Origin of the sequence: Phreatobacter oligotrophus (assembly GCF_003046185.1) — a bacterium.
Taxonomy (GTDB): domain Bacteria; phylum Pseudomonadota; class Alphaproteobacteria; order Rhizobiales; family Phreatobacteraceae; genus Phreatobacter; species Phreatobacter oligotrophus.
Genome location: NZ_PZZL01000007.1, coordinates 111,815 through 168,192, shown reverse-complemented (window position 1 = coordinate 168,192; position 56,378 = coordinate 111,815). Strand labels below are relative to the sequence as shown.

The 56,378-nt window shown below is 68.6% G+C and carries 51 protein-coding genes (2 of these 51 running past the window's edge); 23 read left to right on the top strand and 28 right to left on the bottom strand.

Annotated features, from left to right (window positions below):
* On the top strand, positions 1 to 643 hold the end of the coding sequence (locus C8P69_RS16455) for a penicillin acylase family protein (protein ID WP_245902083.1). The gene continues 1,805 nt to the left of window position 1, outside the view; the window shows 643 of its 2,448 coding nt (coding positions 1,806-2,448); its start codon lies off the left edge, out of view; its stop codon occupies positions 641 to 643.
* Between the two features lie 96 nt (positions 644 to 739).
* Entirely contained in the window at positions 740 to 1,084 is a 345-nt protein-coding gene (locus tag C8P69_RS16450; protein WP_108178518.1) for an SH3 domain-containing protein, read from the top strand.
* 13 nt (positions 1,085 to 1,097) lie between these two features.
* Here the strand turns inward: C8P69_RS16450 and gor are convergent, their stop codons facing one another.
* A complete protein-coding gene (gene gor / locus C8P69_RS16445) occupies positions 1,098 to 2,501 on the bottom strand; it encodes a glutathione-disulfide reductase (RefSeq protein ID WP_108178517.1) in 1,404 nt (467 codons plus the stop codon).
* A gap of 286 nt (positions 2,502 to 2,787) precedes the next feature.
* Here gor and C8P69_RS16440 point away from each other — a divergent pair, with 286 nt between their 5' ends.
* The 4 genes from C8P69_RS16440 (at position 2,788) to C8P69_RS16425 (ending at position 6,862) form a co-directional block, all read left to right on the top strand.
* A complete protein-coding gene (locus tag C8P69_RS16440; RefSeq protein ID WP_146167363.1) occupies positions 2,788 to 3,765 on the top strand; it encodes a hypothetical protein in 978 nt (325 codons plus the stop codon).
* Between the two features lie 97 nt (positions 3,766 to 3,862).
* A complete protein-coding gene (locus C8P69_RS16435) occupies positions 3,863 to 4,837 on the top strand; it encodes a Bug family tripartite tricarboxylate transporter substrate binding protein (protein ID WP_108178515.1) in 975 nt (324 codons plus the stop codon).
* Positions 4,837 to 5,310, top strand: coding sequence for a tripartite tricarboxylate transporter TctB family protein (locus C8P69_RS16430; protein ID WP_108178514.1), 474 nt, complete (start codon positions 4,837 to 4,839; stop codon positions 5,308 to 5,310). The genes C8P69_RS16435 and C8P69_RS16430 overlap by 1 nt, the downstream gene beginning before the upstream one ends.
* A gap of 46 nt (positions 5,311 to 5,356) precedes the next feature.
* Positions 5,357 to 6,862: a tripartite tricarboxylate transporter permease gene (locus C8P69_RS16425; RefSeq protein WP_108178513.1), complete on the top strand. Its 1,506-nt coding sequence runs from the start codon at positions 5,357 to 5,359 to the stop codon at positions 6,860 to 6,862.
* Positions 6,863 to 6,946: 84 nt separating this feature from the next.
* Here the strand turns inward: C8P69_RS16425 and C8P69_RS16420 are convergent, their stop codons facing one another.
* The 3 genes from C8P69_RS16420 to C8P69_RS16410 are packed head-to-tail and all read right to left on the bottom strand — an operon-like array spanning position 6,947 to position 10,050.
* Complete coding sequence (locus C8P69_RS16420; protein ID WP_108178512.1) at positions 6,947 to 7,507, bottom strand: DUF2059 domain-containing protein; 561 nt, start codon at positions 7,505 to 7,507, stop codon at positions 6,947 to 6,949.
* A 54-nt stretch (positions 7,508 to 7,561) separates the two neighbouring features.
* On the bottom strand, positions 7,562 to 8,263 hold the full coding sequence (gene rpiA / locus C8P69_RS16415; RefSeq protein WP_108178511.1) for a ribose-5-phosphate isomerase RpiA: 702 nt from the start codon (positions 8,261 to 8,263) through the stop codon (positions 7,562 to 7,564).
* 47 nt (positions 8,264 to 8,310) lie between these two features.
* Entirely contained in the window at positions 8,311 to 10,050 is a 1,740-nt protein-coding gene (locus tag C8P69_RS16410; RefSeq protein WP_108178510.1) for an NAD+ synthase, read from the bottom strand.
* Positions 10,051 to 10,289: 239 nt separating this feature from the next.
* Between C8P69_RS16410 and C8P69_RS16405 the strand changes: the two genes are divergently transcribed.
* The gene (locus C8P69_RS16405; protein ID WP_170118273.1) at positions 10,290 to 11,165 is read left to right on the top strand and encodes an outer membrane protein; all 876 of its coding nucleotides are present in this window, start codon (positions 10,290 to 10,292) and stop codon (positions 11,163 to 11,165) included.
* Positions 11,166 to 11,243: 78 nt separating this feature from the next.
* On the opposite strand, the gene C8P69_RS16400 is transcribed toward C8P69_RS16405, so the two are convergent.
* Entirely contained in the window at positions 11,244 to 12,629 is a 1,386-nt protein-coding gene (locus C8P69_RS16400; protein WP_108178508.1) for a class II 3-deoxy-7-phosphoheptulonate synthase, read from the bottom strand.
* A gap of 247 nt (positions 12,630 to 12,876) precedes the next feature.
* On the opposite strand from C8P69_RS16400, the gene C8P69_RS16395 reads away from it, so the two are divergent.
* Positions 12,877 to 14,370 (top strand): hypothetical protein, encoded by a 1,494-nt coding sequence (locus tag C8P69_RS16395; protein WP_108178507.1) that lies wholly within the window; start codon positions 12,877 to 12,879, stop codon positions 14,368 to 14,370.
* Between the two features lie 15 nt (positions 14,371 to 14,385).
* Here C8P69_RS16395 and C8P69_RS16390 read toward each other — a convergent pair whose 3' ends face one another.
* A complete protein-coding gene (locus tag C8P69_RS16390) occupies positions 14,386 to 15,348 on the bottom strand; it encodes an MBL fold metallo-hydrolase (protein ID WP_108178506.1) in 963 nt (320 codons plus the stop codon).
* Between the two features lie 22 nt (positions 15,349 to 15,370).
* Positions 15,371 to 16,384: a fumarylacetoacetate hydrolase family protein gene (locus C8P69_RS16385; protein ID WP_108178505.1), complete on the bottom strand. Its 1,014-nt coding sequence runs from the start codon at positions 16,382 to 16,384 to the stop codon at positions 15,371 to 15,373.
* Positions 16,385 to 16,649: 265 nt separating this feature from the next.
* Between C8P69_RS16385 and C8P69_RS16380 the strand changes: the two genes are divergently transcribed.
* Positions 16,650 to 17,135 carry a MarR family winged helix-turn-helix transcriptional regulator gene (locus tag C8P69_RS16380; RefSeq protein ID WP_245902082.1) on the top strand — a complete coding sequence of 162 codons (486 nt, stop codon included), beginning with the start codon at positions 16,650 to 16,652 and terminating at the stop codon, positions 17,133 to 17,135.
* 13 nt (positions 17,136 to 17,148) lie between these two features.
* Here the strand turns inward: C8P69_RS16380 and C8P69_RS16375 are convergent, their stop codons facing one another.
* From C8P69_RS16375 to C8P69_RS16365, 3 genes are read right to left on the bottom strand one after another with little or no spacing between them, the layout of a single operon-like run.
* The gene (locus C8P69_RS16375) at positions 17,149 to 17,940 is read right to left on the bottom strand and encodes an alpha/beta fold hydrolase (RefSeq protein ID WP_108178503.1); all 792 of its coding nucleotides are present in this window, start codon (positions 17,938 to 17,940) and stop codon (positions 17,149 to 17,151) included.
* 3 nt (positions 17,941 to 17,943) lie between these two features.
* The gene (locus C8P69_RS16370; RefSeq protein ID WP_108178502.1) at positions 17,944 to 19,449 is read right to left on the bottom strand and encodes an acyl-CoA synthetase; all 1,506 of its coding nucleotides are present in this window, start codon (positions 19,447 to 19,449) and stop codon (positions 17,944 to 17,946) included.
* Positions 19,450 to 19,470: 21 nt separating this feature from the next.
* On the bottom strand, positions 19,471 to 20,106 hold the full coding sequence (locus tag C8P69_RS16365) for a TetR/AcrR family transcriptional regulator (RefSeq protein WP_108178592.1): 636 nt from the start codon (positions 20,104 to 20,106) through the stop codon (positions 19,471 to 19,473).
* Positions 20,107 to 20,242: 136 nt separating this feature from the next.
* Between C8P69_RS16365 and C8P69_RS16360 the strand changes: the two genes are divergently transcribed.
* The 9 genes from C8P69_RS16360 to C8P69_RS16320 all read left to right on the top strand — a co-directional run bounded on the left by C8P69_RS16360 (position 20,243) and on the right by C8P69_RS16320 (position 30,975).
* Positions 20,243 to 21,445 carry a substrate-binding domain-containing protein gene (locus tag C8P69_RS16360; protein ID WP_108178591.1) on the top strand — a complete coding sequence of 401 codons (1,203 nt, stop codon included), beginning with the start codon at positions 20,243 to 20,245 and terminating at the stop codon, positions 21,443 to 21,445.
* 212 nt (positions 21,446 to 21,657) lie between these two features.
* On the top strand, positions 21,658 to 22,431 hold the full coding sequence (locus C8P69_RS16355; RefSeq protein ID WP_108178501.1) for an ABC transporter ATP-binding protein: 774 nt from the start codon (positions 21,658 to 21,660) through the stop codon (positions 22,429 to 22,431).
* Positions 22,424 to 23,158, top strand: a complete 735-nt coding sequence (locus tag C8P69_RS16350) for an ABC transporter ATP-binding protein (protein WP_108178500.1) — start codon at positions 22,424 to 22,426, stop codon at positions 23,156 to 23,158. Before C8P69_RS16355 ends, C8P69_RS16350 begins: the two co-directional genes overlap by 8 nt.
* 241 nt (positions 23,159 to 23,399) lie before the next feature.
* On the top strand, positions 23,400 to 24,416 hold the full coding sequence (locus tag C8P69_RS16345) for a branched-chain amino acid ABC transporter permease (protein WP_108178499.1): 1,017 nt from the start codon (positions 23,400 to 23,402) through the stop codon (positions 24,414 to 24,416).
* Between the two features lie 5 nt (positions 24,417 to 24,421).
* The gene (locus tag C8P69_RS16340; RefSeq protein WP_245902081.1) at positions 24,422 to 25,483 is read left to right on the top strand and encodes a branched-chain amino acid ABC transporter permease; all 1,062 of its coding nucleotides are present in this window, start codon (positions 24,422 to 24,424) and stop codon (positions 25,481 to 25,483) included.
* A gap of 63 nt (positions 25,484 to 25,546) precedes the next feature.
* Positions 25,547 to 25,756: a CsbD family protein gene (locus C8P69_RS16335; RefSeq protein WP_108178498.1), complete on the top strand. Its 210-nt coding sequence runs from the start codon at positions 25,547 to 25,549 to the stop codon at positions 25,754 to 25,756.
* Positions 25,757 to 25,965: 209 nt separating this feature from the next.
* Positions 25,966 to 26,568, top strand: a complete 603-nt coding sequence (locus tag C8P69_RS16330) for a TetR/AcrR family transcriptional regulator (protein WP_108178497.1) — start codon at positions 25,966 to 25,968, stop codon at positions 26,566 to 26,568.
* An 11-nt stretch (positions 26,569 to 26,579) separates the two neighbouring features.
* Positions 26,580 to 27,686, top strand: a complete 1,107-nt coding sequence (locus C8P69_RS16325) for an efflux RND transporter periplasmic adaptor subunit (protein ID WP_108178496.1) — start codon at positions 26,580 to 26,582, stop codon at positions 27,684 to 27,686.
* 100 nt (positions 27,687 to 27,786) lie between these two features.
* Positions 27,787 to 30,975, top strand: a complete 3,189-nt coding sequence (locus C8P69_RS16320) for an efflux RND transporter permease subunit (RefSeq protein WP_108178589.1) — start codon at positions 27,787 to 27,789, stop codon at positions 30,973 to 30,975.
* A 37-nt stretch (positions 30,976 to 31,012) separates the two neighbouring features.
* Here the strand turns inward: C8P69_RS16320 and C8P69_RS16315 are convergent, their stop codons facing one another.
* From C8P69_RS16315 to C8P69_RS16290, 6 genes are all read right to left on the bottom strand, one after another.
* Positions 31,013 to 31,906, bottom strand: a complete 894-nt coding sequence (locus tag C8P69_RS16315; protein WP_108178495.1) for a sugar kinase — start codon at positions 31,904 to 31,906, stop codon at positions 31,013 to 31,015.
* 85 nt (positions 31,907 to 31,991) lie between these two features.
* Complete coding sequence (locus tag C8P69_RS16310) at positions 31,992 to 32,330, bottom strand: cupin domain-containing protein (RefSeq protein WP_108178494.1); 339 nt, start codon at positions 32,328 to 32,330, stop codon at positions 31,992 to 31,994.
* Positions 32,327 to 33,163 carry a 5-dehydro-4-deoxy-D-glucuronate isomerase gene (kduI, locus tag C8P69_RS16305; RefSeq protein ID WP_108178493.1) on the bottom strand — a complete coding sequence of 279 codons (837 nt, stop codon included), beginning with the start codon at positions 33,161 to 33,163 and terminating at the stop codon, positions 32,327 to 32,329. The genes C8P69_RS16310 and kduI overlap by 4 nt, the downstream gene beginning before the upstream one ends.
* A gap of 16 nt (positions 33,164 to 33,179) precedes the next feature.
* The gene (locus C8P69_RS16300) at positions 33,180 to 34,460 is read right to left on the bottom strand and encodes a TRAP transporter large permease (RefSeq protein ID WP_108178492.1); all 1,281 of its coding nucleotides are present in this window, start codon (positions 34,458 to 34,460) and stop codon (positions 33,180 to 33,182) included.
* Between the two features lie 15 nt (positions 34,461 to 34,475).
* Entirely contained in the window at positions 34,476 to 34,997 is a 522-nt protein-coding gene (locus tag C8P69_RS16295) for a TRAP transporter small permease (protein ID WP_108178491.1), read from the bottom strand.
* Between the two features lie 71 nt (positions 34,998 to 35,068).
* Entirely contained in the window at positions 35,069 to 36,058 is a 990-nt protein-coding gene (locus tag C8P69_RS16290; protein ID WP_108178490.1) for a TRAP transporter substrate-binding protein, read from the bottom strand.
* A gap of 145 nt (positions 36,059 to 36,203) precedes the next feature.
* Here C8P69_RS16290 and C8P69_RS16285 point away from each other — a divergent pair, with 145 nt between their 5' ends.
* Positions 36,204 to 36,896, top strand: coding sequence for a GntR family transcriptional regulator (locus C8P69_RS16285; protein WP_108178489.1), 693 nt, complete (start codon positions 36,204 to 36,206; stop codon positions 36,894 to 36,896).
* A 1-nt stretch (position 36,897) separates the two neighbouring features.
* On the opposite strand, the gene C8P69_RS16280 is transcribed toward C8P69_RS16285, so the two are convergent.
* From C8P69_RS16280 to urtA, 9 genes are all read right to left on the bottom strand, one after another.
* Complete coding sequence (locus tag C8P69_RS16280; protein ID WP_108178488.1) at positions 36,898 to 37,266, bottom strand: hypothetical protein; 369 nt, start codon at positions 37,264 to 37,266, stop codon at positions 36,898 to 36,900.
* 89 nt (positions 37,267 to 37,355) lie between these two features.
* The gene (locus C8P69_RS16275; protein WP_108178487.1) at positions 37,356 to 39,575 is read right to left on the bottom strand and encodes a transglycosylase domain-containing protein; all 2,220 of its coding nucleotides are present in this window, start codon (positions 39,573 to 39,575) and stop codon (positions 37,356 to 37,358) included.
* 128 nt (positions 39,576 to 39,703) lie between these two features.
* Positions 39,704 to 42,514, bottom strand: coding sequence for a [protein-PII] uridylyltransferase (locus C8P69_RS16270; RefSeq protein WP_108178486.1), 2,811 nt, complete (start codon positions 42,512 to 42,514; stop codon positions 39,704 to 39,706).
* An 88-nt stretch (positions 42,515 to 42,602) separates the two neighbouring features.
* Positions 42,603 to 44,204, bottom strand: a complete 1,602-nt coding sequence (locus tag C8P69_RS16265) for a gamma-glutamyltransferase family protein (protein WP_108178485.1) — start codon at positions 44,202 to 44,204, stop codon at positions 42,603 to 42,605.
* Between the two features lie 99 nt (positions 44,205 to 44,303).
* Positions 44,304 to 44,999: an urea ABC transporter ATP-binding subunit UrtE gene (urtE, locus tag C8P69_RS16260; protein WP_108178484.1), complete on the bottom strand. Its 696-nt coding sequence runs from the start codon at positions 44,997 to 44,999 to the stop codon at positions 44,304 to 44,306.
* Positions 45,000 to 45,002: 3 nt separating this feature from the next.
* A complete protein-coding gene (urtD, locus tag C8P69_RS16255) occupies positions 45,003 to 45,797 on the bottom strand; it encodes an urea ABC transporter ATP-binding protein UrtD (RefSeq protein WP_108178588.1) in 795 nt (264 codons plus the stop codon).
* A gap of 25 nt (positions 45,798 to 45,822) precedes the next feature.
* Complete coding sequence (gene urtC / locus C8P69_RS16250) at positions 45,823 to 46,965, bottom strand: urea ABC transporter permease subunit UrtC (protein ID WP_108178483.1); 1,143 nt, start codon at positions 46,963 to 46,965, stop codon at positions 45,823 to 45,825.
* Positions 46,965 to 48,569 carry an urea ABC transporter permease subunit UrtB gene (urtB, locus tag C8P69_RS16245; protein ID WP_108178482.1) on the bottom strand — a complete coding sequence of 535 codons (1,605 nt, stop codon included), beginning with the start codon at positions 48,567 to 48,569 and terminating at the stop codon, positions 46,965 to 46,967. The genes urtC and urtB overlap by 1 nt, the downstream gene beginning before the upstream one ends.
* Positions 48,570 to 48,661: 92 nt before the next feature.
* Positions 48,662 to 49,924, bottom strand: a complete 1,263-nt coding sequence (gene urtA / locus C8P69_RS16240; protein ID WP_108178587.1) for an urea ABC transporter substrate-binding protein — start codon at positions 49,922 to 49,924, stop codon at positions 48,662 to 48,664.
* A 352-nt stretch (positions 49,925 to 50,276) separates the two neighbouring features.
* Between urtA and C8P69_RS16235 the strand changes: the two genes are divergently transcribed.
* From C8P69_RS16235 to C8P69_RS16220, 4 genes are all read left to right on the top strand, one after another.
* Complete coding sequence (locus C8P69_RS16235; protein WP_108178481.1) at positions 50,277 to 51,461, top strand: acyltransferase family protein; 1,185 nt, start codon at positions 50,277 to 50,279, stop codon at positions 51,459 to 51,461.
* A gap of 67 nt (positions 51,462 to 51,528) precedes the next feature.
* Positions 51,529 to 52,914 carry an AmpG family muropeptide MFS transporter gene (locus tag C8P69_RS16230; RefSeq protein WP_108178480.1) on the top strand — a complete coding sequence of 462 codons (1,386 nt, stop codon included), beginning with the start codon at positions 51,529 to 51,531 and terminating at the stop codon, positions 52,912 to 52,914.
* A 54-nt stretch (positions 52,915 to 52,968) separates the two neighbouring features.
* A complete protein-coding gene (locus C8P69_RS16225) occupies positions 52,969 to 53,904 on the top strand; it encodes a class I SAM-dependent DNA methyltransferase (protein WP_245902079.1) in 936 nt (311 codons plus the stop codon).
* Positions 53,905 to 53,935: 31 nt separating this feature from the next.
* Positions 53,936 to 54,775: a 23S rRNA (adenine(2030)-N(6))-methyltransferase RlmJ gene (locus C8P69_RS16220; RefSeq protein WP_108178479.1), complete on the top strand. Its 840-nt coding sequence runs from the start codon at positions 53,936 to 53,938 to the stop codon at positions 54,773 to 54,775.
* Between the two features lie 5 nt (positions 54,776 to 54,780).
* Here the strand turns inward: C8P69_RS16220 and C8P69_RS24470 are convergent, their stop codons facing one another.
* The 3 genes from C8P69_RS24470 to queG all read right to left on the bottom strand — a co-directional run.
* Positions 54,781 to 54,903, bottom strand: coding sequence for a hypothetical protein (locus C8P69_RS24470; protein ID WP_273510984.1), 123 nt, complete (start codon positions 54,901 to 54,903; stop codon positions 54,781 to 54,783).
* Between the two features lie 161 nt (positions 54,904 to 55,064).
* Positions 55,065 to 55,952: an SDR family oxidoreductase gene (locus C8P69_RS16215; RefSeq protein WP_108178478.1), complete on the bottom strand. Its 888-nt coding sequence runs from the start codon at positions 55,950 to 55,952 to the stop codon at positions 55,065 to 55,067.
* A 47-nt stretch (positions 55,953 to 55,999) separates the two neighbouring features.
* Positions 56,000 to 56,378 carry the end of a tRNA epoxyqueuosine(34) reductase QueG gene (gene queG / locus C8P69_RS16210; RefSeq protein ID WP_245902094.1) on the bottom strand. Its footprint extends 743 nt past the window's final position, so only the last 379 of its 1,122 coding nucleotides appear in the window; the start codon falls outside the window, past its right edge — the gene reads right to left on this strand; it ends in the stop codon at positions 56,000 to 56,002.

Below are 56,378 nucleotides of genomic sequence, written 5' to 3'. Positions count from 1 at the left end.
CGACCGGGCAGAACCGCTCGTCGTCGCGGCCTGGATGCGCGAGTTGACGCGGCTGGTCTATGCCGACGAACTGGGTCCGCGGCTGTTTGCAACGCTGTGGGACCAGCGCCACAGCTTCATGATGAGCGTGCTGAAGGACCAGAACGGCGCGGCCGCCTGGTGCAATGCCGAGGGGCGGCCGCAGAGCTGCGCCGTGCTCGTGTCGCGTGCGTTGGATCTGGCGCTCGAGGACCTCACGAAGCGCTACGGGGCCGACTGGCGCGCCTGGCGCTGGGGTACGGCGCATGACGCCCTCTCGGAACACCGGCCCTTCTCCCGGGTCGCCCAGCTGGCGCCGCTCTTCGACGTGCGCGTGCCGGTCCCTGGCGACACCTACACGGTGAACGTCAACCGCTACACGATCCGCAACGAGGCCGGGCCCTTCGTGTCGCGCCACTCCGCCTCGCTGCGGGCGATCTACGACATGGCCGATCCCGAACGGTCCGTTTTCATGCACTCGACCGGGCAGTCCGGTATCCCCACATCGCGGCTCTACCGCAACCTGGCGGAGCGCTGGGCGCGGGTGGAGTTCATGGCCATGCGGACCGACCGGGCGGAGATCGAGAAGGGCGCCATGGGCCGGCTGGTGCTGCAGCCGCGCTGAGACGGGCGCCGGCTGAAACAAAGCGGGCTGTGCCCCGCCACAGGGCAGCAGGAGGCGCACGTTAGGGAAGGGCATCATCCTCCCCGGAGCCCCGCCATGATCCGCCATGTCCTTGCCGGCCTCGCCGCCGCTGTCCTCGCGACCAGCCTTGTCGCCGCGCCTGCGGCCGCCACCACCTCCGTCTGCGAGGTGGCGGAGACCTCGGATGGCTTCGCGGCCCTGCGCGCCTCTCCCTCACCCGAGGCGCGGGAAATTGCCCGCATGAGGACCGGGCACATCGTCGTGATGCAGGTCGATCAGTCCGGCGAGGTCATTCGCCGCGGCCGCTGGACCAAGGTCATGTACTGGCCGGGCGGCGACCATGTGCTGCCGAGCCAGCCGGCGTACCGGACGGGCCGGACCGGCTGGGTCGCGAGCCGCCTCATCGACATCTGCGGCTGAGGCGCCCCTCCGCTCAGGCCGCCTTCGGCGCCTTCGGGTGCCGGTGGCTTGGGGTGCGCATGGTGACGAGCTCTTCCGCCGCCGTCGGATGCACGGCCATGGTTGAATCGAAATCCGCCTTGGTCGCCCCCATCTTCACGGCGATGCCGGCGAGCTGGATCATCTCGCCCGCATCCGGCCCGCAAACATGGACGCCGAGGACGCGGTCGGTCTCGCCATCGACCAGCAGCTTCATCAGCATCCGCGTGTCGCGGCCGGAAATGGTGTGCTTCATGGGACGGAAGGTCGCCTTGTAGACGTCGAGGGCGCAGCCGGTGGCGAGCGCCTCGGCCTCCGACAGGCCAACCGTGCCGATCTCGGGCTCCGAGAAGACGGCGGTGGGGATGAGCTGGTGGTCCGCCGTCCAGGCCTTTCCGCCGAAGACCGTGTCGGCGAAGGCATGGCCCTCGCGGATGGCGACCGGGGTGAGGTTCACCCGGTCGGTGACGTCGCCCACCGCATAGATCGACGGCACGGAGGTGCGGCTGTCGGCGTCGACCAGCACCTCGCCGGCCTTGCCGAGCTTCACGCCTGCCGCCTCGAGGCCGAGGCCTGCCGTGTTGGGCTTGCGGCCGATGGCCATGAGCACCTGGTCGGCGACCACCGGCGCATGGCCGTTGCGGAAGCTGACGGTGAGGCCGTCGGCGCCCTTCTCGATGGATGAGAAGACCTCGCCCATGACGAGGCGGATGCCCTTCTTGGCGTACTCCGCCATGAGGTGGTCGCGCACATCCTCGTCGAAGCCGCGCAGCACCTTGTCGCCGCGATAGACGAGGGTCACCTCCGAGCCGAGGCCGGCGAAGACGCCGGCGAACTCGACGGCGATGTAGCCGCCGCCGGCGATGACGATGCGCTTCGGCTGTTCGGGCAGGTGGAAGACCTCGTTGGAGGAGATCGTGTGCTCGCGGCCGGGCAGGCTCTCGTCCACGGAGGGGCGGCCACCGGTGGCGATGAGGATGTATTTCGCGGTGATGGTGCGGCCATCGGCGAGCGTCACGGCGTTGGGCCCGGCGACGGTGGCGCGCTGGGCGACGATCTCGACACCGGCCTTGGTCAGGTTGGTGCCGTAGATGCCTTCGAGGCGGGTGATCTCGCGGTCCTTGGCGGCGATGAAGCGCGGCCAGTCAAAGGACGTCTCCCCGACCGTCCAGCCGAAGCCGGCAGCGTCCTCGAAATGCTCGTGGAACTGCGAGGCGTAGACCATCAGCTTCTTCGGCACGCAGCCGCGGATCACGCAGGTGCCGCCCATCCGGTATTCCTCGGCGACCATGACCCGGGCGCCATGGGTGGCGGCGATCCGCGCCGCGCGGACGCCACCGGAGCCACCTCCGATGACGAAGAGGTCGACGTCGAAGCGGGGATCGGCAGCGGAGCTCATGGTGTCCTCGGCGGGCTGGCGGCAGGCTCGCGCCGTGCCGCCGGAAAGATCGTGACCGATCGGGCCTTATCACAGGGGGGCGGGGACACAAATCCGCGAGGGCCATGCTTGCTGCAGGAGATCAATCCACGCATTGTGCCTGTGCCTTCCAGGAGCCGAACCGATGTCCGATGAATCCGGCTCACGCGCCGACGCTCTCCCTGAGAAGGCGAGGGACAGGGGCTGGCTGTATCGGGCGGTGACGGGGCGGGCGGCCTCCCCGGATCGGCTGCCGGATCAAGGCGACGTGGCTCAGTTGGTGACGGGCCTCCTCGACACGCCCGATTACCGCAACCGCTTCCGCGATGCCGCGCGCGACGACGCCGATGTCATCGCGGCGGTGGAGCTGTGGCCACCGGAATCGCGGCCCCATGACCTCCATATCTTCGTGGTCACCGGGGACCCCTGGTCGAAGTCGCGCGCCGCGATCGAGCGCCTCGCGCCGCGTCTGGGGGATCGCCTCGTCATGACGGTCCTGTCGGGCAAGGCCGACGACGAGCCGTTTCCCGATGTCCGCGGCCTCGACCTCATCGTGATCCCCGGACAGAGCGTTTTCGAGCTGCGCGCGCGCTTGCCCGAATTCATGAAGGAGAGCGCCTGGGTGATCTCCATCGAGGACCATTCGGTGCCGACGGAGGAATGGCTCGACGGGCTTCTCGCGACGCTTGCGACAGTTCCGTCGACCTGCCTTGCGGTGACGGGCACGGCGGCCAATCTCACCTCGACCGCGCCCTGGGCCTGGGCCAACTTCCTGTTCAATTTCTATCGCCACTGGCATCCGGCTGCCGCGCCCGAACTCGGCGGCACCGTCGCGACCACGGCCTTCCGGCGAGATCTGGCGGGGCGACGGCCCTTCGCCATCCATGCCTTCGAGAGCCGCGTGCTCGGCCGCAGCATGCCGGTGAGCAATGCCTTCCCGGTGAACCACACCCAGCACACCCGCTTCATCGAGGCGACGCTGCACGTCATCGACAATGGCCTTGTCTATGGGGCCTCGCTGCGCCGCACCCACCTGCGGCCGCGCTCCGCGCTGTTCCACTCCGTCCGTCACGTGCTGGGCGGGCGCATGCGGGACATTGCCGAGGTGCTCGCCGCCCATCCCCGGCGCGCCGAACTGCCGCCGGGCACGCTCGCCCGCATCCGGTGGATCGCCTGGTGTCATTCCTTCGGCACCGTGATGGGCGCTCTCGTGGGCAGCGGCCGGGCGCATCTGCGGCTTGAGTGACGTCCGTCCCCGCGTCACCGGCATCCGGATAAAACGCTATGGCGGTTTGTCGCACCTGATGCGACATTCCACGCCATAATCTGGGGAGTGAACGACCATGCGGACTTTGACGCGGCGCGAGGCCGTCGCCCTCGGCGGCGCCATCCTGACCGTCGCCGCAGGCGGGAGCCTGCAGGCGCTTCCGAGCGAGCTGAAGATCATGGCGCCGGCGGCGCCGGGCGGTGGCTGGGACCAGACCGCCCGCGTCATGCAGGGCGTCCTCACCGCCGAGCGCATCGTCCGCTCCGCCCAGGTGACCAATGTCGCGGGCGCCGGCGGCATCATCGGCATCGCCCAGTTCGTCAACGGCTCGAAGGGCGATCCGACGGCGCTGATGGTCTCCGGCTTCGTCATGGTCGGCGCCATCCTGATGAACCGCGCGCCCGTCACCCTTGAAGCGGTGACGCCGATCGCCCGCCTGACCGGCGAGTGGCAGGCGCTCGTTGTGGCCGCCAATTCACCGATCAAGACGCCGCAGGACCTCGTCGCGGCCCTCAAGGCCGACGTCGCCAAGGTGAGCTGGGGCGGCGGCTCGGCGGGTGGTGTCGACCACATCACCGCCGCCATGTTCGCGGGCCTGGCCGGCGCTGACGGCTCCAAGGTGAACTACATCGCCCATTCCGGCGGCGGCGAGGCCATGGCGGCGATCCTGTCGAACCGCGTCACGGTCGGTGTCGGCGGCGGCAGCGAGTTCGAGCAGCACGTCAAGGGCCGTCGCCTGCGCTGGATCGGCCTCACCGCCCCGCAGGGCACCGCCGGCCTTCCCGGCCCGACCCTGTCCGAGCAGGGCATCAAGCTGGAGCTGCAGAACTGGCGCGGCGTCTTCGCCGCGCCCGGCATCACCGAGGCGCAGCGCGCCGAACTCGGCCAGCTCGTCGAGAGCATGGTCAAGTCCAAGGGATGGGCCGACCAGCTCGCCGCCAAGGGCTGGCAGGACACCTATCTCGGCGCCAGCGCCTTCGAGGCCTTCCTCAAGGAGGAGATCGCCCGCGTCTCCGCCGTGCTCGGCCAGCTTGGCCTGGTGAGGGCGTGATGTCCGGCGGGGGAGGAACCGGCGCTGACCGTCCGGTCATCGTCATCGGGGCCGGCCTGATCGCCGTTGCCGTGATCGTCTTCTGGCAGTCCTGGGCGCTGCGGGCGAGCTTCGGCAGCCAGACGCTGGGGCCGCAGATGATGCCGTTCCTGGTGTCGCTGCTGCTGCTGCTCTTCGGTGCGCTGACCGTCATTGCCGGGTGGAAGGGCACGTTCCCGACCCGCGATGAAGCCGACTGGACCAGCGTCGCCTGGATCACCGGCGGCCTCGCCGTGATGATCCTGCTCATCAAGACCGCCGGCTTCGTCCCGGCCTGCGCGCTGCTCTTCGCCTCCACGGCCCGCGCCTTCGGCTCGCGCCGCGCGCTCGTCGACGTGTGCATCGGCGGCGCCATGGCCGCCGTCGTCTATCTCTTCTTCGTCCGGCTTCTCGGCCTGTCGCTCCCCTCCGGCTTCACCGAAAGCTGGTTCTGATCTCGCGGCGGTCGTCCGCCCCCGTCACCCCCCGACCCCGATCCCCATGGAAACGCTCTCCCTCCTCGGCAATGGCCTCGCCATCGCCGTCCAGCCGATGAACCTCCTCTTCGCGCTCATCGGCGTCATTCTCGGCACGGCGGTCGGCGTCCTGCCGGGCATCGGCCCGGCCATGACCGTGGCGCTCCTGCTGCCCATCACCTTCAAGATGGACCCGGCCGGGTCCCTGATCATGTTCGCCGGCATCTATTATGGCGGCATGTATGGGGGCTCGACCACGTCGATCCTGCTCAACACGCCGGGCGAGAGCTCCTCCATCGTCACGGCGCTTGAGGGCAACCGGATGGCGCGGGCGGGACGCGGCGGCGCGGCACTCGCCACCGCCGCCATCGGCTCCTTCGTTGCCGGCACGATCGCCACGGCGCTGCTGACCATCTTCGCGCCCTTCCTCGCCGAGGTCGCCATTGCCTTCGGCCCGGAGGACTATTTCGCGCTGATGCTGGTGGCCTTCATCACGGTCTCCGCGACCTTCGGCTCGTCGCGGCTGCGCGGCCTCACCTCGCTTGCCATCGGCCTCACCCTCGGCCTCGTCGGCATCGACAAACTGACCGGCCAGGCCCGCCTCTCCTTCGGGATTCCGGATCTCCTGGACGGACTGGAGGTGACGACGGTTGCGGTCGCCATGTTCGCGGTCGGCGAGGCCATGGCTGTGGCGTCGCAGAAGGGCACGGCGGATGACGGCAAGATCGAGCCGATCCGTGGCTCGCTGTGGATGACCAAGGAGGACTGGAAGCGGTCCTGGCTGCCCTGGCTGCGCGGCACGGCCTTCGGCTTCCCCATCGGCGCGCTGCCGGCGGGCGGGGCGGAGGTTCCGACCTTCCTCTCCTATGCCACCGAAAAGCGCCTCTCCAAGCATCCGGAGGAGTTCGGGCATGGCGCCATCGAGGGCGTCGCCGGGCCGGAGGCGGCGAACAACGCGTCTGCCGCCGGCACGCTGGTGCCGCTGCTGACCCTTGGCATCCCCACCTCGGCGACGGCGGCGATCATGCTGGCCGGCTTCCAGCAATACAACCTGCAGCCGGGCCCGCTGCTCTTCGTCACCTCCGCCGATGTGGTCTGGGGCCTCATCGCCTCGCTGTTCATCGCCAACACCATGCTGATCGTGCTCAACCTGCCGCTGGTCGGCCTCTGGGTGCGGCTGCTCTCCATTCCCCGCCCCTGGCTCTATGGCGGCATCCTGGTCTTCGCGACGGTGGGCGTGCTCGCGGCCAAGGGTTCGCTGGTCGAGCTGACGCTGGTGCTGCTGCTCGGCCTGCTCGCCTTCGGCATGCGCCGCTTCGACTATCCGATCGCGCCGGTGGTGGTCGGCATGATCCTTGGGCCCATGGCGGAGACGCAGCTGCGGCGCGCCCTGCAGATCAGCAATGGCGATGCTACGGTCCTTGTCACCAGCCCCATCTCGGCGACGCTGCTGGTCGTCGCAGTCGTGGCGCTGTTCGGGCCGCTGCTCTGGGCGCGGCTCGGCTGGCGGATGAAATCGGACGAGGACTGACGCCCCCCGCCGCAGCGGCCGTCACCAGAACGAAAAACGCCGGGCACGAGGCCCGGCGTTTTGCATTCGGGAACGACCCGAGCGTCAGAGGCGGATGCCGCGCTTGGCGAATTCCTCACGGAAGCGGGCGACGAGATCGCGCGTGACGATCTGGCTCCACTGCTGGGTGCGCCCGAAGGTCTCTTCCATGATGGTCGGGATGGTGCGGACCAGCTTCTGGCCATCGGCCGACTGGTAGAAGGCCTGGATGCGGCGCAGCTCCTCGATGGTGAAGCGCTGGGCATAGGCGACCGCGATGCCCTGGATGAGCTCGTTCACCCGCGGCTGGAACTCGGTCTTCAGGAGGTCGCCGACCTCATTGAACTGGCGGCCGAGATCCGGGTTGGTCGGCAGGAAGAGCGACTTGGCCTGCTCGACGAAGGCGGGAATCACGTTCTCGAAGGACGCCGAGGCGCCGGAGAGCTCGACGACCTGGCGGGCGATGGCGACATGCTCGGCCGAGGGCTGAGGAGCGGCCGGGGCAGCGGGAGCGGCCGGCTGCGCCTGGGCCAGCGTGGCCGGGGGCCGCTGGGTCTGCGCGGTCGCAGCGGTCGCGGCGACAAGGGCGCTGGCCGCGACGGCTGCGGCGAACATACGGGCGAACATCGGGATCACTCCTCGGGAAGTCTCGGGCCGCGGCGTGCCGAAGCGGCTCTCGTGTCAGACACGTCCTACGACCTCTGCGCCTCCAGGGGAAGCGATGATCGCGCAGGACGCAAGACCAATGAACAGGCCGTGCTCGACCACGCCGGGCACGGAATGAAGGCGGGCACCGAGCTGGACCGGATCGGGAATCCGGATGCAGGCCGCATCAAGGATCATGTGACCGCCGTCCGTGACGAAAACATGGCCGTCGGCCTTGCGGCGCAGTGTCAGCGGGGCCGGGCAGCCGCAGGCCTCCAGCACCTTGGCGATGGCGCGTTCGGTGGCGCCAAGGCCGAAGGCGTTGACCTCGATGGGAAGCGGGAACCGGCCGAGAGCCTCGACGCGTTTGGAGGCGTCGGCGATGACGATCATGCGGCCGGAGGCGGCGGCGACGATCTTCTCGCGCAGCAGGGCGCCACCGCCCCCCTTGATGAGGTTCAACGCCGGGTCGATCTCGTCGGCGCCGTCGATGGTGATGTCGAGTTCGGGCGTCTCGTCGAGGGTGGTGAGCGGAACGCCCAGCCGCTCGGCCTGGGCCCGCGTCACCTCGGAGGTCGGCACGCCCACCACCTTCAGGCCGGCCTGCACCCGCTCGGCCAGCAGGTCGACGAAATGCTTGGCGGTGGAGCCGGTGCCGAGGCCGAGGCGCATGCCGTCCTCGACAAAGGTCAGCGCCTTGGCGGCGGCGTCGCGCTTGAGGGCTTCGGGATCGGTCATCGCTGTCTCGGCCGTCGTGTGTGGGCGCGGGATAGCGCGGGACGGGGTCAGAAGTCCACCACGTCCAGCTTCGGCATGGCGGTGGGGTTCATCACCGCCATGTCGGGACGGGGCAGCGGCTCGCCGCTGTCGCGGAAGCGGTTGACCACGGGATAGCGGCGGTCGCGGCCGAAATTGCGGGCCGTGACCTTCACGCCGGGGGCGGCCTGCCGGCGCTTGTACTCGGCGATGGCGAGGAGGCGCTCCACCTTCTTCACGGTCTCGGGGTCGTAGCCTTCCGCGACGATGGAGGCGACGGGCGCTTCCTTCTCCACGAGGCGCTCGAGGATCGCGTCGAGCACGTCATAGGGGGGCAGCGAGTCCTGGTCCTTCTGGTTCTCGCGCAGCTCGGCGGTCGGCGGCTTGGTGATGATGTTGACCGGGATCACCTCGCCGTCGGGGCCGAGAGCGCCGGCGGGCTTCCAGCGGTTGCGCAGGGCGGAGAGGCGGAAGACCTCGCTCTTGTAGAGGTCCTTCACCGGATTGTAGCCGCCATTCATGTCGCCGTAGATCGTCGCGTAGCCGACCGACATCTCGCTCTTGTTGCCGGTGGTCACCACCATGGCGCCGAACTTGTTGGAGATGGACATGAGGATCGTGCCGCGGGCACGGCTCTGCAGGTTCTCCTCGGTGATGTCGCGGTTGGTGCCCTTGAACAGCGGGGCGAGCGTCGCCTCGAGGCCTTCCACGGCGGCGGCGATCGGCACGACGTCGTAGCGCACGCCGAGCGCCCGGGCGCATTCGAAGGCGTCCTTCAGCGAATCCTCCGAGGTGAAGCGATAGGGCAGCATGACGCAATGCACCCGATCCGGCCCGAGGGCGTCGACGGCCATGGCAGCGCAGATGGCGGAATCGATGCCGCCGGACAGGCCGAGCACCACGCCGGGGAAGCGGTTCTTCTCGACATAATCGCGCAGGCCGAGGACACAGGCGGCGTAGTTCGCCTCGTCGCCGCTCTCATGCGTATGGATGGGCCCCGAAAAGCGCCAGGCGCCGTCGACGCGCTTCGCGTCGACGATGGCGATGGTCTCGGCAAAGGCGGGAAGCTGCATGGCGAGCGACCGGTCGGCGTTCACGGCCAGCGAGGCGCCGTCGAAGACCAGTTCGTCCTGCCCGCCCACCTGGTTGACGTAGAGCAGCGGCAGGTCGCTCTCGCCGATGCGGGCGACGATGGTGCTCATGCGCTCGTCATAGACGCTCTCGCGATAGGGCGAGCCGTTGGGCACGATCAGCATTTCGGCGCCGGTCTCGGAGAGGGTCTCGACCACCTCCTCGCCCCAGATGTCCTCGCAGATCGGCACGCCGATGCGCACGCCGCGGACATTGACCGGGCCGGGCAGGGGGCCGGGGGCGAAGACGCGCTTCTCGTCGAAGACCGAATAGTTCGGCAGGTCCACCTTGAACCGCACCGCCTGGATCATGCCGGCATCGGCGACCAGCACGGCATTGTAGACGCGGCCGTCCTCGGCCCAGGGCGTGGTGACGAGCAGCGCCGGTCCGCCGTCCGCGGTGTCGCGGGCCAGCGCCTCGGCGGCCTGACGGCAGGCTGCCTGGAAGGCCGGCTTCAGCACCAGATCCTCCGGCGGGTAGCCGGAGATGAAGAGTTCCGAGAAGACGACGAGATCGGCGCCCGCGGCGGCCGCATCGGCCCGTGCAGCGCGGGCCTTGGCGAGGTTGCCGGCGACATCGCCCATGACGGGATTGAGCTGGGCGACGGCGATGCGGAGCGAGGACGGCGTCTGAGTCATGGTTGAGATGTAACGCGGCGGTTCCCGGTTCTCAATGCGCAGCCGGGCAGGCCTGGGCGTGCCCAATGGACGGCGCATGGGCGCGCGGCATCGCCCCAATCCTCAACAAAAGGTAAAAATCCAAAGAGAAACAGATGGTTGTCGGATGTTGCACTTAACTCGGCAGTAACCTTGATGATTCATGAATGGTCGCGAGGGAGAGCGACCCGTGCGGGGGCGCGGCTCGCGAGGAGGCCGGAATGGCGGCGCGTTCGATGATCACGATGGGCAAGGCCGCAGGGGCGGCGGTGCTCGCGGGGCTGGTGGCCCTGGCTCACCCGGCGGCGGCAGCCGACATGTCGCTGCGCGGTTCGCTGCCGGCCTACGAGGACACCGGTCCCAACTGGTCGGGCATCTATGGCGGTGTCCATGGCGGTATCGGCAGCATGACGGCCGATACCCAGTCCATGGCCAAGCGCGAGTCGCAGCGCCTGCTCAACGGCCTCTACTATCTCAACCCGACATCCGGGACGGCGGCGCCGGACTTCATCAATGTCGATCCGGTCCGGTCCTCGCCGGTGATGTTTGGCGTCTTCGCCGGCTATCAGCAGCAGTACGAGGATGCGGTGATCGGCTTCGAGGTCGACTACAGCCGCATCGCCAGTGGCGGCGGCGGAAGCCGGTCCTGGACCCAGCCCTTCAGCGTGCTCTACGCCCAGACCGGCTATACCGACGCCTTCTCGCAGAGCACGACGGTGCGCGCCTCCATCACCGATTACGTGACGGCGCGCCTGCGCGGCGGCTGGGCCTATGGCCGGGTCATGCCCTACATCACCGGCGGCCTCGCGCTGGTGCGCGGCAACACCTCGGTGAGCTACCGCGCCGGCATCTCGCGCATCGACACCGACTCCTCCGACAGCGTCGACTGGACGGCGGCCTACAGCGACATCGTCAACTCGACCCGCAGCTCCAACGGCACGATCGGCTTCGGCTATGTCATGGGCACCGGCGTCGAGGCGCTGCTGACCAACAACATCTTCGCACGCGCCGAATATCAGTTCCTGCGCGTGCCCTCGATGGGCGGCGTGCCGGTGACGCTGCACACGATCCGCGCCGGCGTCGGCCTGAAGTACTGATCACCTGACCGAGACAGCAAAAGGCCCGCTTCGGGATGCCGGAGCGGGCCTTTCTGTTTTCTGCGCTTCGAGCGGAGCTTACTCCGCGGCTTCGCGCACCGCCGGGCTGCGGGTGAGGCGCTGGCGCTTCAGCATCTCGGCCACCTTGAACGACACTTCCAGCGCCTGCTCGGCGTTGAGCCGCGGGTCGCAATGGGTGTGGTAGCGGTCCGACAGGTCGAGGTCGGTGATCGCCGCCCGGCCGCCGGTGCATTCCGTCACGTTCTTGCCGGTCATCTCGAGATGGATGCCGCCGGCATAGGTGCCCTCGGCCGCGTGGATGGCGAAGAAGCGCTCGATCTCGCCCATGACGAGGTCGAAGGGGCGCGTCTTGTAGCCGTTGGCGGCCTTGATCGTGTTGCCGTGCATCGGATCGCAGGACCACACGACGGTGCGGCCCTCCTTCTCCACGGCGCGGATCAGGGCGGGCAGGTGCTTCTCCACCTTGTCGGCGCCGAAGCGGCAGATCAGCGTGATGCGGCCGGCCTTGTCCTCGGGGTTGAGGACGTCGAGCAGGCGGATCAGGCCGTCGGCATCGAGGCTCGGACCGCACTTGAAGGCGATCGGGTTCTTGATGCCGCGGAAATACTCGACATGGGCATGGTCGACCTGGCGGGTGCGGTCGCCGATCCACAACATGTGGCCGGAGGTGGCGTACCAGTCGCCGGAGGTGGAATCGACGCGGGTCAGCGCCTCCTCGTAGCCCAGCAACAGCGCCTCGTGGCTCGTGTAGAGCTCGGTGGTGCGCATCTCCGGATGGGCCTCGGGGTCGATGCCGCAGGCGCGCATGAAGTCGAGCGCCTCCTCGATCCGCTCGGCGAGGTGCCGATAGCGGTCGTTGGCCGGCGTGTCCTTCACGAAGCCGAGCATCCACTTCATGGCATTGTCGAGATTGGCATAGCCGCCATAGGCGAAGGCGCGCAGCAGGTTCAGCGTCGCCGCCGACTGGCGGTAGGCCATGGCCTGGCGCGTCGGATCCGGCTCGCGGGACTCCGGCGTGAAGGCGATGTCGTTGATGATGTCGCCGCGATAGGAGGGCAGCGTCACGCCGTCGATGGTCTCGGTATCGGCCGAGCGCGGCTTGGCGAACTGGCCGGCGACGCGGCCGACCTTCACGACCGGCATGCCGCCGGCATAGGTCAGCACCACCGCCATCTGCAGGAAGGCGCGGAAGAAGTCGCGGATGTTGTCGGCGCCGTGCTCAGCGAAGCTCTCGGCACAGTCACCGCCCTGCAGCAGGAAGGCCTCGCCCCTTGCGACTTTCGCGAGGGCCTTCTTCAGGTTGCGCGCCTCACCCGCAAAAACCAGCGGCGGAAAGCCCGAAAGGCGCTTCTCGACGTCCTGGAGCGCCGTCTGGTCCTTGTAGACCGGCACCTGCAGGATCGGCTTCGACCGCCAGCTCGACGGGCTCCAACGCTCGCCCATGACACGTTCCTCTCGCCTGGTCTCGCGACGGGTTCGCTCCCGCGCGAAAAAGTGATCCCTGCGCCTCGGGTCTTTGGACCACGCGGGCAGGGGAGCGACCTTATACACGAGGATGGCGATGCGGGCGAGCGGTCCGAAGGGCGGGCCGCCTCGCGGGCGATTTCGCGCCCTGGCGTGGCGGGATCGCGCGTTGCCTTGATGCGTTCCCTCCTGTACCCCCGATCCGGCCGTGACACAAAGGTTCGCCATGACCCGCACCGTCCGTAACCTCCTCCTCTCCGCCGTCGCAGCCTCGGCGCTGGTGATGGCGCAGCCGCTTGCCGCTCAGGCGCCCCACGCCATCGAGGTCACGGTGGACGAGGCCGGCTGCATCGCCGCGCCGACCCCGGCCTGCACCGCGGAACTGGCGCTCAAGGCGGCTGCCGAGGAGCCGGAGGGCTGGGCCGCCACCGCCGCCTTCGAGGCCTTCCTGCAGTCCGATCCAGACCTTGCGGCCCGCGACCGCTGGATGGCGCGCTACGAGGCCTGGGCGAAGATCGCCACCGTCGACGGCATCAAGGAGCGCATCGTGCCGGTGCGCGCCGAGCACCTGGCACGCAAGGGCGATTTCGCGGCCGCCTATCGCGAGCTCGGCCTCGACCAGCCGCAGCCGGCGCCGCTGTCGGAGCCCTCGGTGCTGATCCTCGACGAGGCCCGCTCGGGCCGCGTCGCCGATGCGCTCGGCCGGGTCGATCGCCTGGTGGAGAGCGACAGCCGCGACGAGATCCGGCTCGAACTGCTCGAGATCGCCATCGCCCGCGCGCCGGCCGAGGCCGATGCCGTGGCGAACCAGATCAAGGACCGCTTCACCCGCCGCATGGCGCAGGCGCTGCAGGCTGGCGCCCGCGGCGACATGGTCATCGCCCGCTCCATCGACGAATGGGCGCGCGGAGCGCGGGCCAACCAGACCGCTCCCTTCGACGATGCCGATACGGCGCGGCGCGACAGCTGGGACATGGTGCTGCGCGGCGCGGTCGCGGCGAACAATCTCGAGGCTTTCCGCAAGGCGCTCGCGGCCCGGCCGCCCTTCAACAGCTCGGCAGATGCGGAGTCCGCAAGCCGCATCCTGCGCGTGCTGATGCGCGAGGGGCGTGCGGAATGGATCCGCGCCTTCGGGCCGGCCCTGCGCCTGCCGCCGGAGGACGCGGTATCCGTGGACGAGGACATTGGCGGGATGCGCAACCTGCCCGCGGCGAGCCTCGTCGCCGTCGCCGAGGCGGCGGAGGCGACCGGCCGGTCGCGCGGTGCGGTGATCGACACGGCGGTCGAGATGCTGGTCGGCCGCGGCGCAGTGGCAGAGGCGCGCGACCTCTTCGTGCGTCTCGGCCGGATCGATGAGCTCAACCGCGTGACCTTCGACCAGGAGCGCGTCGGCGTGGTCTTCGAGACGCTGTGGCGCGCGGTCGTCGGCCGTGGCCCGAAGGAGGCCGTGGATGCGGTCGCGGCCCGTATCACCTCTGAAGGGGCCAAGGCCTATATCGCCCGCGTCGACGGGCTTGCGACCCGCATGCGGGCGATTGCCTCCGGCACCAAGGCTGAGGAGCCGGCCGACGACGAATGGGCGGTCATGCTCGACATCGCCATCGCCTCGGGCGATCCGATCCTGATGACCAAGATCGCGGCGTCGATGAAGGATGCCGGCCTGCGCTCGACGGCCTTCGTGCAGGTGACCAAGAACCTGTGGGAGCGCGCGGCTCGCTGAGCGCCGCGCGTCCCCTCAGCCCTGCAGCTTTGCCCACATCTCGCGGTCGCGGACATCCGTCCAGATGACGGGCCAGTCGATGCCGCTCGCCTCGTCATAGGCGCGCGAGACGTTGAAGGGCAGGCAGTGCTCGTAGATGGCGAAGGAGCCGAATTTCGGGTCGGTCGCCACGCGGCAGGCGTCGAAGGCCTGCTTCAGCGTCAGGCCCTTCGCGACGCTCTCCGCCACCGAGCCGTAGAGCGTGTCGAGGAAATCGCGGGTGAGGCGGATGCCGTCCGCCACCATGGCCGGGGAGGTGAGCGCCGCACCACGGCCGGGCACAACGGCCTTGGGCGCCAGTGCCTCGATGGCGGCAAGGGTCTTGGGCCAGTCCTTGAAATGGGCGTCACCGCAATAACAGGCCGAGTGATACTCGACGAGGTCGCCGGTGAAGGCGACGCCGGCATCGGGCACCCAGGCGACCGTGTCGCCGGCGGTGTGGCCGCGACCGAGATGCATGAGCTTCACCTCGCGACGGCCGAGCCAGACGGTCATCTCGGAGCCGAAGGTGACATGCGGCCAGGTGAGGCCGGGCGGGATCGATTCCGCGCCCGGGAAGAGGCGGGGGAACCGGCCGATCTCGCTGGCCTTGTCCTGTTCGCCCCGCTCGACGATCAGGCCACGCGTCGCGTCCGAGGCAATGATCGTGGCGCCCTCATAGGCCGATGCGCCGAGCACCCGCACCGCGTGATAGTGCGACAGCAGGACGTAGCGGATCGGCTTGTCGGTGACGGCGCGCACGCGCGCGATGACGTCGGCCGCCATGGCCGGCGTCGCCTGGGCGTCGATGACCATGCAGCCATCGTCGCCGACGATGATGCCGGAGTTCGGGTCGCCTTCGGCGGTGTAGGCATAGAGCCCCTCGCCGAGGCGGTCGAAGGAGACGGTCTTCGGCCCGAGATCGGCGGTGGAGGCGAAGGCCCTTGTCGGTTCGGTCATTGGTGCAATCCCTCGAACCGGCTCAGGCGTGGTGCTTGCGCACGATCTGGTCGATGGCGCCGAAGATCGAATGGCCGCGCTCGTCCTTCATCTCGAGGCGAACGGCATCGCCGAAGCGCATGAAGGGCGTGCGCGGGGCGCCGCCGCGAAGGGTCTCCACCGTCCGCATCTCGGCGATGCAGGCATAGCCGAGGCCGCCCTCGGCAATCGGCCGGCCGGGCCCGCCGTCGGGATCGCGGTTGGACACGGTGCCGGAGCCGATGATGGTCCCGGCGGAGAGCGCCCGGGTCTTGGCGGCATGGGCGATGAGCGTGCCGAAATCGAAGGTCATGTCGACACCCGCCTCCGGCCGGCCGAAGGGCTCGCCGTTAAGATAGGCATGGAGCGGCAGGTGCAGCTTGCCGCCGCGCCAGGCATCGCCGAGCTCGTCCGGCGTGACGGCCACCGGCGAGAATGCGGTCGAGGGCTTCGACTGGAAGAAGCCGAAGCTCTTGGCGAGCTCGGGCGCGATGAGGTTCCGCAGGCTGACGTCGTTGACGATCATGACGAGGCGGATGTGGTCGAGGGCGGCGACCGGATCGACGCCCATGGGCACGTCGTCGGTGACCACCGCCACCTCGCCCTCGAAATCGATGCCATGCGCCTCGTCCGGCAGGACGATGGGGTCGCGCGGCGGGATGAAGGTGTCGGAGCCGCCCTGATACATCAGCGGGTCGGTCCAGAAGGAGGAGGGCATCTCGGCGCCACGGGCCTGCCGGACGAGGGCGACGTGGTTCACATAGGCTGAGCCATCGGCCCACTGGTAGGCGCGCGGCAGCGGGCTGGCGCAGTCGTGCTCATGGAAGCGGAACGAGGGAACCGAGCCGTGTTCAAGCTGTTCGGCGAGATCTCCGAGGCGCGGGGCGACCTGCGACCACTGGTCCAGCGCACCTTGCAACGTCGACACAACCGGGAAGGCATCGGTCGCCCGGGTGAGATCCCGCGACACGATGACCAGCCGGCCGTCGCGGCCGTGCTTGAGAGAGGCGAGCTTCATGGCGTTTGTTTTCCCCACAGCGCATGTGAGGCCGGTCTGTCGCGGCCCCTGAAGTCATCAAAGCCTGTCCGCGCCGCCTTGACCAGAGCCGTCACCATGCGCGCCACTTCAGCGAGTTGTATTATGCTTGTCGCGTTGCAGATCGGATTGCGCAGCGATACGGTGACTTAAGGGCCGACACCGATTCCCCATGACGACCTCGATTTCCATTGACGCTATTCCATCGACCGCCTCAATGAACGGTCGCGAGACGGACGCATCCTCGATGTCTGACACGAAGCTCGAACTCGACGGGTTCCTGCCCTACCGGTTGAACCTGCTTGCCAATGTGGTGAGCCAGGGGCTGTCGACGATCTATGCCGAGCGCTACGGCTTCGGCATCCCGGAATGGCGCATCATCGCGACGCTGGGCCAGTTCGAGACCATGACCGCGAAGCAGATCGGCGCCCACAGCCACATGCACAAGACCAAGGTCTCGCGCGCCGTGGGCAGCCTGTTGCAGCGCCGGCTGATCCAGCGGCGCATCAACCGGCAGGATCTGCGCGAGGCCTTCCTGTCGCTGACCCGCGAGGGCCGGATCATCTATGACGACCTGGTGCCGGTGGCCCAGCGCTTCGCCGCGGAGCTCAGCGCGGGTTTCACGCCCCAGGAGCAGGCCCAGCTGGACACGCTCCTGCGCCGTCTCACCGAGAGCAGCCGCCGGATCCTGGCGTCCGCCCCCCAGGGCGTGGCCGAAGTGGTCGGGGACTGACCGGCGCGCGGTCCTACAGGCCAGCGGCGAACCGCGCCACCGTGGCATTAAAGGCGTCCGGCTGCTCGAGATGCGGGGCATGTCCGGCATCGGGCAGGGTGATGGCATGGCCCTGCGGCGCCGTCGCGGCGATCCAGGTGGCAACGCCGCTGCGATAGAGGCGGCTCCGGCCGCCGGCGATCGCGAGGACCGGCACGGAGAGGCGCGCCACCGTCGCGCGGTGGTCCGCCTCGGCCAGCGAACGCCAGTAGCCGGCCATCAGCGCGGGATCGCGGGCGGCGATGCGGCTCGTCGCGTCGGCCACAAGCCCGTCATCGCCCTCGCTGCCCTCCGCGAACATGGAGCGGGCGATGCGGCCGGCATAATCGCCCCAATGGCGGTGCATGCGGTCGGCCGCAGCGCGGGTCTCGTCCATGTCCTGCCCGCCGGCAAGGCCATGGCGCCACTCGGCATCGTTGGCGATGCGCGGTGACATGTCGACGATGACCAGGCCGGCGAGAGCGGGCGTCGGCCCGCGGGCGAGAAGTTCGAGGGCCAGCATGGCCCCCATGGACCAGCCGACCAGGACGGCGCCTTCGAGGTGCTCGGCAGCCAACAGGTCGGCGAGGTCATCGGCGAGCGCCGCCATGGTCGCAGGGCCGCCGGCCGACGCCCGCTCGCCATGGCCCGGCAGGTCGGGGGCGAGGAGGCGATAGCCCTGCCGCGCCAGCGGCATCTGCCGGCCGAAGAAGCTGCGGTCCACCGCCCAGCCGTGCAGCAGGACGAGCGGCGGGCCGGTGCCGATATCGGTGAGCGCCACGGCCATGGATCAGTCGCCCCGGCCGCGGGCGAGAAGCTCGCGCAGCACGTGCTTCTGGATCTTGCCCGCCGCGGTGCGGGGAAAGTCGGTGACGATGGTGATGTCCCGCGGCACCTTGTAGCCGGCTAGTCTCTCGCGGGCATGGACCCGCAGGCTGTCCGGATCTGCCTCCGCGCCCGGCCGGAGCACGACGAGGGCGTGGCCCGCCTCGCCCCAGCGGGCATCGGGAACGCCGAGCACCGCCACGTCCAGCACGGCGGGGTGGGCGTGCAGCGCGGCCTCGACCTCGGCCGGATAGACGTTCTCGCCGCCGGAGATGAACATGTCCTTGATCCGGTCGACGACGAAGTAGCAGCCGTCTGCGTCCATGCGGCCGATATCGCCGGAGCGCAGCCAGCCGCCGGGGGCGAAGGCGCGCGCCGTGGCGTCCGGGTTGTTCCAGTAGCCGGGGGTTATGCCCGGGCCGCGAAAGAGAAGTTCGCCGGCTTCGCCGGCTGCGACGTCGCGATCCTCGAGATCGACAAGGCGGACTTCTGCGAGGATCTGCGGCCGCCCCACCGAGCCGATCTTCGCCGCCGCCTCGCGCGGGTCCATGAGGAACACCGTCGGCCCGGTCTCTGTCATGCCCATGCCGTTGCAGACCGTCGCCCCGCGCGCGAGGAAGGCGCGGAGCAGCGGCTCGGCAATGGGCGCGCCGCCGCAGCCCCAGTGGCGGACAGCGCCAAGATCCGCTTGGGCGAAGGCCGGGTGCAGGCTGAGCGCCTGATAGACCGCGGGCACGCCGAAGAAGAGGCTGATGCGCGTCCCCGTCAGCAGGGTCATCACCGTGTCGGCATCGAATTTCGGGATGACGAGCGACCGGCCGCCGGCGATGAACAGGGGCAGGGCGTGGAGGTTGATGCCGGCCGTGTGGAACAGCGGCAGGAAATTGAGGGTGACATCGGCTGCGCCCATGCCGGTCGCCTGCTGGATGTTGACGGCATTGGCGAGGGCCATGCCGGCCGTCTGGATGACCGCCTTCGGCTTGCCCGTGGTCCCCGACGTGTAGAGCAGATACCAGGGCCGCTCCGTGTCCCAGGCCGCCGGGCGCGCATCGGAGACGGGGGCTACGGCACAGCGCGCGTGGAACCGGTCGAAGGTCAGCACCGCGACCCGGCCGGAGAGGCTTTCCGCGAGGTCGGCATGGGCGGCGTCGCAGATCAGCAGCTTCGGGCTGCAATCATCGAGGATGGGCACCAGTTCGGCCGGCGTCAGGCGCCAGTTCAGCGGCACGAAGACCAAGCGGGCCCGCGCGGCAGCGAAGAGCAGGACGAAGAAGGCAGGGTCGTTGTGACAGAGCACGGCGAGCCGGTCGCCCTCGACCAGGCCGAGATCGGCGAGGGCGCCCACCGCGCGCCCGACCGCCGCGTCCATCGCGGCGAAGGTCAGGGTCTCGCCGCTTCCGACCGTCTCGAAGGCAACCGCGTCGGGGGAGAGTTCAGCGCGGCGGCGGCAGAGATCCGGAACGGTCTTCACGGGGACCTCGCGCTGGTCCGATCAGCCGCGGCGGCCCGGCTTCCCCGCCCGGGGCGCCATGCCATGGGCGACAAAATCATAGGCCGCCTCGGCCGCGGCATCGAGCGCGCCATTCGGGTCATAGAGCGCGAAACGCCGCCCGACCATGTCGGTCACGCCCATGAGCGCCCAGGCGCGCACCTCGGCATTGCCGGGCGAAATCTCGCCGCGCGCTTCCGCCGTGCGAAGGCCCTCGCTGTAGCCGGCGGCGAACTCCTCGTAATAGGCGCGGTGGACCGCCGGGTCGACGAACTGGGACTCTGCCACGACCCGGTAGAGGTTCGGGTTGTCGCGCACGAACTGGAGGAAGGCGCGGATGCCGAGGCGCTCGGCCTCCATCCGGTCGGGCGCGTCCATGACGGCGCGGGTGAGGTGGTGGCGCAAGCGCCGGCCCATGCGCAGCACGAGTTCGCGCAGCACCTCCTCCTTGGAGCGGAAGTAGAGATAGAAGGTGCCCTGCGCCACTGCCGCCTCGGCCGTGATCGTGGCGATGGAGGCATCCGAGAAACCGCGGGCGCCGATCTCACGCTCAGCGGCGTCGAGGATCTTCTGCCGTGTGCGCTCCCCGCGCTGTGTCTTGGGCGCCGGCAGGGGCTCTGCCGCGTGCACGTTGCTCATGGGCGTTTCCGTCATCGCCTCCGTCCGTCGCCGTCCGGAAGCCTCCCCGCTTGACGCGTTTGTGGGACGAAGCTAGCGTGACATGAAACATGACTCAAGTGTCAGTTTGCAGAACGGATCAGGGAGGATCCCCATGCTGAGGACTACGCTGGCGGCTGCTGCCGCCTCGCTCGTGCTGGCCGCCGCGCCGCAACTCGCCGAGGCCCAGACCCGCGACGTCAAGATCTGCCTGATCGCCGGCAAGACCGGTCCGCTGGAGGCCTATGCCCGGCAGACCGAGGTCGGCTTCATGATGGGCCTCGAATATCTCACCCGCGGCACGAACACCGTCGCCGGCATGCGCATCCAGGTCATCGTCAAGGACGACCAGCTGCGTCCCGATCGCGGCAAGGCGCTGCTCGAGGAGTGCTACAACGACGATGGTGCGGCGCTGGCCGTCGGCACGACGGGTTCGCCGGTCGCGCTCGCCATGCTCCCCGTCGCCGAAGAGGCCAAGAAGATCCTCATCGTCGAGCCGGCGGTGGCCGACTCCATCACCGGCGCGCGCTGGAACCGCTACATCTTCCGCACCGGCCGCTCGTCCTATCAGGACGCGCTGGCGGCGGCGGCTTCCGTGCCGGAGAACGAGGACGTCTCCATCGGCATGCTCGGCCTCGACACCGCCTTCGGCCGTGACGGCGTCGCCGCCTACAAGGCCGCGCTCGCCGCCATCCGGCCGCGCGCCCGCATCGTCGCGGAGGAATATGCCGCCGGCAACACGGCGGACTTCGCGCCCTTCGCCGAGCGCCTCTTCGCCTCGCTGCGCGACCGCCCGGGCAAGCGCATCATCGGCTTCATCTGGGCCGGCGCCCATCCGATGGCGAAGTTCGTGGACATGCGGCCCGAGCGCTTCAACATCGCTCTTGCCCCCGGCGGCAACATCCTGCCCGCCATGAACGCCTGGAAGGCCTTCGCCGGCACCGAGGGAGGCATCTACTACTATTACGACTTCCCCCGGAACGCCCAGAACGACTGGCTGAAGGCCGAGTACCAGCGCCGTCACAACGCGCCGCCGGACTTCTTCGTGGCCGGCGGCTTCGCGGCTGCCGCGGCGGTGGTCGCGGGCCTCGAGCGGGCAGGTTCCGCGGATACCGAAAAGCTCATTGCCGCCATGGCCGGCATGACCTTCGAGACGCCGAAGGGCCCGATGACCTTCCGCCGCGAGGATCACCAGGCGCTGCAGGAGATGTATCACTTCCGCATCAAGCCGAACGCCCGGGACAATGATCTCCTGGAGCTCGTGCGGACGATCCCCGCCTCCGAGATGCCGCTGCCGATCACCAACCGGCGTACCAACTGATCGCCCCGGGTCGCGGCTGGATTCGTCCGGCCGCGGCCCGGGACCGTCACCCCCGGCGAGCCCGCAGGGCGAGGGAAGGGGGTCCAGGGGTGAGGGACTCCGGGCCGGCCCCTGGATCCCCTTCCCCTCCCGCGCTTCGCTTCGTCGGCCGGGGATGACGGGCAAAGCTGCGGCCGGGTTCTGCCATTGCTGGAAAGCCTCCTGAGCATCCCATGCCTCCCGTCCTCGAAACCCGCGGCCTGACCGTCCGCTTCGGCGGCCATGTGGCCGTCGACGCGGTGTCCTGCGCCTTCCATGCCGGCACGCTCACCGCCATCGTCGGGCCGAACGGGGCGGGCAAGACCACCTATTTCAACCTGATGTCCGGCCAGATCCCGGCGACCTCCGGCGACACGCTGCTGGAGGGCGAGGACATCTCCGGCCTCGGCGCCGCCGGCCGGGCGCAGCGCGGCATCGGCCGCGCCTTCCAGATCACCAACCTCTTCCCGAACCTCACCGTCGCCGAGAACGTGCGGCTCGCCGTGCAGGCGCGCGGGCGCGGCGCCGCGAGCCTCTTCTCGCTCTGGTCGCGCCACCGCGACTGGATCGAGAGGGCCGACCACTATCTCGAGCTCGTCAATCTCTCGGGCGTGCGCGACACGCAGGCGGCGGCGCTGCCGCATGGCGACAAGCGCAAGCTTGAGGTCGCCATCATGATGGCGCTGGAGCCCAAGGTGTTCATGTTCGACGAGCCGACGGCGGGTATGTCGGTGGATGAGGTGCCGGTCATCCTCGACCTCATCCGCACCCTGAAGCGGGACGGCGGCAAGACCATCCTGCTGGTCGAGCACAAGATGGACGTGGTGCGCTCGCTCGCCGATCGCATCGTCGTGCTGCACAACGGCAAGCTCGTCGCCGACGGCGATCCCGCCACCGTCATCGCCTCGCCGGTGGTGCAGGAGGCCTATCTCGGCCAGGCGCCGAAGCGGGAGGCCGCCCATGGCTGACGCAACGGACAAGCCGCTCCTGTCTCTCGCCGGCGTGCACACCCATATCGGCCAGTATCACATCCTGCAGGGGGTCGATCTCGACCTCCCGGCCGGCGGCATGACCGTGCTGCTCGGCCGCAATGGCGCGGGCAAGACCACGACGCTGCGCACCATCATGGGGCTATGGAAGCCCTCGCGCGGCACGGTGACCTTCGATGGCCGGCCGATCGGCGGCCAGCCGACGCCCGATATCGCCCAGGCCGGCATCGCCTATGTGCCGGAGACCATGGCGGTCTTCGCCGACCTCACCGTCGCCGAGAACATGGTGCTGGCCGCGCGGTCGGGGCCCATGGATCCGGCGCGGCTCGAGTGGATCTTCGGCCTCTTCCCGGCGCTGAAGAAGTTCTGGCAGTTTCCGGCCGGCGTGCTCTCGGGCGGGCAGAAGCAGATGCTCGCCATCGCCCGCGCCATCGCCGAGCCGCGCCGCCTCATCCTCATCGACGAGCCGACGAAGGGCATCGCGCCCGCCATCATCGAGGCGATGATCGGCGCCTTCGCCGAACTCAAGCGCGAGACGACGATCCTGCTGGTGGAGCAGAACTTCCGCTTCGCCGCGAGCCTCGGCGACCATGTGGCGGTGATGGACGACGGGCGCATCGTCCATCGCGGCGCCATGGCGGACCTCGCCCGCGACGAGGCGCTGCAGCAGCGGCTGCTCGGCCTGTCGCTCGACGCGCATCAGTGAGGGTTGTGATGGTCCTGCGCAGTGCGTTCAGATCGGCCCCTCACCCTTCCCTCTCCCCGCATGCGGGGAGAGGGGGACTTCGACGTCCCGCTTCCCCCCTTACGGCCAGTGCCAGGCGGCAACGCTGTCGAACCGAACTCAACGCCTGCGCCCCCTCTCCCCGCATGCGGGGAGAGGGAAGGGTGAGGGGCATGGCACGCCCCGACCTGCCCATCGACTGCCCCCCGGGAGGGCTCACGCCATGACCGCTGTTCCCGCCGCCTCCTCCGACACGCTCCCGACGGTGAAGCACGACTGGCTGCCGATCCTGCTGCCCATCGTGCTCTCCGCGGTCGCGCTGCCCTTCATCGGCAATGTCACCACCTGGGTGACGCTCACCGTCGCGGCGCTCGCCATGGGCATGATGATCTTCGTCATCGCCTCGGGCCTCACCCTCGTCTTCGGTCTGATGGACGTGCTGAATTTCGGCCACGGCGCCTTCATCGCGGTGGGGGCCTACATGGCGCTGTCGGTGCTCGGCCTGCTGTCGGGCTGGGTGCAGGTGGATTCGCTCGGCTGGAACCTGCTCGCCCTCGGCCTTGCCGTCTCGGTGGCCATGGTCGGCACGGGCCTGCTCGGCTGGGCCTTCGAACGGGTCATCGTCAAGCCGGTCTACGGCCAGCACCTCAAGCAGATCCTCATCACCATGGGCGGCCTCATCGTCGCCGAGCAGCTCATCCACGTGATCTGGGGCGGCGACCAGAAGGCCATGGCGCTGCCGACCGCGCTGCGCGGGGCGGTGGTCATCGGCGACTTCGCCATCGAGCGCTACCGCATCCTCGCCGTGGTGGTCGGCCTCGTCGTCTTCGCCACGATGCTGGTGGTGCTGAACCGCACCCGCATTGGCCTGCTCATTCGCGCCGGCGTCGAGAATGCCGAGATGGTCGAGGCGCTCGGCTATCGCATCCGCCGCCTCTTCGTCGGCGTCTTCGTCGCCGGCTCGGCACTGGCGGGTCTCGGCGGCGTGCTCTGGGCGCTCTATCGCGAGACGCTGACGGCCGCCATCGGCGGCGACATCATGGTGCTGGTCTTCATCGTCATCATCATCGGCGGGCTCGGCTCGGTCGGCGGCTGCTTCATCGGCGCGATCCTCGTGGCGATGATGGCGAACTACACCGCCTTCCTCCTGCCGAAGGTGGCGCTCGCCTCCAACATCCTGCTGATGGTCGCGATCCTGATGTGGCGGCCGCAGGGCCTCTATCCCGTGGCCAAGAGGTGACGGCCGTGCTGACCTCCATCCTCTCCGGCGACTTCCCCCGCAGCCGCGTGCTCACGGCCATCCTGCTGGCGATCCTCGTCGGCCTGGCGCTGGCGCCCTTCCTCTTTCCGGGCGCGGCGGCCATCAACACGGCGGCCAAGATCTGCATCTTCATCGTGCTGGTGGCGAGCTACGACCTGCTGCTCGGCTATACGGGCATCGTCTCCTTCGCCCACACCATGTTCTTCGGCATCGGCGGCTATGGCGTCGGCCTTGCGCTCTACACGTTCGGTGCGAGCTGGGGCGTCATCGGCGTCGGCATCTTGGCCGCACTCCTCGTCGGCGTGACGCTCGCCTTCCTCATCGGCCTGTTGTCGCTGCGGGTGCGGGCGATCTTCTTCGCCATGATCACCCTGGCCGTCGCCTCGGCGTTCCTGATCCTCGCCACCCAGTTCTCCGAATACACGGGCGGCGAGGACGGGCGCTCCTTCTCGGTGCCGCAGGTCCTGCGTCCCGGCTATCGCCTGCTCGAACAGCCGCTGTTCGGCACGGTGGTGAACGGCCGCATCCTCGCCTACTACCTCGTCTTCGTCGCCGCCGTCGTCCTCTTCCTCGTGGCGCTGCGGGTGGTGAACTCGCCCTTCGGCCGGGTGCTGCAGGCCATCCGCGAGAACGACATGCGGGCCGAGGCGCTGGGCTACCGCGTCGTCTACTACCGCACCGTCGCCAATTGCCTCGCCGCGGGGATGGCAGTGCTGGCGGGCGCCATGAGCGCCATCTGGCTGCGCTACACCGGACCCGACACGACGCTGTCCTTCGCCATCATGCTGGACATCCTGCTGATGGTGGTGATCGGCGGCATGGGCACGCTCTACGGGGCGGTGGTCGGCGCGACCCTGTTCATCGTCGCGCAGAACTATCTGCAGAAGCTGATGGGCCTTGCCTCGGCCGCGACCGAGGGCCTGCCGCTCATCCCGAAGCTGGTCCATCCGGACCGCTGGCTGCTGCTGCTCGGCATCCTCTTCGTCCTCAGCGTCTATTTCTTCCCCACCGGCATCGTCGGACGACTGCGCGGCAAATCCGGCTGAGGCTGCGGAACCTCGGGGCGGTCGGGCGGTTTCTGAGCCATCGCAAACGCTCAGGAGGCGCTGATGAACTGGGATCGTGTCGAGGGCAACTGGAAGCAGCTCAAGGGCACCATCAAGGAACAGTGGGGCAAGCTGACCGACGACGACCTCGACGTCATCGCCGGCAAGCGCGACCAGCTCGAGGGCAAGCTGCAGGAACGCTACGGCTACGCCCGCGACCAGGCGGCCTCGGAGGTCGACACCTGGTACAACAGCCGCAACTGGCTGCCCTGAGCCCTTATCACCACGAGTAGTGCGCCCGGGCGGCTCTCAGGGCAGCGCCGGGTCAAAGGCCCGCCCCTCCAACGGGGGGCGGGTCTTGTCGTACTTGCGGCCTTTGACTCACGGTTTGTTAGGGGTTCCCGCTGCACTGCAAAATACCTCTTGACTCACACATGCGAAGTGATAACTTTCCAAAATCGTCAGTCATAAGTCGTTAACCCATGAGCTCCCGCGCCCGCTTCACCGCCGACGAGACCCGCGAACGGATCCTCACCGTCGCCGAGGAGCACTTCCGTCGCGTGGGCTATGCGAAGACGGCCATCGCCGACCTTGCCAACGAACTCGGCATGAGCTCGGCCAATGTCTATCGGTTCTTCCCGTCGAAATCGGCGATCTGCGAAGAGATCGCCCGCCGCATGCTGGACCAGTGCCATGGCCTGCTGCGCGACATCATCGCCGACCGCACGGCCTCGGCAGAGGACCGCCTCGCCCGCATGACCATGACGCTACATCGCTTCAACAAGGCGCAGTTCTTCGACGAGCGGCGCCTCTACGACATGGTCGAGGCGGCCATGACCGAGAGCTGGCCCGTCATCAAGGCCCATCTCGACACGCTCGTCGCCCTCTTCGCGGAGGTTATCCGCGAGGGAATGGCGGCCGGCGAATTCATCGTGCGTGATCCCATCGAGGCGGCCACCTGCTTCAAGCAGTGCCACGTCAGCGTCTTCCATCCGACCCTGATCGCCCATTGCGCCTTCGACGAGGATCTCGACGAGCAGACAGCCCGTCTCACCCGTTTCGCCATCCGCGCCCTGAAAGCCTGAGGACCACCATCATGTCCCGCACCACCGGCTTCCGCATCGCCCCCCTCGCCAGCGTCGCGCTCATCGCGCTGGCGCTCGCGGCCTGCACCGACGGCAATGCCCGCACCGACGCCAAGGCGCAGGAGGTCCAGGCCCGCGCCGTCCGCGTCGAGACCGTGGCCTTCAAGCCGCAGTCCCGCGAACGCAGCTTCGTCGGCACGGTGCGCCCGCGCATCGAGAGCGACCTTGGCTTCCGCGTCGCCGGCAAGATCGCCGAGCGCCTCGTCAACCAGGGCCAGAGCGTCAAGCAGGGCCAGCCGCTGGCCCGCCTCGACAGCATTGACCTCCTGCTCCAGCGCCAGCAGGCCGAGGCCGAGCTCGCCGCGGCGCAGATCAACCTCGACGCCTCGCTCGCCCAGGACAAGCGCACGCAGGACCTGCGCGCCGCCGGCTGGGCCACCCAGGCGACCCTCGACACCCAGCTCGCCAAGACGGCCGATGCCCGCGGCCGCCTCGATAAGGCCAAGCGCGCCCTCGAGCTCGCCAACAACCAGCTCGCCTATGCGACCCTCACCGCCGACAGCGATGGCGTCGTCACCGCGACCCTCGCCGAGCCCGGCCAGGTCGTGACCGCCGGCACGCCCGTCGTCCGTCTTGCCCGCTCCGGCGAGCGCGAGGCCGTGGTCTCGGTGCCCGAGGCGCTGATCGAGAACGTGCGCACCGGCGTTGCCACGGTCAGCCTCTGGAGCAATGCCGGCAAGGTCTACCCGGCCACCCTGCGTGAGTTTGCCGCCGCTGCCGACACGGCAACGCGCACCTTCCAGGCCCGTTTCACCATCCAGAACGCCGATGACGGCGTGGTCATTGGTATGACCGCGACCGTCACGGTTGGCGAGCCCGCGTCCGCCCGCGTGGCTCGCCTCCCCATCTCCGCGCTCTTCTCCGAAGGTCGCGGTCCGTCGGTCTTCGTCGTCGACCCGGCGACCGGAGGCCTGACGCTGAAGGCGGTCACCGTCGCCGGCTATGACGGTCGCGACGTGCTGATCTCCGCCGGCGTCGACGAGGGCGACAAGGTCGTCGCCCTTGGTGTCCACAAGCTGGACGTTCAGCAGCGCGTGCGCATCGTCGACGGCCGCTGATCCAACCCGGCCCGGCGCCTTCGTCTCCGACCGATCCCCGAACCGTACCTCCGCGGAGCGACCCGCCATGTCCGCCGCCCATGACAGCCACGACGCCGCCCTGACCCAGGGCAACTGGTCCCACTGGGCGGTCACGCACCGGCCGCTGGTGCTCTTCGCCATCCTCATCGTGATGGCGGCCGGCATCATCTCGTACATGCGGCTCGGGCAGGCGGAGGATCCGTCCTTCACCATCAAGGTGGTCACCATCACCGCGGCCTGGCCGGGCGCCACCGCCCGCGAGATGCAAGACCAGGTGTCCGAGCGGATCGAGAAGAAGCTGCAGGAACTGCCCTATTTCGAGCGGGCGCAGACCTATACCAAGTCCGGCTTCACGGCGATCCAGATGGTGTTCCGCGACACCACCCCGCCGCGCGACGTGCCGCAGCTCTTCTACCAGGTGCGCAAGAAGCTCGACGATCTGAAGTCGGACCTGCCGAGCGGCCTCATCGGCCCGAATGTCAACGACGAGTTCGGCGACGTCGATTCCGTGCTCTACACCCTCACCGGTGAAGGGGCGACCTATGCCGACCTGAAGCGCATTGCCGAGCGGCTGAAGAGCCATCTGCTGCGCGTGCCGAACGTCACCAAGGTCAATCTCTACGGCGCGCAGGACGAGCGGATCTTCGTCGAGTTCAGCCATGCCAAGCTCGCCACCCTCGGCGTCTCGGTCTCGACTATCTTCGACAGCCTGCAGAAGCAGAACGCCGTCACGCCCGCCGGCACGATCGACACCAGCACGTCCCGCGTTCCGTTGCGCGTCACCGGCGCGCTCGACGGGGTCGAGGCGGTGGCCGCGACGCCGGTCGACGTGAACGGCCGTATCTTCCGGCTCGGCGACATCGCCACGATCTCCCGCGGCTTCGTCGATCCCCCGACCTATCTCATCCGCCAGGAGGGCCAACAGGCCCTGCTGGTCGGCGTCGTCATGCAGAAGGGCGCCAACATCACCACGCTCGGCGACGATCTCGAGCGCTCGGTGCAGAGCTTCCGCGCGGAATTGCCGGTCGGCATCGAGATGGGCCAGATCGCCGACCAGCCGCATGTCGTTCGCGAGGCGGTCTCGGAGTTCAAGACCTCCTTCGTCGAGGCGCTGGCCATCGTGCTCTTCGTCTCCTTCGTCTCGCTTGGCCTGCGCACCGGCATCATCGTCGCCCTGTCCGTGCCGCTCGTCCTCGCGGTCGTTTTCACGCTCATGTACATGCTGGGCATCGACCTGCACCGCATCTCGCTCGGCGCGCTGATCATCGCCCTCGGCCTGCTGGTCGATGACGCGATCATCGCGGTCGAGATGATGGTGGTGAAGATGGAGCAGGGCTGGGACCGCGTCTCCGCGGCGGCCTATGCCTGGACCTCGACCGCCTTCCCGATGCTGACCGGCACGCTCGTCACCGCCATCGGCTTCCTTCCCGTCGGCCTCGCCAATTCCTCCACCGGTGAATATGCCGGCTCGATCTTCTGGGTCGTCGGCATGGCCCTCGTCGTGTCATGGTTCGTGGCCGTGCTGTTCACGCCCTATCTCGGCTCGGTGCTGCTGCCGGACTTCCATGCCCTCGCCGAGCGCAAGTACCAGCGCGCGGTGAAGCGGGCCGAGAAGCGCGGCAAGCCGATCCCGCCGAAGCCGGATCATTCCGATCCCAATGCGCTCTACAACACGCCGATGTACGAGGCCCTGCGTCGCATCGTGCGCTGGTCGGTCGACCACAAGTTCGTCGTGGTCATCGCCACGGTCGCGATCTTCGCCGGCTCGCTCGTCGCCTTCACCCGCGTACAGCAGCAGTTCTTCCCGATTTCGGGCCGTCTCGAACTGTTCCTCGAGATGCGCATGCCGCAGGGTTCATCGATCACCGCCTCGCTGGACACCGCCAAGCGCGCCGAGGCGATGCTCAAGGGCGATGGCGACATCCGCACCTACACGACCTATGTCGGCCAGGGCTCGCCGCGCTTCTGGCTCGGCCTCAATCCGCAGCTCCCCGACGAGTCGTTCTCGCAGATCGTCATCCAGACGAAGGACCTCGCCGCCCGCGAGCGGGTTAAGACCCGGCTCGAGAAGGCCATTGCCGAGGGCGCCCTGTCCGAAGCCCGCGTCCGCGTCGACCGGTTCAATTTCGGCCCGCCGGTCGGCTTCCCCGTGCAGTATCGCGTCATCGGCACCGAGCCGCAGGCCGTGCGCGACATGGCGGTGAAGGTGCGCGAGATCATGCGCGCCAACCCCAGCACCCGCGACCCGCATCTCGACTGGAACGAGCAGTCGCCCTCGGTCCGCCTCGTCGTCGACCAGGACCGCGCGCGTTCCCTCGGCCTCAACGTCCAGGACGTCGCCCAGACGCTGCAGACGCTGCTCTCTGGTGTCACCGTCACGACCATCCGCGACCGCACCGAGAAGGTCGACATCCTCGCCCGCGCCGTGCCGAACGAGCGCGTCGACCTCGGCCGCATCGGCGACCTGACCATCGTCGCCCGCGGCGGCGTGCCGGTGCCACTGGCGCAGGTCGCGCGGATCGAGTTCGACCAGGAGGATCCGATCCTCTGGCGGCGCAATCGCGAGCTCGCCATCACGGTCCGCTCGGATATCGTCGACGGCATCCAGCCGGCCGTGGTCTCCGGCCAGGTGGGCGAGGCGCTCAAGGACCTCAAGGCGTCGCTGCCGCCGGGCATGCGCATCGAGGTCGGTGGCGCGGTGGAGGAATCGGAGAAGGCGAATGCCTCGCTGGCGGCCCTCTTCCCGGTCATGGCGCTTGGCATGCTCACCGTGCTGATGATCCAGCTCCAGTCCTTCTCGCGGCTGCTGCTGGTCTTCTCCACGGCGCCGCTGGGCCTCATCGGCGCGTCGCTGGCGCTCAACCTGCTCTCCGCGCCGTTCGGCTTCGTCGCCCTGCTCGGCCTCATCGCCCTTGCCGGCATGATCATGCGCAACACGGTCATCCTGGTGCAGCAGATCGACGAGAACCGCGAGGCCGGCCTTTCGCTCTATGACGCGATCGTCGAGGCCACCGTGCACCGCGCGCGGCCGGTGGTTCTGACCGCCCTTGCGGCCATCCTCGCCATGGTGCCGCTGGCCCGCTCGCTGTTCTGGGGCCCCATGGCCATCACCATCGGCGGCGGTCTCTTCGCGGCGACGCTGCTGACCATCCTGTTCCTGCCGGCGCTCTATGCGGTGTGGTTCAGGGTCCGCAAGCCGAAGCCGGGCGAGGTGGAAAAGCCCGCGGCTGAACCCACCCCCGCCGGCCTCTCCCTCGCCGCCGAATGACCTGCAAAAGCCCGGCCCCCGCGCCGGGCTTTTTCGTTCAGGCCCCCTGCTCGTAGGCCGCCCGCACCGCCGCGATGTCGGCAAGGGTCGGCAGGCTGGCCTCGTTGCCGAGATGCTGGATCGCATGGGCGGAGGCCGCGCGGGCGAAGCGGAAATGCTCGTCCCACGTCCCCTCCGGATTGGCGAGCGCGGCATAGCAATAGGCGCCGTGGAAAATGTCGCCGGCGCCGTTCGTGTCGATGACCTTCTCGGAGGGCACGGCAAGGGCGGGCAGGGCGTGGGTCACGCCGGCCGCGTCGATCCAGATCAGGCCGCGCTCGCCAAGCGTCACCGCGCCGATCTTGCAGCCGCGGGAATGGAGATAGGTGAGCATCTCCGCGGGCGTCAGTTCCATCTGCTCGCACAGGCGCTCAGCCACCACCGCCACGTCGATATAGCCGAGCAGCTCCTCGGTGTTGGACCTGAGGCCGCCGCCGTCGAGCGAGGTCAGGATGCCGCGCTCCCGGCAGGCCTTGGCATAGGCGAGCGCCGCGTCGGCCTGGTGGCCGTCGAGGTGGAGGAGGCGGCAGCCGCCCAGCGTCAGGGTCGGATACGGGTGCAGGTAGGCGTCGTCGCGGGCGCGCAGGATGGCGCGCTTGCCGTTGTTGGGAATGACGAAGGAGAGCGAGGAGCGCTTTACCGGGCGCGGATTGACGAAGACGCCGTAACGCGCCGCCATGTCGGTGAACATGCGGCCGAGCCAGTCTGGAGCGAGCGAGGTCAGCAGGTCTGGCTGGATGCCGAGCTTGGCGCAGGCGAAGGCGGCGGTCACCGCATTGCCGCCGAAGGAGACGGCATGGTCGCGGGCGACGGCCTTTTCGTCCCCCGTGGGAATGGCATCCGCCACCAGGGTGACGTCGATATAGGTCTGTCCGATGAAGAGTGCGTCCATGCCGCCGAAGGTCCCGCCGTTATCGGCCCAAAGTGTGGCCGGTCATCAACGGCGAGCCCCTTGGGGGAGGTTCCCCTGCCGACGATCAGAGGAAATCGTCGCGCCGCGGGGTGAAGGTGTCGACCAGTTCGCCGGCCTCGAGCGCGACGACGCCATGGACGAGGTTGGTCGGCACGATGAAGCTGTCGCCGGCGTTAAGCACGGCCTTGCGGCCGTCGATGGTGACCTCGAAGCGCCCGCGCGCCACCAGCGTGCACTGGATGTGCGGGTGCTGGTGCGGCGCGCCGATGGCGCCCTTCTCGAAGACGACGCGGACCATCATGACGCTGGCGTCGTGGGTGAGGATCTTGCGCTTCACCCCGCCGCCGAGGTCGGTCCAGGCGACATCGCCGTCATGCAGGAAGATGTCGGTGCCGGCGCTCATCGCAGCGCCTCCATCGGGATCATGTCCATGTCCGTGAAGTCCTGGTTGTCGCCACCCATGGCCCAGACGAAGGAATAGGCCGCCGTGCCGCAGCCTGAATGGATGGACCAGGGCGGCGAGATGATCGCCTGGTCGTTGGCGACGACGAGGTGGCGCGTCTCCTGTGGCTCGCCCATGAGGTGGAAGACGCGGGTGTCCGGCTTCATGTCGAAATAGAGATAGGCCTCGCAGCGCCGGTCGTGGACATGGCTCGGCATGGTGTTCCAGGTGTTGCCGGGCTTCAGGGTGGTGAGGCCCATCACCAGCTGGCAGGACTGGACCCGGCCGGGGATGATGTACTGGCGCAGCGTGCGGGTGTTGGCCTGCTCCTGCGTGCCGAGCTCCAGCGCATTGGCCTCGGCTTCCCGCACCAGGATGGTGCGGTGGCGGGCATGGGCCGGCGTCGAGAAAAGATAGAACTTTGCCGGCTCATCATGGCTCTGGGACTCGAACCGGACGTCGGTCGTGCCCATGGCGACATAGAGCATGTCGCGATGGTGGACGTTGAAGGTCTCGCCGTCGCAGATGACGCGGCCGGCGCCGCCGACATTGCAGATGCCGAGTTCGCGGCGGGCGAGGAAGGTCGCCTGGCCGATGGGCTTGGAAGTCTCCAGCTTGAGCGGGCCGTTCACCGGCATGGCGCCGCCGACGATGATGCGGTCGACATGGCTGTAGGTCAGCTCGATGGAGTCCGCCTTGAACAGGGTCTCCACGAGGAAATGGGCGCGCAGCTGGGTGGTGTCATAGGCGCGGGCGGCATCCGGATGGGACGCCTGGCGGACGGTGATGGACATGTCGGACCTCGATGGATCAGCGGAAGACGGCGGGGAGCCAGAGGGAGAAGGCCGGGACATAGGTCACGAGCAGCAGCACAACGATCGAGGCGCCGTAGAAGGGCCAGATGGTGCGCATGCTCTCGCCGATCGACACCTTGCCGATGGCGCAGGCGACGAATTGCACCGAGCCGACGGGCGGGGTGTTGAGGCCGATGCCGGCGTTGAGGATCAGGATGACGCCGAAATGGATCGGATCGACGCCGAAGGCCTTCACCACCGGCAGCAGGATCGGCGTGAGGATGATGATCATCGGCGCCATGTCCATGAAGGTGCCGAGGAAGATCAGGATGACATTGATCAGCAGCAGCATCACCGTGGGGTCGTTGGTGATGCTCTTCATGAAGGCGACCGTCTGGGCGGGCACCTGCAGGAAGGCCATGAGCCAGCCGAAGGCGCCGGCCGTGCCGATGACGAGCAGCACCATGGCCGTGGTGCGCACGGCGCCGAGCGTTGCCTCGACGAAGTCGGTCCAGGACAGCTGGCGATAGACCAGCACGGTGATGAATAGCGCGTAGACCACCGCGACGCAGGAGCTCTCAGTGGCGGTGAAGATGCCGGAGCGCACGCCGCCGAAGATGATGCCGATGAGCAGCAGGCCCGGCGTCGCGATGACGAGGGTGCGTCCGACCATGGACCAGCCGGGGAATGTGCCGGCGGGATAGCCGCGCCGCACGGCGACGATATAGGCCGCCACCATCAGCGATGCGGCCAGCATCAGGCCGGGGATGATGCCGGCCGTGAACAGGTCGGCGATCGAGAGATTTCCGCCCGCTGCCAGCGAGTAGATGATCATGTTGTGGGACGGCGGGATGAGCAGCGCGATGATGGCGGCGTTGGCCGTGACGTTCACCGCGTAGTCGGCGTCGTAGCCACGCTTCTTCATCTGCGGGATCATCAGGCCGCCGACGGCCGAGGCGTCGGCGACCGCCGACCCCGAGATGCCGCCGAACAGGGTGCAGGTGACGATGTTGACCTGGCCGAGGCCGCCGCGCAGGTGGCCGACGAGGGCGGCGGCGAAGGCGATGAGGCGCTCGGCGATGCCGCCGCGAATCATCAGGTCGCCGGAATAGATGAAGAACGGGATCGCCATCATGGCGAAGGCGTTCATGCCGGAATTCATCTGCTGGAAGATCACCACCGGCGGCACGTCCATGTAGAGGACGGTGGCGAGCGAGGCGACGCCAAGGCAGAAGGCGATCGGCATGCCGATGAGCAGCAGCAGGGCGAAGCTGCCGAAGAGAATGGCGAGTTCCATCGGTGCGTTCCGGCCTTACTCGATCAGGGGGGCGGCGGCATCGACCGCCTCGTCGGTGCCGGCCAGGACCATCAGCAGGCGTTCGACGGAGAAGAGGGCGATGAGCGCGCCGCCGACGGCGACCGGCACGTAGTCCCAGCCCTGGCTGATGCCGATCATCGGGGTGATGGCGCTCCAGGTGCCGACGGCGAGCTGCGTGCCGTAGCCGAGCATGGCCAGCCCAAAGCCCACGAGAAGCACCTCGGTGACAATCTTCAGGACGAAGCGGAGCGGCGGTGGCGAGGCTGCAAGCCCAATCTCGAAGCCGATATGGCCCCGCTCACGCACGCCGGTTGCTGATCCCAGTAGGATGAACCAGCTCATCAGCAGGAGCACGGCCGGCTCGGTCCAGGTCGGCGTGTCGTTGAGGATGTAGCGACCGAAGATGCTCCAGAACACGAGCACGGTCATCACGACGACCCCGAAGCCTGCAACCAGCAGCGAGATGCGGCTGAGCAGGGCTGCCACGGGGCTGAGGCGGGCGAGAATGGCTTGCATGGGGAATGGCCGCGTCACGGGAGCGGAACGGGCCCGCCACCGTGGGCGGCGGGCTCGGCGGAGAAGCGTGTTCAGGTCAGGGCCTGGATGCGGGCGACGAGCTCCTTCATCTTCGCGTCGGTGACGAAGCGGTCGTAGACCGGCTTCATCGCGTCGATGAAGGGCTGCTTCTCCACGGTGTTGATCTGCGCGCCGCCGGCGCGGACCTTGGCCTCGGAAGCCTTCTCGCGGGCATCCCAGAGCTCGCGCATCTTGGCGACCGATTCCTTGGCCGCGGCGCGAATGAGCGCCTGGTCGGCGGCGTTGAACCGGTCGAACGAGCGCTTCGACATGACGAGCACTTCGGGGCTGAGCGAATGCTCGGTCGCCGAGAAGAACTTCGCCACCTCGAAATGGCGGGTCGACTCGTAGCTCGGCCAGTTGTTCTCGGCACCGTCGATGACGCCGGTCTGCAGGCTGGTGAAGACCTCGCCGAAGGGCATGGGCGTGGCATTGGCGCCGAGCGCCTGGACCAGGGCGACGAACATGTCGGACTGCTGCACGCGGATCTTCATGCCGCGCATGTCGGCCGGCGTGTTGATCGGGCGCTTGGAGTTGTAGAAGGAGCGCGATCCCGAATCGTAGAAGGCGAGGCCGACCAAACCATGGGCCGTGAAGTCATTGAGGATCGAATCGCCGATCGATCCGTCCATGACCTTCCGCATGTGATCGACCGAGCGGAAGATGAAGGGCAGGGCGGGCACGTTGGTCGACGCGATCAGATTGTTGAACGGCGCCATGTTGATGCGGTTCATGTCGATAACGCCGAACCGCGTCTGGTCGATCGTGTCACGCTCCTGGCCGAGCTGGGCGGAGTGGAACACGTTGATCTTGATGCGGCCGCTGGTGCGCTGCTCGAGCAGCTGGCCCATGAACTTCACCGCCTCGATGGTCGGATAGCCATCGGGATGGATGTCGGTGGAGCGCAGGGTGACGGTGGCCTGGGCCGAGGCCGGGCCGATAATGGCGGGGCCGGCCACGAGGGCGCCGGCGGTGGACACGAAGGTGCGGCGTGTCAGCATGGGGGATCCTCCCGGTTGCGAACAGGTCCCTTCTGGCGGGGACATATCAGGGGATCGGCTGCCCTCCCATTTGTGGGCTTCCCGATCTGGGCGCAGCCTAGTATACACTTGTATGGAAGTTCAAGCGGGAAAGAGCGGTGACACCATGACCGTGGCCATCCTCCACCAGCCGCCGCCGCGCATCATCGAAAGCGCGGCCGCGCGGGTCGAGCGCGAGCTTCGCGCCGGGATCATCGACCTGACGATAAGGCCGGGCGAGCGCCTGTCGGAATCGGAGATCGCCGACCGGTTCCAGGTGTCGCGCCAGCCGGTGCGCGAGGCCTTCATCGCGCTGATGCGGCAGGGGCTGGTCGACGTCCAGCCGCAGCGCGGCACGGTGGTGGTGAAGCTGTCGGTGCGGCGGATGCTCGACGCCCGCTTCATCCGCGAGGCCATCGAGGTGGCCATCGTCCGGCGCGCCTGCGAGCGCTTCGACCCGCACTATCGCGACCGCGCCGCGGCCCTCATCGCGGCACAGGAGGAAGCGGCGCGCACCGGCGATCACGCCTCTTTCCAGCGGCTCGACAGCCTGTTCCACATCGCCCTGGCGGAAGGCGCCGACTGTCTCGAGGCTTGGAATGCGGTCGAGATGCAGAAGGCCCATATGGACCGCGTCTGCGCGCTGACGCTGCACTCACCGGGATCGATGGGCCCGCTCGTGACCCAGCACCAGGCCATCCTCGACGCGGTGGAGGATGGCGATCCGGAGCGCGCCGTGGCGGCCATGAGCCACCACCTCAGCGAGATCCTGCGGGCCGTGGCCGGGCTCGAGCTGAAATTCGCCGAGCTGTTCGAATAGCTCAGCGTCCTCGCCAGGTGTTGCCGGGCGGCGGCGTCGTCGCCGGATGGGCGGAGGGGATCGACGATCCCCACGAGGCGCGGCCTGGCAGCGCGGCCGCGGCGCGGCGGCCGAAGATGCGGTGCAGGATGGCTGTGACGCCGAAGATGACGGCGAGGCCGAAGAGCCAGCCGAGCATGATGGCGCCGATGCCGAGGCTGTGGGCGCCAGCGGCGATCCAGGCGAAGCTGAAGGGCTCGGGGGTGAAGCCCGGGACAGAGCCGTAGGACACCATGCCCGTCCCGATCGTGTCGAAGACGAGATAGGACAGCAGCGCCACGAACGACCAGACGGCGGCGCCGGCAAAGGCTCCCCACCAGACGAAGCGCATCGACCTATCCTCCCTACCCGCACCATCGCGGCTTTCCCCTGAGGATGTGGGGATGGCCCCCCGCCGTTCAAGTGCGGCGGAATGCGCGGTCAGCGGAAGAGGCGGTCGAGGAGGCCATTGCCGGGCTCGGGGCGCAGCACGGCGCTGCGGTCCTCGGCCTCGCCGGCGGGCCGCTGCGGCCGGCGGCCGGCAGGCTCGACCCGCGACATGGTCATGGGCTGGTCCAGGGTCTCGCCAGGCAGGATGCGGCCCGGCGCGTCGTAGGAGCGCCAGTTACCCGGCAGGTCGACGATCGACTGGCCCTTGTGCGCCTCCGCCATGGTGCGGTTCCACACGTCCACCGGCAGGCCGCCGCCGGTCAGCCGCCGGGTCGGCGTGCCGTCATCATTGCCGAGCCAGACGCCGGCGATGAAGCGCCCGGTGTAGCCGACGAACCAGGCATCGCGGAAATCCTGGCTGGTGCCGGTCTTGCCCGCGACGATCCAGCCGGGCAGGCGCACGGTGCGGGCCGTCCCGGAGACCGTGGTCTGGTTCATCATGGCGTTCATCATTGCCACGTGCCGCGGCTCGACGACCTGGCCGAGGGTCATCGGGCGGCGCTCGAAGAGCACGCGGCCGCTCGTGGTGCGGATCTTGGTGATCACGTGCGGCACAACGCCGACGCCGCCATTGGCGAAGGGCGCATAGGCGCCGACGAGTTCCAGCACGTTCACCTCGGAGGTGCCGAGGGCAATGGAAAGATTGGGCGCGAGGGCCGAGCCGATGCCGAGGCGCTGGGCCGTGCGCACGACCGCGCGCGGGCCGACCTCCTGCCCGAGGCGCACGGCGACGGTGTTCAGCGAGGAGGCGAGGGCGGTGGTGAGGTTCACCTCGCCGCGATAGTCGCGGGTGTAGTTCTCCGGCCGCCATCCCGCGATGGAGACGGGCGAGTCCGAGCGGACGCTGTCCGGCGTCAGGCCATTCTCGAGGGCGGCGAGATAGACGAAGGGCTTGAAGGCGGAGCCGGGCTGCCGGCGCGCGGCGACGGCGCGGTTGAACTGGCTCTGCGCGTAGTCGCGGCCGCCGACGAGGGCGCGCACGGCGCCGTCGCGGTCGAGCACCACCACCGCGCCTTGAGAAACGTTGAAGCGCTGGCCGCCGCGGGTGAGGGCGTCGACCAGGGCCGCTTCCGCCGTCTGCTGGACAGGACCCAGGACCGTCGTCTCGACCATCAGGTCGGTCTCGACCTTGCCGACATAGTCGTCGATGAGGTCCATGACCCAGTCGGCGACATAGTTGATGGAGCCGCCGGGAATGGTGCGGCTGGCATGGGCGGGATTGGAGCGGGCGAGGCGCGCCTGTTCCTCGGTGATGTAGCCCTGGTCCGCCATGGCGGCGAGGACGAGCTGGGCACGGGCCTGCGCGGCTTCGGGGTTGCGTGTCGGAGCAAGCCGCGACGGCGCCTTGACGAGGCCGGCAATGACCGCGGCTTCCTGCACGGTGAGGGCAGTGGCGGGCTTGTCGTAGTAGCGGCGGGCGGCCGCTTCGATGCCATAGGCGCCGGCGCCGAAATAGACCCGGTTGAGGTAGAGCTCGAGGATCTGGTCCTTGGAGTAGTTGTGCTCCAGCCAGAGGGCGAGCAGCGCCTCCTGGACCTTGCGGCCCAGCGTGCGGTCGGGATTGAGGAACAGGTTCTTGGCGAGCTGCTGAGTCAGGGTCGAGCCGCCCTGGCTGACGCCGCGGTTCGTCAGGTTGGTGACGATGGCGCGGCCGAAGCCGATCACGTCGATGCCGAAATGCGAGTAGAAGCGCCGGTCCTCGATGGCGATGAGCGCCTGCGAGACATGTTTCGGCAGGCTCTTCAGCTGGATGGCGGCGCCGCCCATGTCGCCGCGGTTGGCGAGTTCGGTGCCGTCGGCGGCAAGAATGGCGATGTTCGGCGGGCGCGGCGGCACTTCCAGCGTGTGCGTTGGCGGCAGGTGCGCCGCATACCAGGCGACGATGCCGGCGACCGCTATGAGGCCCCAGATGGAGAGGGTCGCGCCCCAGATGACGAGTGTGCCGAAGAGCCCGCGGCGGCGGGCGCGTCGCGGCTTGTCATCGCGGTTGCGGTCGCCCCCGCCGGTGCGGCGGCGCGAGGGGCGCGGAGCCTCCTCCTCGTCCTCGTCGCGGCGGCGGGACCGGGCGGGCTTGGGCTGTTTCGGGGCGGTGGCAGCTTCCGCATAGCGCTGCCAGGGGCGGTCTTCCGGCGAGGCGCGCAGGTCCATGCCGCCGCGGGCCGTGCCGAAGCTCGGTTCGATCCGGTCACCCTGTCGGCCGCGCCGCGCCATGCCTCGCTGTCACCCCCATCGCGTCCTGATGACGCTCTTCACCGGTAAAGCGGGCGCGATGAAGGGGGGGTTAAGGCATTTTTGCGGAGCGCCTTCATTCTCCGGCAGGGTTAACGGGCCGCGAGCATTTACCGGCCCGCCTCGTCCTCGAGCACGCCGGTCAGCACCTTGCGGATCGCCGTCTGGCGCTGGGCGGACTGGATCTTCGCGCCCATGAGGTCGGTGACGTAGAACACGTCCACGGCCCGCTCGCCGAAGGTCGCCACATACGCCGAGGCGATGTTGAGGCTGTGGCGGGAGAGCGCCGAGGTGAGATCGTGGAGGAGGCCCGGCCGGTCGAGGCCGGAGACCTCGATGACAGTGTAGCGGGTCGACCAGGTGTTGTTGATGGCGACGTCCGGGTTGATGCGGAAGGTCCGGGAGCGGTTGCGCGCCGGCGACTTCTTCGCCACTGCCGCCACCGCCTCGCCAACCTTGAGCTCACCGCGCAGCGCCTTCTCGATGGCCTCGGCGATGCGGCGGGCGCGCCTCTCCTCGTCCTCGTCGCGGTCGAAGCCGCGGGTGATGGAGATGGTGTCGAGGGCGAGGCCGTCCGTGGTGGTGTAGATCTGCGCGCCGACGATGTTGGCGCCGGTGGCCGCACAGGCGCCAGCGATGATGGACAGCAGGCGCGGGTGGTCGGGCGCCAGCACAGTGAGGTGCGTCACGCCCTGGCCTGCGAGGAGATCGACGCGGCTCGCCAGCGACTTGCCCTCGGCCTCGGCGGCCATGAGGAAGCGGGCGTGCTCGATCTTGGTGGCGAGGTCCACCTTGAGCCAGTAGGCGGCGTAGTGGCGGCCGATATAGGTGTCGAGCGCATCGCCCGAGAGCTCCGGCAGCCGCTCGGGGACTGCCTTGCGGAATTCCAGCTGCGCGAGTTCGACGCGGCGGGAGCGGTTGACCTCGGAGAAGCCGCCGGTCACGACCGGCTCGGTCTCGTAGTAAAGCGTCTTGAGGAGCTGGCTCTTCCAGCCGTTCCAGACGCCCGGCCCCACCGCCATGATGTCGGCGGTGGTCAGGATGAGCAGCAGCTTCATCCGCTCGAGCGACTGGACCACATTGGCGAAGGTCTCGATGGTCTTGCGCTCGGCAAGGTCGCGCGACTGGGCGATGGTCGACATGACGAGGTGCTGTTCGACCAGCCAGGCCACCGTCTCAGTTTCGAGGGCGGTGAGTCCGAAGCGCGGGCAGAGCTTGCGGGCGATCTTCGCGCCGGCGGTCGAATGGTCCTCGGGCTTGCCCTTGGCGATGTCGTGCAGGAACAGCGCGACATAGAGCAGGTCGCGGTTGCGCGGCTGGATCGACTTGACGATGTCGGCGGCCAGCCCATCCTCCGGCTTGCCGTCATGCTCGATGCGGTGGAGCACGCCGATGCAGCGGAGCAGGTGCTCGTCCACCGTGTAGTGGTGGTACATGTTGAACTGCATCATCGCCACGACCCGGCCGAAGTCAGGCACGAAACGGCCGAGCAGGCCTGCCTCGTTCATCCGGCGCAGCACCACTTCCGGCGTGTTGGCGGAGGTGAGGATCGACAGGAAGAGCTGGTTCGCCGCGGGATCGTGGCGCAGCTTGTCGTCGACCAGCTTCAGCGACTTGGTGAGGAGCCGGATCGCATCGGGGTGGAAGGCGAGATTGTAGCGATCCGCCAGCCAGAACATGCGGATGAGATTGACCGGGTCGCGCGAGAAGGCGCCCTCGTCCGCCACGGTGATGCGATCGTGGTCGATCTGGAAATCGGCGCTCTCCTTGAAGCCGCGGCGCGATTTCGGCCGGAGCCTTGCGATGAAGCGGTCGAGGACGGGGGCGGGCTTTTCGTGGCGCTCTTCCAGCTCGGCACAGAGGATGGCGGTGAGGTCGCCGACATCCTTGGCGATGAGGAAGTAGTGCTTCATGAAGCGCTCGACATCGACGAGGCCGTTATGGTCGCGATAGCCGAGGCGCGGGGCGAGCTCGCGCTGCAGGTCGAAGGACAGGCGCTCTTCCGAACGGCCGGTGAGGAAGTGCAGGTGGCAGCGGACCGTCCACAGGAAGGTCTCGCAACGCCGGAACATCTGCGCCTCGCGGCGGGTGAAGACGCCCTTGCGGGCCAGTTCCTCGTCGGTCTTCACCCGGTAGGCATAGCGGGCGATCCAGAACAGCGTGTGGAGGTCGCGCAGGCCCCCCTTGCCATCCTTGACGTTGGGCTCGACGAGATAGCGGGACTGGCCGGTCTTGCGATGCCGCTCGTCGCGCTCGGCGAGCTTGGCGGCGACGAAGTCCGGGACGGTGTCCTTGACCACCTCGGCATCGAAGCGGCGCTCCAGCTCGCCGAAGAGCTTCTCGTCGCCGAGGATGTAGCGCGCCTCCAAGAGGGCGGTGCGGATGGTGAAGTCGGCGCGGGCCTGGCGGATGCATTCATCCACCGACCGGGTGGCGTGGCCGACCTTCAGGCCCATGTCCCAGAGGCAATAGAGCATGGCCTCGGCGACGCTCTCGCCCCAGGCGGTCTGCTTGTAGGGCAGCAGGAACAGGAGGTCGATGTCGGAGCCCGGCGCCAGCATGCCGCGGCCGTAGCCGCCGGTGGCGACGATGGTCATGCGCTCGCCGGATGACGGGTTCTCCGAGGGGTAGAGCTGGTCGGTGATCCAGCCATAGAGGGTGCGGATGACGTCGTCCTGGAACAGCGACAGGGCCTCGGCGCAGGTGCGGCCGTCGATGCTGGCGATGAGCCGTTCCTCGGCAACCTTCCGGGCCTCGATCAGGCGCTTCTTGAGGAGCTGGACGACCTCGGCCCGGGCCTCGCGCGTCCGCCCCGCCTCGACCTTCACGCGCCGGACATCGGCGACGAGCAGGGCCGGGTCGAGGAGCGGGCCGCGCGGCGCTGCGCTGCGCGACGGACGGAGGGTGACAGGCGAATCCATGGGCGTCTTCACGTCATAAGGGTCGGCGGACCATACGCGCATCGCGGGGGTGATGCGAGCGAGCTGGCTTCAGGCCTGACCAGCGCCCCTAGAGGCCGGCGGCGCCTCCGTCGGCACGGGGATCGTGTGCCCCGGAGAGCGACATGTCGGTGTGCAGCGTGACGCCGCCGGCATGGCCCATCGTGTCGGAATAGGCTTCATCCACGACGGCGGTCTGGTGGCCGATCTTCTCGAGCGACGCGATGAGACCCTCGTCGAAGCGCGGCTCGAAGCGCAGGCTGGTGACCGAGGATCCCCAGGTGCGGCCGAGCAGCCAGCGCGGCGCGTCGAGGGCTGCCTCCAGCGGCTGGCCATGGCGCACGTGCCGCTCGAAGATCTGCGCCTGGGTCTGCGGCTGGCCCTCGCCGCCCATGGTGCCATAGGCGAAGACGCGCCCGTCCTTCAGCTGGGCCATGGCCGGGTTCAGCGTGTGGAAGGGGCGGCGGCCCGGCTCGAGCGGATTGAGCGCGCGCGGGTCGAGCACGAAGCTCGCGCCGCGGTTCTGCATGAGGAAGCCGGTCGACTTCGAGACGCAGCCGGAGCCGAATTCCCAGTAGATCGACTGAATGTAGGAGACGACGCGGCCTTCCGAGTCCGCCGCGCCCATCCAGATCGTGTCGCCCGGGGCGGGCTTGTGCGGCCAGGGCAGGGCGCGGCCCATGTCGACCTTGCCCGCCTCGGCCTTCAGCGCGTCTGGCCGCAGGAAGGCGAGGGGATCGCCGTCGAGGCGGTCATAGTCGGTGACGAAGCGATCGCGCACGATGAAGGCGCGCTTGGTTGCCTCGACGATGCGGTGGACGAAGCCGAGCGTGTCCGGGGTCACCGAGCCGTGCATGGCCTCAAGCTGGTCGACGATGCCGAGGATCATCAGCGAGGCGAGGCCCTGCGTCGGCGGCGGCATGTTGTGGAGCGTGCCGAGCGAATGGGCGAGGCTCAGCGGCGCGCGCTCGACCGCGTAATAGGCCTGGAGGTCGGCGCGGGTGACGGGCGAGCCGATGGCCTCGAGGTCACTCGCGAGTTCGCGGGCGATGTCGCCGCGATAGGCGTCCTGGAACCCGGAGCGGGCGAGGTGGTCGAGCGTGTCCGCCAGCGTCGTCTGCTTGAGGATCGTGCCCTCGGTGGGCGGCTTGCCGTCAACGAGGAAGGTCTCGGCGAAGCCGGGGCAGTCCTTCAGCTCGTAGAGCTTGTCGACGGTGAGGCGGGCCTGGGAGCGGCTGACCTTGTAGCCCTCGCGCGCTGCGCGGATGGCCGGCTCCATCATGACGGTGCGTGGCAGCTTGCCGCCGGAGGCCTTCGCCATGGCATTGGCAAGGCGCCAGCCGCCGATGGCGCCGGGCACGGTGAGCGCGGCCAGCGGACCGCGGGTCGGGATCTCGTAGAGCCCCTTGTCGAGATAGGAACGGAGCGTCGCGCGCTCGCCGGCATAGCCGCAGGCCTCGATGCCGTGGACGCGGCGGCTCGGCTGGTGGATGAGCCAGAAGCCGTCGCCGCCCACATGGGTCATGTGCGGATAGACCGCGGCGATGGTGGCCGCGGCGGCGATCATGGCCTCGATGGCGTTGCCGCCCTCGGCGAGGATCTGCCGGCCAGCCTCTGCGGCGGCGGCGTGGGGGGCGGCGACAACGCCGCGCGAGAAGGGGCCTTCAGACATGCATGCGCTCTCCGGACCGCCAGGATAGACGAAGGCGCGACGAAACGGGAATATGCAAGCCCGCCGTGGAGGACCCTGTGCGCGGTGAACGCAGCGGCGTCAGATCGCCATGCTCTTGTGGAGCGCGTCGCGGTCCACCTCGCCCTTCAGCCCCTGCACCACGACGCGGCCGCGCTCCATCACGTAGAAGCGGTCGCCGAGCTCCTCGGCGAAGTCGAGATATTGCTCCACCAGCAGGATGCCGATGTCGCCCTTCTGGCGCAGATAGTCGATGGCGCGGCCGATATCCTTGATGATCGAGGGCTGGATGCCCTCGGTGGGCTCGTCCAGCACGATGAGGCGCGGACGGGTGACAAGGGCGCGGCCGATGGCAAGTTGCTGCTGCTGGCCGCCCGAGAGGTCGCCGCCGCGACGGCCGAGCATGTCCTTCAGGACGGGGAAGAGCGAGAAGATGTCATCGGGGATGGTGCGGTCGGCGCGCTTCAGGGGCGCAAAGCCCGTCTCCAGGTTCTCCTTCACCGTCAGCAGCGGGAAGATCTCGCGGCCCTGCGGCACATAGGCGATGCCCCGCCGCGCGCGCTCGAAGGGCGGCATGCGGCTGATGTCCCGGCCCTCCCACAGGATTTCGCCGCCGGAAATCGGCTGATGTCCCATGATGGCGCGCATGAGCGAGGTCTTGCCGACGCCGTTGCGGCCGAGGACGCAAGTGACCTTGCCGGGCTCGACCACGACGGAGACCTCGCGCAGGGCCTGGGCGGCGCCGTAATGGAGATCGACGGATTTGACGTCCAGCATGGATCAGCGCCCCAGATAGACTTCGATGACGCGCTCGTCCGCGCTCACCTGGTCGAGGCTGCCCTCGGCGAGGACCGAGCCCTCGTGCAGGCAGGTGACCTTCACGCCGAGGTCGCGGATGAAGCCCATGTCGTGCTCGACCACGACCACCGAATGGGTCTTGGCAATGTCCTTGAGGAGGTCGGCGGTTGCGGCGGTTTCCACGTCGGTCATGCCGGCGGCCGGCTCGTCGACGAGCAGGAGCTTGGGGTCCTGCGCCAGCAGCATGCCGATCTCCAGCCACTGCTTCTGGCCGTGGGAAAGGTCCCCCGCCAGGCGCTTGCGGTGGTCGCCGAGGCGGACGATGCCAAGGATCTCGTCGACGCGGCGGGCGATCTCGGCCGAGCGGCGTTGGAACAGCGTGCCGAAGACGGTGCGGTCGGCCTTCACCGCCATGTCGACATTGTCCTCGACCGTGTGGCTCTCGAAGACGGTCGGCTTCTGGAACTTGCGGCCGATGCCGAGATTGGCGATGGCCGTCTCGTCGAGGCGGGTCAGGTCCACCTCGCCGGCGAAGATGACGTCGCCGGTGTCCGGCTTGGTCTTGCCGGTGATGATGTCCATCATCGTCGTCTTGCCGGCGCCGTTGGGGCCGATGATGGCGCGCATCTCGCCGGGGGCGATGACGAGCGACAGGTTGTTGATGGCGCGGAAGCCGTCGAAGCTCACCGAGACGCCGTCGAGATAGAGCAGCGACTGGGTGACGACCTGCGGGCGCTCGATGGCCTTGACGGGCTCGGTGGGCAGCTGGGTTTCCATCGGATCGATCAGCATCGGGACCCCCTCACTCGGCCGGCTGGCCCACGGCCTTGCCGGCCGGGGGCTCGCGGGTCTCGCCGCGGCGCTTCCACCAGTCGGTGAAGGTGCCGAGGATGCCCTTGGGCAGGAACAGGGTGACGACGATGAACAGGCCGCCCAGGGCGAAGAGCCAGCCCTGCGGGAAGACGCCGGTGAACCAGCTCTTGGCGAAGTTGACGAGGCCTGCGCCCAGCGCTGCGCCGACCAGCGTGCCGCGGCCGCCGACCGCCACCCAGACGATGGTCTCGATGGAATTGGCGGGGGAGAATTCGCTGGGATTGATGATGCCGACCTGCGGCACGTAGAGCGCCCCGGCAATGCCCGCCATGACGGCGGAGACCGTCCAGACGAAGAGCTTGAAGTGCTCGACGCGGTAGCCGAGGAACCGCGTGCGGGCCTCGGCATCGCGCACGGCGATGAGGATCTTGCCGGCCTTCGATGTGACGATGGCGCGGGCGAGGAGATAGCCGATCATCAGGGCGATGACCGAGAGCGAGAACAGCACCGCGCGGGTGGTCTGCGACTGGATGTTGAAGCCGAGGATGTCCTTGAAATCGGTCAGGCCGTTATTGCCGCCGAAGCCCATGTCATTGCGGAAGAAGGCGAGCATCAGCGCGTAGGTCAGTGCCTGGGTGATGATCGACAGGTAGACGCCGGTGACGCGGGAGCGGAAGGCGAACCAGCCGAAGACGAAGGCCAGCAGGCCGGGAACGAGGGCCACCATCAGCATGGCATAGGGGAAGGAGGAGAAGCCCCACCAGGTGATCGGCAACTCCTTCCAGTTCAGGAAGACCATGAAATCGGGGAGGATCGGGTGGGAATAGACACCGCGAGGGCCGATCTGCCGCATCAGGTACATGCCCATGGCATAGCCGCCGAGGGCGAAGAAGGCGCCGTGGCCGAGCGAGAGGATGCCGCAATAGCCCCAGACCAGGTCCACCGCGAGGGCGAGCAGGGCATAGGTCATGTACTTGCCCCACAGGCTCACTGCCGTGTTGGACACGTGAAAGGGCGAGCCCGGCGGCACCATGAGGTTGAGGACCGGCACCATGACGGCGGCGAGGGCGAGGAGGACGAGGAAGATCCAGCCGGTGCGGTCGATCTTCTCGAGGAGGAACCGGGTGAGCATCATTCCACCGCCCGGCCCTTGAGGGCGAAGAGGCCCCGCGGACGCTTCTGGATGAACAGGATGATGAAGACGAGGAGCAGGATCTTGCCCAGCACCGCGCCCGCATAGGGCTCGAGCAGCTTGTTGGCGATGCCGAGCGTCATGGCGCCGACCAGCGTGCCCCAGAGGTTGCCCACCCCGCCGAAGACCACGACCATGAAACTGTCGATGATGTAGCCCTGGCCGAGGTTCGGCGAGACGTTGTCGATCTGGCTGAGCGCGACGCCGGCAAGGCCGGCGATGCCGGAGCCGAGGCCGAAGGTGAAGGCGTCGACCCAGTTGGTGCGGATGCCCATGGCGCCGGCCATGCGGCGGTTCTGGGTGACGGCGCGGGTCTGCAGGCCGAAGGGCGTGCGCTTCAGGAAGAGCAGCAGCGCGGCGAAGACCATGGCCGCGAAGATGATGATGGCGAGGCGGTTGGCGGTGATGGCGAGGTGGCCGACCTCGAAGGAGCCGCTCATCCAGGAGGGCGTCGTGACCTCGCGGTTGGTCGGGCCGAACCACGAGCGCACCGCCTGCTGCAGCACGAGGCTGACGCCCCAGGTCGCCAGCAGCGTCTCCAGCGGCCGGCCGTAGAGATGGCGGATGATCAGCCGTTCGATGGCGATGCCGATGGCTCCCGCCACCAGGAAGGCCATGGGCAGGGCGATGAACAGCGAGACGTCCATCAGGCCCGGCGCCATGGTGCGCAGCACCTGCTGGACCACGAAGGTCGTGTAGGCGCCGATCATCACCATCTCGCCATGGGCCATGTTGATGACCCCCATGACGCCGAAGGTGATGGCAAGGCCGATGGCGGCGAGCAGCAGCACCGAGCCGAGCGACAGGCCGTACCAGACATTCTGCACCGCCTCCCAGACGGCCAGGGTCCGGCGGATGGCGACGGAGGCGCTCTCGGCGGCCTCCCGGACCCGCGGCGGCGCATTGGCGGGGAGCGAGCCGAGCATGCGAAGGGCGTCCTGGTCGCCGCGGCGCTGGATGACGCCGATGGCGGTGATGCGGTCGGCCTCGTTCGCTTCGGAGCTCGCGACGACGACGGCGGCGCGCGCCTCCTCCATGAGGATGCGGATGCGCGGGTCGCGCTCCTGGGTGATGGCCTGTTCGAGGGCCGGCAGGGCGGTGGCGTCGCGCGACTTGAAAACGGCCTCGGCCGCAGCCGCGCGGCGGGCCGGGTCGGGGTTCATCAGCGTCAGGGCCCCCATGGCGGCGTCAATGGCGCGGCGCACGGCATTGTTGAGGCGGACGGGGCGGGTCGTGCCGGCATCGGCGACCGGCTCGCCAGTGAGGGCCGAGACGAAGCTGCCGCTCGGCTCACGGATGAAGACGGCGCGATCGGCCTGGCGATAGACGAGGCGGTTGTCGCGCAGGGCCTCGATGACCGGGGCGGCGCGGGGTGAGCCGGAGGTTGCGAGGGCGGCAACCGCGCCGGCGATGTCGTTGAAGGTTTCGGTCGCCATCCGCTGGATCAGCGGGGCGGCGTCCTGCGCCCGGGCAGAGGGCGGGGCGAGGAGGAAGACGGCGAGAAGGGCGGCAAGGAGGGCCGCGAGGCCGGGGCGTCGGATCATGTCGCTCAAGCTCGGCCCTCTTCAGGAAAGCACTGCCGGGGAAGGCGAGGCGCGCCGCGGACGGCGCGCCTCCTGGTCGGTCGGACGTGGGGTCAGCGCTGGGCGCCGCCGCAGCGACCGGTGCGGACGTTGAAGTTGCCGCAGTTCATCGGCGGACGATGGTCGGCGATGAGGTCGCGCGAGCCCTCGAGGTGGGGCGACCACTCCTGGGCCACCACGGTGCCAGGCGTCTGCCAGACGGTCTGGATCTGGCCATTGGCCTGGATCTCGCCGATCAGCACGGGCTTGGTGATGTGGTGGTTCGGCATCATGGTGGAGATGCCGCCGGTGAGGTTCGGCACCGCGATGCCGATCATGGCGCGGCGCACCGCGGTCGCGTCGGTGGTGCCGGCGGCCTCGACGGCCTTGACCCACATGGCGAAGCCGATGACGTGGGCCTCCATCGGGTCGTTGGTCACCGCACGCTCGTTCTTCTTGAAGGCGCGCCAGCGGGCGATGAAGTCGCGGTTCGCCGGATTGTCGACGGACTGGAAGTAGTTCCAGGCGGCGAGGTGGCCGACGAGCGGACGGGTGTCGATGCCAGCGAGCTCCTCTTCACCCACCGAGAAGGCGACGACCGGGATGTCGGTGGCCTTGATGCCCTGGTTGCCGAGCTCCTTGTAAAACGGGACGTTGGCGTCGCCGTTGACGGTGGAGACGACCGCGGTCTTCACGCCGGTCGAGCCGAAGCGCTTGATCGCCGCGACGCGGGTCTGCCAGTCGGAGTGACCGAACGGCGTGTAGTTGACCGAGATGTCCTCGGCCTTGACGCCCTTGGAGAGCAGGTAGGCCTCGAGGATGCGGTTGGTGGTGCGCGGATAGACGTAGTCGGTGCCTTCCAGCACGAAGCGCTTCACGCCCTCGGCGAGAAGATAGTCGATGGCGGGGATCGCCTGCTGGTTCGGGGCGGCGCCGGTGTAGAAGATGTTCGGCGAGGATTCCTCACCCTCGTACTGCACGGGGTAGAAGAGGATCGAGTTGAGCTCCTCGAAGACCGGCAGGACCGACTTGCGGGAGACCGAGGTCCAGCAGCCGAAGGTCACGGCGACCTTCTGCTGGGCGATCAGCTCGCGGGCCTTCTCGGCGAAGAGCGGCCAGTTCGAGGCCGGGTCGACGACGACGGCCTCGAGCTTCTTGCCGAGCACGCCACCGCGCTTGTTCTGCTCCTCGATGAGCATGAGCATCACGTCCTTCAGCGTGGTCTCGCTGATGGCCATGGTGCCGGAGAGCGAATGCAGGATGCCGACCTTGATCGTTTCCTGCGCCTGGGCCGGCGCGGCGAGGGCACCGGCTGCCATGGCGGCGCCGGCGAACATGCCGAGCACTTTGGTTTTGAGGTTCAACATGGATTGTTCCCGTTACGTGTTGCGCCCCGGACTGCGGCAGCCAGAACCTTGCCCGATGGCGTTCCACTCTTCGCAACGGCCGTGCCAGCACCTGATTTTTCTCCCAATCCTTTGACTCCTTGTTTGAATTATCCGCGGCCTGCCGCTGGGGAAGAAAATGTCGCAGTGCGACCAAGCGTCCCGGTATGCAATGCGCCTAAAAAACAGGCAAACAAGGGTGCGCAATGCTTAGGCAGATGATCCGTAAAGGTCCTGATGCGCGCGGCACGGCTCCTGCACTCGTCATGTCAGCCAAGCCGACCACCCGAGGATCTGTGCGACGATGACACAACCGGCCTCGCTTCCCGTCCTTCTGCCGACCCGTTTCCGGGCCCTCGACGCATGGCGCGGCATCTGCGCAGCGCTGGTCGTGCTGTTCCATGTGCCAGTCCTGCACATCGCCAAGGACTGGCCGGCCTTCGCCAACCTGCAGCTTGGCGTCGACTTCTTCTTCGTGCTGTCCGGCTTCGTCATCAGCCACGCCTACCAGGAGCGGCTGTCCTCGGCCGATCAGGCGCGGGGCTTCCTCGTCGCCCGCTTCCGCAGGCTCTGGCCCCTGCATGTGGCGGTGCTGGCGGCCTTCGTCGCGCTGGAATTCGCCAAGCTCGCCTATGCCACCATCAACCCCGCCTTCGGGGTCGAGGCCGCGCCCTTCTCGTCCGGGCGCTCGCCCCTGGAGATCCTCACCAACCTCGCCTTCCTGCAGTCCTTCGGCCTGCATCCCGGCCTCAGCTGGAACGGGCCGGCCTGGAGCATCGCCGTGGAGTTCTGGACCTCGGTGGTGTTCCTCGGCGTCGTGCTCTGGTGGCCGGGCGCCAAGCGCGAGACCTTCCTCGCGCTCGCCCTCGGCAGCGCCCTCGTCCTTGCCATCGTCTCGCCAGCGACGCTCTTCGTCAGTTCCGACTGGGGCTTCGTGCGCTGCCTCTTCGGCTTCGCCATCGGCTGCCTCGTCTATGACCTGAGGCTGCGCTACGCGCTGCCGGCCCGGCTGCTCGGCTGGTTCGAGGCCGCCATCGCCCTTGCCGCCTTCGCCTATATGGCGCTGGTGCCGATGGGCCTCCTGCACCTGACCGCGCCGCTGCTCTTCGGCCTGCTCGTCTTCATCTTCTCCTTCGAGGGCGGACCGATCTCGGCGGCGCTGACGACGCGGATCCCCCAGGCGCTCGGCCGCTGGAGCTTCGCGATCTATATGACCCACGCCTTCCTGTTCCAGATCCTGCGGACCGGCGGCACCTTCCTCGACAGCAAGTTCGGCCTCGGCCGCATGGTGATGCACAATGGCGACAAGCTGGTCACCATCGGCTCGACCTGGCAGGCCATCGCCATGCTGGTGCTGATCCCGGCGGTGGTGATCGCGGTCGGCGCCTTCTTCCACCGCTTCGTCGAGGTGCCGTTCAGCGGCAAGCCCCGGCCCGGCGCGACGAAGCGGCCTCCCCCGGAAACGGTCGCGGCGATCCAGCGGGCCTGAAGCCTCTTTTCAGCCTTCGTTAACCATGATGACGTCACCTGCTCGGATCAACCGAGCGGAGGACGTCATGACGAGCCAGGAGGCGACGGCCGAAGCTGCGGCGCCGCAGCGCCGGTCCTGGAGCGAGGCGGCGGCGGTCTATCTGCGCCGCGACGTGCTCATCGTGCTGTTCCTCGGGTTCTCCGCCGGCCTGCCGCTGGCGCTCTCGGGCTCGACCCTGCTGGTCTGGATGGCCGAGAGCTCGGTGAACCTGACCACCATCGGCCTCTTCGCCCTCGTCGGCACGCCCTACACGATCAAGTTCCTCTGGGCGCCCATCGTCGATGCGCTCGACATTCCGATCCTGTGCCGCCTCTTCGGACGCCGGCGGGGCTGGCTGCTGTTCAGCCAAATCCTGCTCATGGCCGCCATCGTCTTCCTCGGCCTGCAGAACCCGGACGTCTCGCCCTTCATGATCGCCCTCGGTGCGGTGCTGGTGGCCGTGGCCTCGGCGACCCAGGACATCGTCATCGACACCTACCGCGTCGAAAAGCTCGACACATCCGAGCAGGCGGCGGGCGTCGGCTCCTATGTGGCGGCCTATCGGGTCGGCATGCTCGTCTCCACCGCCGGTGCCCTGTTCATCGTCTCCTTCTTCGAGAAGGTGCAGGGCTTCGACAAGGCGACGGCCTGGACGCTTGGCTACATCGTCATGGCGGCCTTCGTGCTGGTCGGCATGGTCACGACGCTCATCGCCCGGGAGCCGGACCGGTCGAAACTCGCCGAGAAGGCCCTGGCCGGCACCGACCAGCTCTCGCGCGTCTGGAGTGCCGCTACCGGAGCCTTCAGCGAGTTCCTGACGCGGGACGCCGCCATCGCGGTCCTGGCCTTCGTCATCCTCTTCAAGCTGTGTGACGCCTTTGTCGGCGCCATGACCGGCCCCTTTGTCATTCGCGGCATGGGTTACAGCCGCGAGGAATATGCGGCCATCGTGAAGGGGCTCGGGCTGGCAGCGACGCTGGCAGGCGGCTTCGCGGGCGGCTTCGTGGCCCGCGGCCTCGACCTCAAGTCCTGCATGTGGCTTGCCGCCCTGCTGCAGATGGGCTCGAACCTCGTCTTCGCCCTTCAGGCGGTAATGCCCGCGAGCTACGGCATGCTCGCCTTCGTCATCGTCACGGAGAACTTCACCGGCGCCATCGGAACGGTGATCTTCGTCGCCTACCTGTCCGCGCTCTGCCAGTCGCCGCTGCACACGGCGACGCAATATGCGCTCCTGTCCGCGCTGTCGGCCGTGGGACGCACCTACATTTCTGCGCCTGCCGGGTTCGTGGCGGCCCAGACCGGATGGCTGTGGTTCTTCATTCTCTCCTGCCTCACCGCCATCCCCAGCCTCATCCTCCTGTGGTGGCTGCAGCGGCGCGGCCATTTCGAGACGCTGGCCAAGCCCACCGGGCCGCTCGCGGCGGATGACTGACGGGCCGCCGCGGGTTAGGGAACGCGCGCCCTTCACCGCTTCCCGGCCCGCCCCGTGACCCTGCCGCCCGCCTTCCGCTCCTCCGGCGACCTGCTTGCCGATCGCCGCTACGACTACGCCATGGCCGCCAAGGCCGAGGGCGACCTCGTGGCGGCGGCCGACCTGCTCGTCCAGGCGCTGGAGATCGCGCCGCGCTGGGTCGCCGGCTGGTTCGCGCTGGGCGAGGTCGAGGCCGCTCGCGGCGAGACGGCGGCCGCGGAAGCCGCCTTGGCCAGGGCCCTGGCCCTCGATCCCGACGATGCGCTTGGCGCCCGCCTGCTGCTGGCGCGGCTCGGCCGGGGCGAGGCGCAGGAGGCCATGTCGGAAGCCTATATCCGCACGCTCTATGACGACTATGCGCCGCGGTTCGAGAAGGCTCTGCGCGAAGGCCTCTCCTACCGCGCGCCGGAGATCCTGCGCGACGCCGTCGTCGCCGCATCCGCTGCGCTCGGTCGCGAACCGGCCTTCGCCCGCATGCTCGACCTTGGCTGCGGAACCGGCCTGGCCGGACCCGTTTTCGCTCCACTTGCCGTGGCGATCGACGGTGTCGACCTGTCGCCGCGCATGGTCGATCTCGCGCGGCAGAAGGGCGTCTATCGAACGCTTGCCGTCGGCGACCTCACCCAGTTCCTCGACGGCGAGGCGGAGGCGAGCGCCGATCTGGTGCTGGCCGCCGACGTGCTGATCTATGTCGCCGATCTCGGTCCCGTCTTCGCCGGCGCGGCGCGGGTGCTGCGACCCGGCGGGCTGCTCGGCTTCACGGTCGAGGCCCATGACGGCGATGGGCTCATGCTCCACGCCTCGCTGCGCTATGCCCATGGCCGCGACCTGATCGAGACCGGGCTTGCGGCGGCCGGGCTCGCCATCGCCTCGCTGGAGCGGGTCGTGCTGCGCACGGAGGGGGGCGCACCTGTCGCCGGCTGGGCGGTCATCGCGGCAAAGGGACGTTGACGGCGCGGTCCCGTGCGTCCACAGGCAGGCCATGAACTACCGCCACGCCTATCACGCGGGAAACCCGGCCGACGTCATCAAGCACGCGGTGCTCGCCTTCGTGCTTTCCCACATGGTGCAGAAGGACAAGCCGCTCAGGGTCATCGACACCCATGCGGGGCTCGGCCGCTACGACCTGACGGCGGATGCATCCGAGCGGACGGGGGAATGGGTCGAGGGCATCGGCCGTCTCTGGGGCAAGGACCTGCCTGAGCCGCTAGCGGCGCTGCTCGACCCCTATCTCGACGCAGTCGCCATGATCAATCCGGACGGGCGTCTGCGCTTCTATCCCGGCAGCCCCGACATCGCGCGGATGCTGACGCGGCCGGTCGATGGCCTCACCTTCTGCGAACTGCATCCGCAGGACAGCGCCGATCTCGGCCGGCTCTTCGCCCGCGAAAACCGCGCCAAGGTGATCGAGCTCGACGGCTGGCTTGCGCCCAAGGCCTTCCTGCCGCCGAAGGAGAAGCGCGGTCTGGTGCTGATCGACCCGCCCTTCGAGCAGCGCGGCGACTATGACCGGCTGGTGGAGGCGCTGGCGCAGGGCTACCGGCGCTTTTCCACCGGCGTCTTCCTGCTCTGGTACCCGGTGAAGGATCCCGACGAGGTCAAGCGGTTCCATCGGCGGATCGCGGAGCTCGCGATCCCGAAATGCCTCACCATCGAGGCGACCTGGCGAGTCGTGGACGGGCGGCGGCTGTCCGGGGCGGGACTTGTGACGGTCAATGCCCCTTACACGCTCGCGCCGCATCTGCGGGCGGCCGGTGAGTTGCTGTGGGACGCGCTCGGCGTCCCCGCGGGCCGGCTTCTCCTGTCCGGCGACGCGGCCTGAAACCCTTACGGGTCAGTGCGCAGGTTCATCTGCTTGCCGGCATCGACGACGAAGAGCGCGAGCGCACCTCCGACGGCGAGACCGATGAGAACGATGGCCAGGTCTGCAATGCTGATGTCGATCATCATGACATGCCCCTTCAGGCTCGGGTGACGGTCGTCATCCGCTGCACCGGCCGTCGGGAGGCCTGCGGCTGACAACAAGGGGCATGGTTCCGTGATTTGTGCGCCGCAGCAATGCTATCCCGGCTTTGCTGCGATGCAATAACAAGATGACTCTGCGGAACTCCCTAGTGCCTGCCGTCGCCCCCGGCGGCCAATGCCCGGAGCGCCACCCTGTAGTTTGGGTACAAGAGCTTAACGGACAGTTCACCCTTCAAGCGGTCGTTCCGCACCCGCTTGCACTCGTCGTAGAAGCTGCGGCCCATCTCCGAGAGGCCGCTCTGCTCGAAGGGAATGTCGGGGGGAACCGGCACCCCGAGGATCTCGGCGGCATGGGCCACCACGTCCTGGGCGGGCGAGGGCTCGTCGTCGGTGACATTGACGATGCCGTCATAGCGCTTGTCGAAGCTCGCCAGCACGGCCTGGGCGATGTCGTCGACATGGATCCGGTTGAAGACCTGGCCGGGCTTGATGATTCGGCGCGCCGTGCCGCGGGCGAGGTTCACCAGGGCGTTCTGGCCGGGTCCGTAGATGCCGGACAGGCGCAGCACCGCCACGGGCACGCCATGGGCCCGACCGAAGGCCTGCCAGGCGGCCTCGGCCTCGACGCGTTCCCGGCTGCGGATGCTGGAGGGCGTCGCCGGGGTCTGTTCGTCCACCCAGCCGCCGCCATGGTCGCCATAGACGCCGACGGTGGAGAGATAGGCGATGCCCTTGGGCGGGTTGGCAGCCAGCGCTTCGCCACAGGCCCGCAGAACCGGGTCGCCGGCAACGTCCGGCGGGGCCGAGACGAGGATGTCGTCGGCCGTGGCGATGGCCGCGGCAAGGGCCTCGGGCACGTCCGAGCCGTCGAAGGGCAGGACGGTGACGGCATGGCCCTCGACCGGCGCCGCCGACAGCGCCGCGGCGCGATCGGCCGAGCGGACGGTCGCGGTGATGCGGTCGTAGCGCGCGCCGGCAGCGCGAATCGTGGCGCGGGAGGAATAGCCGAGGCCGAAGACGAGGAGATGGGGCATGGGACACCGCGGAGGACGGATGGAACGCCTCTCTTAGCCCGTCCGGCTCATGGGGTGGAGAGGGCTGCGTTCCATTCGGCCAGCACGTCGGGATCGGTCTCGTCCGGACGCGGCCCGCCGGCCAGCCGCTCCGGCGCAAGTTCACCCAGCGCCCAGACCGCCGCGCCGCGCACCAGCGGCGAGGGATCGACCAGCAGGTCTATTGCGACATCCGCGAGGGCCCGGTCACCGCTATTGCCGATGGCGACGAGCACGTTGCGCAGGAAGCGGTCGCGGCCGATCCGCTTCACCGGGCTGCGTGTGAACAGGGCGCGGAAGGCAGCATCGTCGAGGCGGGCAAGGTCGGCGAGGGCCGGGCGCTTCAGGTGCTCACGCGCGGCGAGCTTCATGTTCTGGCCTTCCTGGGCGAACTTGTTCCAGGGGCAG

Coding starts and splice junctions, on each gene's coding strand:
- C8P69_RS16385 (WP_108178505.1), bottom strand. CDS start 16,384: ATGAAGCTCGCCTCTCTCAAGCACGGCCGCGACGGCCGGCTGGTCATC.
- C8P69_RS16300 (WP_108178492.1), bottom strand. CDS start 34,460: ATGGAACTCGCCATTCTCTTCGGCAGCTTCGCCCTGCTGCTGCTCATC.
- C8P69_RS16405 (WP_170118273.1), top strand. CDS start 10,290: ATGGCGGCGCGTTCGATGATCACGATGGGCAAGGCCGCAGGGGCGGCG.
- C8P69_RS16410 (WP_108178510.1), bottom strand. CDS start 10,050: ATGACTCAGACGCCGTCCTCGCTCCGCATCGCCGTCGCCCAGCTCAAT.
- gor (WP_108178517.1), bottom strand. CDS start 2,501: ATGAGCTCCGCTGCCGATCCCCGCTTCGACGTCGACCTCTTCGTCATC.
- C8P69_RS16265 (WP_108178485.1), bottom strand. CDS start 44,204: ATGTCTGAAGGCCCCTTCTCGCGCGGCGTTGTCGCCGCCCCCCACGCC.
- C8P69_RS16430 (WP_108178514.1), top strand. CDS start 4,837: ATGTCCGGCGGGGGAGGAACCGGCGCTGACCGTCCGGTCATCGTCATC.
- C8P69_RS16325 (WP_108178496.1), top strand. CDS start 26,580: ATGTCCCGCACCACCGGCTTCCGCATCGCCCCCCTCGCCAGCGTCGCG.
- C8P69_RS16400 (WP_108178508.1), bottom strand. CDS start 12,629: ATGGGCGAGCGTTGGAGCCCGTCGAGCTGGCGGTCGAAGCCGATCCTG.
- C8P69_RS16270 (WP_108178486.1), bottom strand. CDS start 42,514: ATGGATTCGCCTGTCACCCTCCGTCCGTCGCGCAGCGCAGCGCCGCGC.
- rpiA (WP_108178511.1), bottom strand. CDS start 8,263: ATGACCGATCCCGAAGCCCTCAAGCGCGACGCCGCCGCCAAGGCGCTG.
- urtA (WP_108178587.1), bottom strand. CDS start 49,924: ATGTTCGCCGGCGCCGCCATGGCAGCCGGTGCCCTCGCCGCGCCGGCC.
- C8P69_RS16235 (WP_108178481.1), top strand. CDS start 50,277: ATGACACAACCGGCCTCGCTTCCCGTCCTTCTGCCGACCCGTTTCCGG.
- C8P69_RS16395 (WP_108178507.1), top strand. CDS start 12,877: ATGACCCGCACCGTCCGTAACCTCCTCCTCTCCGCCGTCGCAGCCTCG.
- C8P69_RS16275 (WP_108178487.1), bottom strand. CDS start 39,575: ATGGCGCGGCGCGGCCGACAGGGTGACCGGATCGAACCGAGCTTCGGC.
- C8P69_RS16350 (WP_108178500.1), top strand. CDS start 22,424: ATGGCTGACGCAACGGACAAGCCGCTCCTGTCTCTCGCCGGCGTGCAC.
- C8P69_RS16285 (WP_108178489.1), top strand. CDS start 36,204: ATGACCGTGGCCATCCTCCACCAGCCGCCGCCGCGCATCATCGAAAGC.
- C8P69_RS16335 (WP_108178498.1), top strand. CDS start 25,547: ATGAACTGGGATCGTGTCGAGGGCAACTGGAAGCAGCTCAAGGGCACC.
- C8P69_RS16290 (WP_108178490.1), bottom strand. CDS start 36,058: ATGCTGACACGCCGCACCTTCGTGTCCACCGCCGGCGCCCTCGTGGCC.
- C8P69_RS16295 (WP_108178491.1), bottom strand. CDS start 34,997: ATGCAAGCCATTCTCGCCCGCCTCAGCCCCGTGGCAGCCCTGCTCAGC.
- urtD (WP_108178588.1), bottom strand. CDS start 45,797: ATGGAAACCCAGCTGCCCACCGAGCCCGTCAAGGCCATCGAGCGCCCG.
- C8P69_RS16380 (WP_245902082.1), top strand. CDS start 16,650: ATGTCTGACACGAAGCTCGAACTCGACGGGTTCCTGCCCTACCGGTTG.
- C8P69_RS24470 (WP_273510984.1), bottom strand. CDS start 54,903: ATGATGATCGACATCAGCATTGCAGACCTGGCCATCGTTCTCATCGGT.
- C8P69_RS16280 (WP_108178488.1), bottom strand. CDS start 37,266: ATGCGCTTCGTCTGGTGGGGAGCCTTTGCCGGCGCCGCCGTCTGGTCG.
- C8P69_RS16330 (WP_108178497.1), top strand. CDS start 25,966: ATGAGCTCCCGCGCCCGCTTCACCGCCGACGAGACCCGCGAACGGATC.
- C8P69_RS16425 (WP_108178513.1), top strand. CDS start 5,357: ATGGAAACGCTCTCCCTCCTCGGCAATGGCCTCGCCATCGCCGTCCAG.
- C8P69_RS16355 (WP_108178501.1), top strand. CDS start 21,658: ATGCCTCCCGTCCTCGAAACCCGCGGCCTGACCGTCCGCTTCGGCGGC.
- urtE (WP_108178484.1), bottom strand. CDS start 44,999: ATGCTGGACGTCAAATCCGTCGATCTCCATTACGGCGCCGCCCAGGCC.
- C8P69_RS16450 (WP_108178518.1), top strand. CDS start 740: ATGATCCGCCATGTCCTTGCCGGCCTCGCCGCCGCTGTCCTCGCGACC.
- C8P69_RS16230 (WP_108178480.1), top strand. CDS start 51,529: ATGACGAGCCAGGAGGCGACGGCCGAAGCTGCGGCGCCGCAGCGCCGG.
- C8P69_RS16365 (WP_108178592.1), bottom strand. CDS start 20,106: ATGAGCAACGTGCACGCGGCAGAGCCCCTGCCGGCGCCCAAGACACAG.
- C8P69_RS16315 (WP_108178495.1), bottom strand. CDS start 31,906: ATGGACGCACTCTTCATCGGACAGACCTATATCGACGTCACCCTGGTG.
- C8P69_RS16345 (WP_108178499.1), top strand. CDS start 23,400: ATGACCGCTGTTCCCGCCGCCTCCTCCGACACGCTCCCGACGGTGAAG.
- C8P69_RS16215 (WP_108178478.1), bottom strand. CDS start 55,952: ATGCCCCATCTCCTCGTCTTCGGCCTCGGCTATTCCTCCCGCGCCACG.
- C8P69_RS16420 (WP_108178512.1), bottom strand. CDS start 7,507: ATGTTCGCCCGTATGTTCGCCGCAGCCGTCGCGGCCAGCGCCCTTGTC.
- C8P69_RS16310 (WP_108178494.1), bottom strand. CDS start 32,330: ATGAGCGCCGGCACCGACATCTTCCTGCATGACGGCGATGTCGCCTGG.
- C8P69_RS16435 (WP_108178515.1), top strand. CDS start 3,863: ATGCGGACTTTGACGCGGCGCGAGGCCGTCGCCCTCGGCGGCGCCATC.
- C8P69_RS16220 (WP_108178479.1), top strand. CDS start 53,936: ATGAACTACCGCCACGCCTATCACGCGGGAAACCCGGCCGACGTCATC.
- urtC (WP_108178483.1), bottom strand. CDS start 46,965: ATGCTCACCCGGTTCCTCCTCGAGAAGATCGACCGCACCGGCTGGATC.
- C8P69_RS16390 (WP_108178506.1), bottom strand. CDS start 15,348: ATGACCGAACCGACAAGGGCCTTCGCCTCCACCGCCGATCTCGGGCCG.
- urtB (WP_108178482.1), bottom strand. CDS start 48,569: ATGATCCGACGCCCCGGCCTCGCGGCCCTCCTTGCCGCCCTTCTCGCC.
- kduI (WP_108178493.1), bottom strand. CDS start 33,163: ATGTCCATCACCGTCCGCCAGGCGTCCCATCCGGATGCCGCCCGCGCC.
- C8P69_RS16375 (WP_108178503.1), bottom strand. CDS start 17,940: ATGGCCGTGGCGCTCACCGATATCGGCACCGGCCCGCCGCTCGTCCTG.